This is a genomic window from Allohoeflea poritis, from assembly GCF_027889715.1.
GTDB lineage: Bacteria > Pseudomonadota > Alphaproteobacteria > Rhizobiales > Rhizobiaceae > Hoeflea_A > Hoeflea_A poritis.
In genome coordinates, this window is sequence record NZ_JAPJZH010000006.1 from 226,673 (window position 1) to 283,429 (window position 56,757).

Genomic DNA, 56,757 nt, shown 5'->3' on the forward strand with positions numbered 1-56,757 from the left:
CGCTGGACCTCGAAGCGCGGCTTGTTGACGATGCCGTGGCCGGCCAGCGCCCATTCCATCAGCACATCGCCGTCGTCGGAATCGAAGACGCCGCTGACCTCGACCTTGCGCACGCCCTCCGGCGTCTGCAGCGACCAGACGAATTCGCTGGAACCGGGAAAGCGCAGGAGCAGGCAGTTGTGGTCGTCCTTCAACAGATCTTCGATGGTCTGCGGCGTGCCTGCCTTGCCGATGTAATCCGGCGACGCGCACAACACCCGTTCGCAATCCATGATGCCGCGCATGCGCAGGGACGAATCCTCGATCACGCCGAGGCGAAAGGCGAGATCGATACTCTCCTTCAGGATGTCGACATTGTGGTCCGACAGGCGCAGGCGCACTTCGATGTCCGGATATTGCTCGTGAAACTCCGGAATTCCGGAGGCTATGAAGCGACGGCCGAACCCGAGCGGCGCCGTTACGCGGATGACGCCTTTCGGCTGACCGGAAACCGAGGCGATCGATGCCTCAGCGTCCTCGACCGCCTGAATAATGCGGCCGGCGCCGCGATAGAATATCTTGCCGTGTTCAGTGGGCGTCAGTTGCCGGGTGGTGCGGTTGAAGAGCCGCACGCCAAGATATTTTTCCAGCTCCTTGACCCGATTGCTGGCAACCGCGGGTGAAATGCGCAGATCGCGGCCCGCCGCCGACAGATTACCGAGCTCGACAACCCGCAAAAAGACCTTGATATTTTCAAAATAAGACATGGTTTGATCCTAGGATTATTTAGAAAATTTTGAAAGTCATCCGGCGAGTTGCGGCTTTTTTTCAAGGCCCGCCGAGGTCAGAATACGGCAAACGACAGGGGAATACTCGATGTACGATTTCGCCATTGCCTGGGACTGGCTGTCCTTTGCCGCGCGCTGGCTGCACGTGATCACCGCGATCGCGTGGATCGGTTCGTCCTTTTATTTCATTGCGCTGGACCTTGGACTGCGGCAACGGGCCGGACTGCCCGAGGGGGCCTATGGCGAGGAATGGCAGGTTCACGGCGGCGGCTTCTACCACATCCAGAAGTACCTTGTGGCGCCGGCGGAAATGCCGGAGCACCTGACCTGGTTCAAGTGGGAATCCTACATGACGTGGATTTCCGGCTTCGCATTAATGGCTATCGTCTATTACGCGGGCGCCGATCTTTATCTTGTCGATCCGGCGGTGCTCGATATTTCGGCCCCCGTCGCCATCCTGATTTCCATCGCCTCGCTGGCCTTCGGATGGCTGGTCTATGACTTCGCGTGCAAGATGTTCCTCGGCAAGAGCGATACGGGCCTGATGATCTTCCTCTATGTCGTGCTCGTCGCCATGGCCTGGGGCTACACGCACCTCTTTACCGGACGAGCGGCGTTCCTGCATCTCGGCGCCTTCACGGCGACGGTCATGTCGGCCAATGTCTTCATGATCATCATTCCGAACCAGAAGATCGTGGTCGCCGACCTGATCGCCGGCCGCAAGCCAGACCCCAAATACGGCCAGATCGCCAAGCAGCGCTCGACGCACAACAACTATCTCACACTGCCGGTGATCTTCCTGATGCTGTCGAACCACTATCCGCTGGCCTTCGCGACGGAGTTCAACTGGGTGATCGCATCGCTGGTCTTCCTGATGGGCGTCACCATCCGCCACTGGTTCAACACGCGCCACGCACGCAAGGGCAACCCGACCTGGACATGGCTGGCGACCGTGATCCTGTTTATTGCCATCATCTGGCTGTCGACGGTCCCGAAGGTTCTCACCGGCGACGGTGAGGAAGAAAATGCGGCGGTCGCGCCGGCCTTCGAGCGTTTTGCGGCCAATGTGCATTTCGACGATGCACGGGAGATTGTCCTGTCGCGCTGTTCCATGTGCCACGCTCAGGAACCGGTGTGGGAGGGGATCATCGCTCCGCCGAAGGGCGTCCTGTTGGAGAGCGACGCCGAAATCGCAGCGAATGCACGCGACATCTATCTGCAGGCCGGCCGCAGCCACGCCATGCCGCCTGCAAATATAACCCAGATCGATCCCGCAGAGCGCGCCATGCTTGTTGCATGGTTCGAAAGCGCGATCGCCGCCAGACCGGAGCAGAATTAAGTGACCGCAAGACTGATCAGGGGGCGGCTGCTCTCCTTCAAGGACGCGCCGAAGAGCATCGACGATACGGGCTCCTACACCTATGAGGAAGACGGCGCCGTCCTGATGGAAAACGGCCACATCGTCGCGGCGGGTGGCTACGATGCCGTCAAGTCGCAGGCGCCTGCCGATGCGATCGAGACCGACCACCGGCCGCACCTCATCATGCCCGGCTTCATCGACGCCCATATCCACTTCCCGCAGATGCAGGTGATCGGCTCCTATGCCGCCGCGCTGCTCGAATGGCTGAACAATTACACATTCGTCGAGGAACAACGGTTCTCCGACGCTGCCCATGCCGCGCGCATCGCCACCGCCTATTTCGACGAACTGGTGCGCCACGGCACCACCACCGCCGTCACCTATTGCTCGGTGCACAAGACATCGGCCGATGCCTTCTTCACCGAAAGTCACAGGCGCAACATGCGCATGGTCGCCGGCAAGGTGATGATGGACCGCAACGCGCCGCCGGGGCTTCTGGACACACCGCAGACCGGCTATGACGACACAAAGGCGGTGATTGCCGACTGGCACGGCAACGGAAGGCAGCTTGTCGCCATCACCCCGCGCTTCGCCATCACCTCGACACCGGAGCAGATGGAGATGGCGGGAACGCTGATGCGTGAGCATCCGGACCTGCACATGCAGACGCATCTTTCGGAGAACAAGGCCGAGATCGAATTCACCAAGGAACTCTATCCCTGGGCCAAGGACTACACCGATGTCTATGAGCGCTACGGGATGCTCGGGCCGACAAGCCTCTTCGGCCACTCGATCCATCTGAGCGAGCGCGAGGCCGACGTCATGTCGGAAACCGGCTCCGTCGCGGTGTTCTGCCCAACCTCGAACCTTTTCCTCGGCAGCGGTCTGTTCGATCTGAAGACGCTGGACGAGCGCTCGAAACCGGTGCGCATCGCGGTGGCCACCGATGTCGGCGGCGGCACCAACTATTCCATGCTGCGCACCATCGACGAGGGCTACAAGGTGCTGCAGCTCCAGGGCCAGCGCATGACGCCGCTGGAAAGCTTCTACCGCATCACGCTCGGCAATGCCCGGGCGCTCTGCCTTGAGGACAAGATCGGCGCGCTGGAGCCGGGCCGCGAAGCCGATATCGTCGTGCTGAATGCCGCCGCGACGCCGGCCATGGCTCTGAAAATGGAAGCCGTCACCAAGCTGACGGAAGAGCTGTTCCTGCTGCAGACACTGGGCGACGACCGCGCCATCGTCGAGACCTATATAGCGGGTGAGCCGGCTAAGAGCACGCTTTAGGCGTTCGATTTCATACAGAAGAAAAACTCGCCAAGACCTTGAAGTCGTGGCGGGTTTTCGTTTTTCGCTTTGCCGGTCAACTGCCGCGATAGGTCGAATAACCGTAGGGCGAGATCAGCAGCGGCACATGGTAATGCGCTCCGGCATCGGCAATGCCGAAGCGGATCGGAATGACATCCAGGAACGCGGGATCCGGCAGCGCGACGCCGCTTTGCCTCAGATAGTCGCCGGCGTGAAAGACGAGTTCATATTGTCCGGCTGAAAATGCATCGCCTGACAACAATGGCGCGTCGCAGCGACCGTCATCATTGGTCGTGACCGACTTTATGAGCGTGCGCGTCTCTCCGTTCAGCGCATAAAGGTCGATGGAAAGGCCGGCCGCCGGATTGCCGGAGCCGGTATCGAGAACATGGGTGGTCAAGCGTCCACTGTCGGCCATGGTTTTTCCTTCACACTTTCATCCAGTCGCGGCCGCGATCACATAGGGGGCCGGATAGGACCATTCTTCAAGATTGACGCCCTCGCCGTCCCGATCGACCACGAGAAACGAACTGGTCTGCCCAAGCGCCATCAGCGGGTGATGCCAGACATTGGCGCGGTAGTTCACGCCCTGGCGGCCATCGGCGAGAAAGGCCTGCGGCCTGCCCGGCCTGCCCTCTTCATCCTCGGCCGCGATCACCAGCCAGGGCCGGTTGTCGAGCGGAAAAAAGGCCTGGCTGCCCAGCGGGTGGCGCTCCATCATCGTCACCGAATAGGGGAACGCGCGCGGCTGGCCGCGGAAAATGCTGATGATCGCCGCACCGTCGGCAATGAGTTCGGCCCGGGCGAGCGCATGAAACCGTTCCGTCGTGCCTTCATTGATCATGCGCAGTTCGGCGCCATCGGTTTCGAGAACGTTCCCGAATGGCGCAAAGGCCTCGCGACTGAGCGGCTGGACGGTCAGCGCTTCGCCCATGTCAGGCCTTGTTGCCGTAAATGCGCAGCCGGCTGACACCGCCATCCGGTCGGATGTTGAAGCGCACATGGGTGAACGGTCCGTTGTTCTCGATCGCGTCCGCGCCGTATTCGTGGATGTGGTCCATCTGCAGTTTCTCGCCCGACAGGATCGGCGTCCAGTTCTCGGATGCCGCGATCTCGGCCTCGTCGAAACCGCCGGAATGATCCGGCAGATAGGCGCCGAGCAGATCGCACGTGTCGGGGAAGTTGCCCTTGAAATGCGCCGTGTCGACGACGACCCGGCTGACGCTGCCGGCATGGCCAAGCTTGAGGACCGACCAGTCATAGCCCGGACCCCGGCGGCGTGCGGTCTCCCAGCCATCGCCCATATTGACGCCGCGGCCGGGGCCCAAAAGCCGTTCAGGCGCGCCGAAATGGGCGTCGGACCAGGCCAGCGCCCGCCCGCCGTGGAACACATAGGCAAGATCGACGTCCTGATCCGCCTCGACCTTGTCCCAGTCGAAATGGGCGGCCCCGTAGACGCGCAGCCGCGCAACGCCGCCATCCGGATAGATGTGCAGGCGCAAATGGGTCCATACGCGGCCCCGCATCGCTTCATCGTCGATTGTGCGGAACTGATGCTGTCCGGGACCCAGATCGGTCTTGCCGAGGATTTCAACCCAGTCGGACTGATCGTCCGGATCGCCATCCTCCATGAAGATGGCTTCAATGCTCGCCTGCGGCGCGTAGTTGCCGGTGAAGTGGCTGGTGTCGATATCGAAGCCGAAAATGCGCCCTGGCATCGCCAGCTTGATGACGCCCCAATCGTGTCCGGCAACGCGCTTGCGACGCGATTCCCAGCCATCCATCCACTTGCCGTTGTCGTCATATTTGTCGGGGATGAACACAGCCGGTTCGTCCGACAGCATCCGTTCCAGCGGCGCGAAGAACTCGTCCGTGGAATAGAGGGCCCTGGCTCCCAGGCGCGCAGACGCAAGATTGATTGCGCCATTGGTGAATTCGGGCATGTCGGTGCCCAGATCGGACGATTTGACGATTTCGTTCATATCCTACTCCGGCAATATCGATTCGAGCCTCAGCCGGGCGATCTTCTCGACCTGCGCACAGGCGGTCTGAAACTCTTCTTCTTCGCTGTTGGAAATGCGTTCACGGAAGTCGGCAAGGATGTCGTCCTTGCCCAAACCCTTGACGGCAATGATGAAGGGAAAGCCGAAACGGCTCATGTAATCGGTGTTGAGGCGGGTGAATTCCGCGTGCTCCTCGGCGCTGAGCCTGTCGAGGCCGGCACCCGCCTGCTCGTTCTTCGAATCCTCGGTGAGCTCACCGGCGACCGCCAGCTTGCCGGCGAGGTCCGGGTGGGCAAGCAGCACGTCACGGCGCTCGTCACGGCTTGCCTGCCGGAAGATCGCGCAGAGCGCAGCGTGCACGGCCCCGGCCCGCAACGGGTCATATACGGCGCCGGAATCGAAAGCCCGTTCGGCAATCCACGGGGAATGCTCGAAGACACCGCCGCACCGGGCAATGAAAGCGCTGCGTGCCGTCATCGATCGCCTCCGGCGGGTTTGTGATGTTCGTGCCAGTGGCGCGCGATGTCGATGCGGCGCGGCACCCAGACATTTTCACGGGACGCCACATAATCGAGGAAGCGGGCCAGCGCAGCCGCCCTGCCGGGCCGTCCGACCAGACGGCAGTGAAGCCCGACAGACATCATTTTCGGCGCGCCGGCCTCCCCCTCGGCATAGAGGACATCGAAGCTGTCCTTGAGATAGGCAAAGAACTGGTCGCCGCTGTTGAAACCCTGCGGCGTTGCAAAGCGCATGTCATTGGCATCGAGCGTATAGGGAATGATCAGGTGCGGACCGTTCGGGCCTTCCACCCAATAGGGCAGATCGTCCGCATAGGCATCGGAGGTATAGAGGAAACCGCCCTCCTCGATCGACAGATCGATCGTGTTGACCGAGCTGCGCCCGGTATACCAGCCAAGCGGACGTTCGCCCGTCACCTCGGTGTGAATGCGGATGGCCTCGCGCATGTGCTCGGCCTCCTCTTCACGGCTGAAGTCGCGGTATTCAATCCATTTGAGGCCGTGCGAGGCGATCTCCCAGCCGGCTTCCTTCATGCCGGCGACGGCCTCGGGGTTACGCTCCAACGCTGTGGCAACGCCGTAAACGGTGACCGGCATCTGCCGGCTCGTGAACATGCGCCAAAGGCGCCAGAAACCGGCGCGGGAGCCATATTCGTAGATGGACTCCATATTCATGTGGCGCTGGCCGGGCCAGGAGGCCGCGCCGACAATTTCCGACAGGAAGGCTTCCGACCCGGCATCGCCGTGAAGGATGTTGTTTTCGCCGCCCTCTTCGTAATTGATCACGAACTGCACGGCCACATTGGCGCCGCCGGGCCATTTCGGATCCGGTGTATTGCGGCCGTAGCCGATCATGTCGCGCGGATAATTCGTCACCGCAACAGCTCCTCATATCTGATGCAACGGTAGCACCACCGCCGCGAAAACTCGACGCTCTACACCCCCAGCAATTATTGAAACTGTTTCACAGGCGAAGGTCTGCGGGACGGCGCGGATGGTGCCGCCGCCATCGGTTCGCTTTATTCAGCTCCGGCAGCCGTTTCCCGCGTCGCCGGAAGTCGTGCCAGGAGAACGCCGCCGGCGAGCACAAGCATGGCGCCCGTAACCTGAACCGCGCCGAGGCCCTGGTGAAAGGCGACAATGCCGAGGATCGCCGAAAACGGTATGGCGGCGTAGCCGACGGGAACGACAATGACAGCATCGGCATTCTGGAAAGCCCGGATCCAGCAATACTGACCGAAAAGCGCCAGCGGGCCGATCGACAGAAGCCAGACCAGATCGGCGCCATGCATGGGCCTCCATAAAAGGAGCGCCGGCACGGCGAGCATGATCACCGCCAGGACATTGACGTAGAGCATGATCACCATCGGGCGCTCGCGCCCGGTCAGCAGCTTGATGAAGAAAAGCTCCGCTCCCGACAGAACCGCACCCGACACGGCAATCCCGATCCCCAGCATATTGGATCCGGCGGCGGCGCTCTCGGCCTGCGAGCGCACGATCAGTATCGCGCCGAGAAGACAGGTCATCGCCGCGAACCAGTGCATCGGACCGGCGCGCTCCTTCAACAGAACGATGGCGAGCAGCATGGCGATGACACCGTTGGTCAGCGAAATGGACGTCGCATCCTCATAGGCCATGAACAAGGGCGCGGATATGATGCAGATTTCGCCGGAAACGCCGCTGACGGCCCGGGCCAGGTGGAGACCCGGAACATCGCTTCGCACCGGCGCGAAGCCGCGATGGATCCACAGCACCGCCGCGCCGATCACGACGGCTGCACCGAGGTAGCGCATGAAGACGATCTGTACCGCATCGACTTCGGCGCCAACGAATTTTCCCGAGGCGAAAATCAGCGTGAAGACAAGGGCCGCGAGAAGCGTCCAAAGCACGGCCCGTAGTGTCGAGAATTTGTCTTCCAATCCTGTCATCCGCTCTCCGGAATGCCATCGACCATGCAATGTTGCTCACCGTCCAGCCGATTCGACCGGACAATTGCAATAACACAAATCGACCAAAAATCTTGGTTGTCAGGTTTCCGACGATTTTGCGGATGCTTCGAGTATCGCCGCGACAAGCGCCCTGCCCGCCGTTTCGACGTCGCCGCTGTTGTCGACGACAATGGCGCCCGGCCAATCGACCTTGAGATTGGCGCTGCGCGCGAGACGTCTGAGGATCTCGTCCTCGCTCTCGCGGCCCCGCAGGGCCAGCCTGCCGGCCAGCACATCGGGCGATGCGGTGATGTTGATGACGGTGAAATTCGCGTAGCGCTCGCCGAGACCCTGCAGGGCGGCGCGCGAGCCGTTGCACACGGCGCAATGGCCGGCGCGGATGCGCGTATCGATCTCGACCGGAAGACCGTATTTCAGCCCATGCGCCGGCCAGTGGAAGGCGAATTTGCCCTGCTTCAATTGCGCTTCGAACGCTTCGGCGGTCGCCGGAATGTGGTCTTCCGTCGCCCCGTCCGCCGGCCGGGTTATGACCCGGCGGACGAAAAACACGTCCTCGCGGCCAGCCAAGGCATCGCGGGCGAAGTTCATGAGCGTGTCCTTGCCGGCACCGCTCGGGCCGACAACCGCGACAAAGGCGCCGCCTTCGACCGGCAGGTCAGCGGGCCTGCCTTCGAGCGATTCGGCCATGGACATCCCTAAGCGACCCGCCGGCCTTCGCGCCAGACCGTGCGGACAATCGGCACGTGATGGTCAACGCTGACGCGCACCAGGTCCCCGCGCTTGCCGATGGCGATCTCGCCCCGATCATCAAGTCCGCAGGACGCCGCCGGGTTTCTCGAGACCATGCAAATGGCCTGCGGCAGGCTGATACTGTCGACGCGCTCACCAAGACCGAATGCCGACTGGATCAGGCTGAACGGGATATAGTCGGAGGACAGGATGTCCAGAAGACCGTTCTCGGCAAGTTCCTGAGCGGCGATGTTTCCGGAATGGGAGCCGCCGCGCACAACATTGGGCGCGCCCATCAGCACGGCAAGGCCGGCCTCCTTGGAGGCCTTGGCGGCCTCGAATGTGGTCGGAAACTCGGCCACCTCGATGCCTTGCTCGATCGCCTCGTCGACATGTTCGAGCGTCGCGTCGTCATGGCTCGCGAGCACGATGCCGCGCTCCTTGCAGGCCTCGGAGATGGCCTTGCGGTTGCGGTCGGAATTGGCTTCCGAATCGGCAATCCGCTTGGCGCAGAAGGCCTTGAAATCCGCATCGGACATCTTCAGCTTGCCCTGATAATAGGTGCTGTAGGCCTCGATATTGCGGAACTGGCGCTGACCCGGCGAATGATCCATCAGCGATGCGAGCCGCACACGGTCGTCGCCATCGAATACCCGGAAGCCGTCAAGGCAGTCCGCCGCCGAAACCTCGCAACGCAGATGCAGGAAGTGATCGGCCCGCAGACGGTCGTTGCGGCATCCGTCGTCAATGGCATCGGCCAGTTGACGCATGTCGCCGGCCGAAAGGTCCGCATCCTCGTCCATGCCGATGCGCAACGCATCGAAAACCGTCGTGATGCCGGACGAGCAGATTTGCGCGTCGTGGGCCAGCACGGCGGCGAACGGGTTCCAGCGGACTTTCGGGCGCGGCGCATAATGGCCTTCGAGGTGGTCGGTATGCAGTTCGACGAGACCCGGAATGACATAGTCGCCTTCCATGTCATCGGCGGACGGCACCGCGGTGGCGCCGCCAATATCGACAATCCGACCGTCGCGCACGACAACCGTGCCCTCGACGATTTCGTCCGTCAAAACAATCCTGGCGTTCTTCAGTATTAACTCAGACATCTTTTCCTGCGATCTCTGTCAATTCTAAGCCGACCGGCGCTGCTCGCCGGCGGTCAACGGAAACAGGGAATGGACCTGGAACGGCGCACCGCTTTCGGCCTCGGTGAACAATGCGATATTGCGGACCTCGACGGGCTCGCTCAGCACCGGATCGAAAAAGGCGTGCAACGCCTGTTCCACCCGTGGCGCGTCGCTCGCTCCCACCGGGCCGGTCAGGGTCATGTGGAAACGGAACTCGTCGAAAACGTAAGGATAGCCCCAGCGCTGCAGATTCGCCAGTTGTGCGGGCGTTAAATTCTGCGGCGCGCGCCGCTCGATCTCGGCCTCGCTCAAAGGCGCGCGGAAGCGATCGAATTCGCGCACGCAACGCCCGGCCAGATCGTTCAGATCAGCTGCCGGCTCCGTCGGTACCAGCGCAAAGAAAGCGCCGAGGCGCGCGATGGACAATTGCGGTATCTCGAAGGAACGCACGGTCGTGGAGAAGGCCGTCAATGCGGCAACCAGTTCGGTTTCGCTGACATCCGCCGCAAGCTGGAACGGCGCCTTCATCGTTCCATGGAAGCCATAGCGCCGTGGCGCAGCCGTATGGAAGGCGATCTCGGCATCGTTCAAGCCGGTGATCGCCGGCGCCTCGACGGTCTCGTCGGTAAAGGCATTGCGCCCCAGCCAGTTCGTCGCCACCCGGGTCAGCGGATCGTTCAATGGCGGAGCAAAATATATCGCGTACCGCATTCCATTATCTCCCAATCGCCGGAATCGCCCATCGCGCTTGCCCGACCTAATAGCACAACTGTGCGACAACAATATCAGAGGTCCTGCCTCAGTCTTCCGTTCGATCGCGCCCGATGAGCCTGCTGCGGATCGCATTGGAGATATTGTCAAAGATAAACACCGTCGCCAGGATCAACACCACCATATAGGCGACATTCTCCCAGTCGGCATTGGTACGCATGGCTTCCCAGAGTTTCAAGCCGATGCCGCCGGCGCCGACCGCGCCGATAATCGTGGCGGAACGCGTGTTCGATTCCCAGAAATAGAGCGACTGGCTGGCAAAGACGGGAAGCACCTGGGGCACGACGCCGTAGCGCTGCACCAGCACCGGCGCGGCGCCGACGGAACGGATACCCTCGCGCTGGCGGTCGTCAATGTTCTCCAGCGCCTCGGAATAGAGCTTTCCGAGCGTGCCGGTGTCGGTAAAGAAGATCGCCGAGATCCCGGCCAGCGGTCCAGGGCCAAAGGCGCGCGTGAAAAACAGCGCCCAAATGAGCATGTCGACGCAGCGCAGGAAGTCGAAGGCCCGCTTGATGAACTGGTTGGCCAGCCAGCTCGGCGTGATGTTGCGGGCCGCGATGAAGGCCAGCGGAAAGGCAAGCAAGGTCGCGAACAGCGTGCCGACAAAGGCCATGACAATGGTCTGCAGGAGCTTGATCCAGACATCGGCATGCTGCCATTCGGCATTGTAGAGGATGTTGTTCCAGGCAAGGGCCGCGTTGGACATGTCCGGATCGATGCGCTCGCCGGAAAAGACCAGCCCGGCGACTTGCGAGAAACTCTTGCCCCAGAAGGGGGAATTGGTGTCGAACCAGAAATTCTCCCAGCCCAGGAAGCGGTGGCGGACCTTGACCTCGTCGCTCTCGACCTCGACCGTGCCGGCAAAGCCGAAATTCATCAGGATATCGCCGCCGGCATCGCGCTGGCTCGCCCATGCGGGCAATTCGCCGCGCGCCGATACGGACTCGTCGGGCACGATGTCGATCAACAGCGTCTCGCCGCCATAGTCGACGCTGACCTGCCGCGGCACGATCTCGATCCTGGCCGAGCCGATCTCGACATCGACACGGGTTACGACGGTTTCCGAAACCGTCTTCGTTTCCGGTGCGGGCTGTTCCGCTTCCGCAGGCTTTTCGGTGCCGGGCGACATGAAGCTGTTCGCGGTCGAACCGGAGTCAGCACCGCCCTCCTGCGTGCCCGGCGCACCGGGAACCATGAAGCTGTTCACCTTCGATTGTGTGCTCGTTTCGGTGCCGATGCCCGCGCCCGCATTGACGACGACCTCGCGCTGAACGGTCTCGGTGGTCTTGCTGATCCAGGCAGGATCGGGATCCTTGCCGAGCGGCGAGAACCGCGGGAATTCGACGTCGAGGTAATCCCCGTCATATTCGATGTCCGGGCGCGCCTCGTAGCTCACCCAGTCCGCAAGATAGTTGCCGGCAATGTTCCAGTTGCCGTTCCTGAAGGCTTCTCCGATGCCAAACAGCGACCAGGCAAAAAACAGATAGGCGATGACGACGACGCCGATCAGCGGCGCGCGCCAGCGTTCGATGAACGGCCGGTTGAAGACCGCGTGGTGGCGCGCGGCAATTTCATCGACGGCGGAAGCGGATAAATTGTTCATTGCCTAGCCTCCGCGACCGAATTCAAATGCCTGATTGCCGACGAGCCGCTTGCGCAGATGCGCGGAAATCTGATCGATGACGACGATCGTCGTAAACAGAAGAATGATGATTGCCAGCGTCTTGGCCTCGTGACCCCGGCTGATCGACAGGCGCAGGGATTCGCCGATGCCGCCACCGCCGACCGCGCCGATGATGGTGGAGGCGCGCACATTGATCTCGAAGCGCAGCAGCGCATAGGACAGGAAATTCGGCATGACCTGCGGGACAATGCCGAACCAGACCCGCTCCACCCAGTTGCCGCCGGAGGCGCGCAGGCCCTCCTCGGGGCGCATGTCGGCATTCTCGACCACTTCGAAGAACATCTTGCCGAGCGCGCCGATGGTATGGATCGCGACGGCGATGACTGCAGGGATGGGCCCAAGGGACAGAATGGCGAGGAAGAAGCCGGCGATGACGATTTCCGGGAAAGCGCGCAGCAGCTCCATGAAACGGCGCACGAAGAACCGCAGCCAGCGGCGGGTCGTCAGGTTCTTGGCAGCCAGAAAGCAGAGCAGGAAACCGAAGGTGAAGCCGATCAGCGTCGCGACCAAGGCGATGTTGATGGTCTCGATCATCTTGTACACATATTCGGGCACATAGATGTTCTCGGTCAGATAGAAGCGGCCGTCCGGATAATTGTATTTCAGGCTTCCATCGGCGAAAGGCGACGGAAGGTCGAACATGGCGCGCCAGATCTCGGCCCCGGAGCGCGGGATCAGATCGCCGATAAAGTCAAAGAAATGCGGCAGCCGGTCAAAGAACTTGCCGGCATTGGTCTCGTTGGCGAACCAAAGCGAGGCCGCAAGGATCACCGCCAGTCCGAATATCCCGCCCCAGGTGTAGAGGCGGCGCTTGAACAGCATTTCCTGCCAGTGTCGCTCGACAAGCCGGCCCTCGGCGGAAAGCTGAACGTTTGGAACAGCGGTGCTCATGTCTTGAAAATCCAGAAAGGTTCGAATACGCGCCGTGGCCGCAGGCGGGCCACGACGCTTTGTGATTCAGCCGGTTAGCTGCCGATCTTCGCCTTACGCGCGGCGATGATGGTTTTGTAGAATTCCTCGTCGACTTCGGTGAAACCCTTGTAATCGCCGCCCTGGATGGCGCTGAAGCACTCGGGATCCTTTTCCGGAAGCGCCATCATGAATTCCTTGAACTTGGTCTTCATGTCCGTATCCATGGAGGAACGCACGACGATCGGACCGTTCGGGATCTGCGGTGACTGCCAGACCTGGACGAGATCGCCCATGTCGAGGATACCCTTGTCGACCATCTTGCGCAGATTGCCGGATGTGTAGCCGTCCTCGAACTTGCCGACGCCGGAAGACCAGGTGGTGCCGGCATCGAAGTTGCCCTTGACCACTTCGAGGACGAGGTTCTCGTGGCCGCCGCCAAAGCCGGTCTCACCGAAATATTCGTCGATGCTGGTGCCGACATCGTTCGGAAGCGAAACGCTCGGGACCAGGAAGCCGGACGTCGAATCCGGGTCGGCAAAGCCGAGCTTCTTGCCCTTCATGTCTTCAAGCGTCTTGATGCCGGAATCCTTGCGGGCGACCATAACGGCATAGTAACCGGTCGAGCCGTCGGTCTGGATGGTGGTCAGGATCGGCTCAACGGCCTTCGGGTCGGCAAGGTAAACCTTGGCATAGCCGGATGCGCCGAGTTCTGCATAGTCGAGCGTTCCGCCCAGCAGGCCCTGAACGACGCCGTCATAGTCGGCGGCCGGGAAGAGCGATACCTTTTCGACGCCGATGGCGGCCGGAAGCTGCTCGACCATGCACTGGAAGTTGCGCAGCCGATCAGCTTCGTTTTCGCCGCCGAGGATCCCGATGCGGAATACTTTCAGATCTTCGGCCTGTGCAGTGCCTGCAAGCATGGCTGCCACTGCGACTGCACCAAGAAGCGTTTTCTTGAACATGGGGTTTCTCCTGTCTTAATCCCAGTCAAACTCAAAAACAGTCTTTGCGGTTGGCCCTTCACGCGGGCAAAACGATCATGGTCCCTGCCCGGTTCTCAAGCCGCCGGTTCAAGGGGACCCAGCGATTCCTCGCGGCCGCCGTCCGGCTGGCCGAGGCTGGTCGATGTGATTTCTTCTGACAGTTCGTCGCCGTCCGCGCCGTAGATCATGCGCACCGCGTCCCTGGTCAGTTCGTTCGCCGGTCCGTCGAACACGACCCTGCCCGCGGCCATGCCGATGACACGCTCGCAATAGGTGCGCGCAGTATCGAGCGTATGCAGATTGGTGACGACGGTGATGCCTTCCTCCCGGTTGATGCTTTTCAGCGAGTCCATCACGATCTGGGCATTCAGCGGGTCGAGAGAGGCGATCGGCTCGTCGGCAAGCAGCATTTTCGGCTGCTGCATGAGCGCCCGTGCGATGGCGACGCGCTGCTGCTGGCCACCCGAGAGCGTACCGGCGCGTTGCAGCGCGGTCTGGGCAATGCCAAGGCGCTCCAGCGCCATGATGCCCATGGCCCGCTCTTCGCGTGACCAGGAGCCGACGAGATTGAGCATGGTGGAGCGGTGGTTGAGCCGCCCGAGCAGCACATTGGTGAGAACGTTAAGGCGCGGAACGAGATTGAACTGCTGGAAGATCATGGCACAGTCGCGCTGCCAGCGGCGCAGTTCGGCGCCCTGAAGGGACGAGACCTGGACCTCGTTGAAGCGGATGACACCGCCACTGGGATCGATCAGCCGGTTGAGCATGCGCAGCAGCGTCGACTTGCCGGCGCCCGAGCGGCCGATAACTCCGACCATCTGACCCTGCGGGATCGTGACCGTGACGTTGTCGACGGCCGCAAAGTCTCCGAACCTTCTCGTGACATTCTCAAGCTTCAACATCGCCAGCCCCAGGTCGCTTTCCCGATTATTCTCTGGGGTTACCGGTAGAGCCTGTCCGTGACCGTAAAATTACACTTTTGTGTCGCGAATATTACAAAGTTCGAAACTTGAGTATCTGTGCATATTTAATTCCTATGTATATGAAATAGCACAAAAATACCGCTGAAATCATCAGCAGGAATATGAAGATACCGTGACGCGCTTGTTGTCTATTGCGCGTATTCGTCCAAAAACTGCTCGGCGGTCATGGAACGGAAATCGGCCAGCGCGGAATGCAGCCGCCCGTGTTCCCAATCCCACCATGCAAGCGCGTCCATACGGGCCGCCGTTTCCTCCGAAAAACGCCTTCGAACAGGCTTTGCAGGCACGCCCGCAACGATGGTGTAGGGCGCCACATCCTTCGACACGACCGCGCCGGCGCCGACCACCGCGCCATTGCCGACGCTGACGCCCGGCAGCAGGATCGCACCGTGACCGATCCACACGTCGTGGCCTATTGTTACACGGTTGTCGCGGCGCCATTCGAAGAACTCCTCCTCGTGGGACTCGCCCTCGAAATAGTCGCCCGCACGATAGGTGAAGTGGTGCTGCGTTGCGCGCCATGTCGGATGGTTCGTCGCATTGATCCGCACGTGGCTGGCAATGTTGACGAACTTGCCGATGCTCGCGGCCCAGGCCTCAGTCTCGCGTATGGCGTAGGAATAGTCGCCCATTTCGCACTCGACCAGGTGACAGCGTTCATCGATCTCGGTGTAGCGACCGAGCGTGCAGTTGTGCACCACCGCCGTCTCGTGAACGAACGGCCGCTCCGAGAGGTTCTTCTGCATTACGCCGCTTCCTTGGGCGCACTGAACAGGGACACGTCGATGATCCTGTCGGCGACGGCCTCGCGCACGTCCTGATCATGGAAGATGCCGAGCAGCGCCGTGCCGGCCTCCTTTTTGGCGCGGATGAGATCGACGACAACCGCCCGGTTCGCCGCATCCAGCGATGCGGTCGGCTCGTCCAGAAGCAGAAGCGGATGATCCGTGATGAAGCCGCGCGCGATATTGACCCGCTGCTGCTCGCCGCCGGAAAAGGTTGCCGGCGGCAGCGACCAAAGACGCTCCGGCAGGTTGAGACGCGCGAGCAGGTCGCCGGCGCAATCGCGGGCTTCCTCATGCGCGACGCCCTTTGCGAGAAGCGGCTCGGCCACCACATCCACAGCGGCAACGCGCGGAACCGTCCGCAGGAATTGGCTGACATAGCCGACAACATCGCGGCGGATCGTGAGGACGGAACGCGGATCGGCGCTGGCGATATCGACCGTCACATCATTATGAGTGATCAGCACCTGTCCGGTATCCACGGAATAGTTTCCATAGAGCATTTTCAGAATGGAGCTTTTCCCGATGCCCGACGGCCCGCCAAGGACCGCGCATTCTCCGGCGGCCACCGAAAAACTGACATTCTCGACAACCGGAAGGCGGATGCCGTCGCGCAGATGCATGGTGAAGCTCTTGGCGACCTCGGAAACAACAAGCGGTGTAGCCATTTTGGAGATCTCCTAAACCTGCAAAATCGAAGAGACGAGCAACTGCGTGTAGGGCTCGCGCGGATCGTCGAGCACCCGGTCCGTCAGGCCGTGTTCGATCACGTTGCCGTCCTTCATCACCATCATGCGGTGAGACAGAAGCCGCGCCACGGCCAGGTCGTGGGTGACCACGATGGCGGCAAGCCCGAGATCATTGACAAGGCCGCGCACCAGGTCGAGCAGGCGGGCCTGGACCGAGACGTCAAGGCCGCCGGTCGGCTCGTCCATGAAGACGAGGCGCGGGCCGGTCACCAGGTTGCGGGCAATCTGAAGACGCTGGCGCATGCCGCCGGAAAAATCCCGCGGCTGATCGTCGATGCGGTCCGTGTCGATCTCGACACGGCCGAGCCATTGCGAGGCGGTGTCGCGGATATTGCCGTAGTGGCGGTCGCCGATGGCCATGAGCCGCTCGCCGACATTGGCGCCGGCGGAGACGGTCATGCGCAGACCGTCGGCCGGATTCTGATGCACGAAGCCCCAATCGGTGCGCATCAGAAACCGGCGTTCAGCCTCGCCCATGCGGTAAAGATCCCGGAACTGGCCGTCACGCATGCGGTATTCCACGGTACCGGATGTCGGCAAAAGGCGTGTTGAAATCGCGTTCAGCAGCGTGGTCTTGCCGGATCCGGACTCGCCGACCACGGCCAGCACTTCGCCCGGCCACAGTTCGAAGGAGACGTCACGGCAACCGACACGGGCGCCGTAGAACTTGGTAACGGCATTCACGCGCAGGAGGGGATGATCACTCATTGTGCGGTCTCCGGGGCTTCGCCCGCGAGGTGACCGACATGGCCCTCCGCGCGGCGTTTCTCGCAGTGGTCGGTGTCGGAACAGACGAACATGCGTCCGCCCTTGTCATTCAGGATCACCTCGTCCAGATAAACATTGCGCGCGCCGCAAAGAGCGCATGGTTCGTCAAATTTCTGAATCTCGAACGGGTGGTCCTCGAAATCGAGACTAACGACATCGGTATAGGGCGGGACCGCGTAGATGCGCTTTTCGCGGCCGGCGCCGAAAAGCTGCAGCGCCTCGGAGCGGTGCATCTTCGGATTGTCGAATTTCGGTGTCGGCGACGGGTCCATGACGTAGCGCCCCTCGACCTTGACCGGATAGGCGTAGGTGGTGGCGATGTGGCCGTTCTTGGCGATGTCCTCATAGAGCTTGACGTGCATGAGGCCGTATTCTTCCAGCGCATGCATCTTGCGGGTTTCCGTCTCGCGCGGCTCGAGGAAACGCAGGGGCTCCGGGATCGGCACCTGATAGACGAGGATCTGCCCCTCCTTCAGCGTTTCCTCCGGGATACGGTGACGCGTCTGGATAATCGTTGCCTCCGCCGTGCTGGTGGTCACGGCGACATTCGCCACCTTCTGGAAGAAGGCACGGATGGAGACCGCGTTGGTGGTGTCGTCGGCGCCCTGGTCGATCACCTTCAGCGTGTCGTCCGGCCCGAGCACGGAAGCCGTGACCTGGACACCGCCGGTGCCCCAGCCATAGGGCATCGGCATTTCGCGGCTGGCGAAGGGCACCTGGTAGCCGGGAATGGCGATCGCCTTCAGGATCGCACGGCGGATCATGCGTTTCGTCTGCTCGTCGAGATAGGCGAAATTGTAGGTCGCCAATTGCGCGTGGGTGTTCATTCGGCTGCCTCCAGATTGTCGCCCTGTTCTTCCGCACCGTCCTGGCGTGCGTCGAACTCGCTGCGCATGCGGCGCACCAGATCCAGCTCTGCCTGGAAATCCACATAGTGGGGCAGCTTCAAATGTTCGACGAAGCCGGTCGCCTGAACATTGTCCGAATGGGAAATGACGAATTCCTCGTCCTGCGCCGGCGCCGTCAGGTCCTCGCCCAGTTCCGTGGCGCGCAACGTCCGGTCGACCATCGACATGGACATCGCCTTGCGCTCGCTCTGGCCGAAGACGAGGCCGTAGCCGCGCGTGAATTGCGGCGGCGGCTTGGCCGATCCCTTGAACTGGTTGACCATCTGGCACTCGGTCACGCGGATGCGTCCGATGGAGACGGCAAAACCAAGTTCGGGAACATCGATCTCCACTTCGACCTCGCCGATGCGGATTTCGCCCGCAAAGGGGTGGCTTCGGGCGTAGCCGCGCTGCGTGGAATAGGCGAGCGCCAGCAGGAAACCCTCATCGCCGCGCGACAGTGCCTGGAGGCGTGTGTCGCGCGTCATAGGAAACTCCATGGGCTCGCGCGTCAGATCGCCTGTCCGGTGATCGTCCGGCAATTCGCCGTCGCCCTCGATGAGCCCTTCCTGGTCGAGGATTTCCGACACCCTCGGCGTATGGCCGGTCTCGGCATCGCGGCTCTGCGGCTCGTCAACCACCTCGTCGCCCTTCAACTGCGGATCAAGCAGGCGGTGAGTGTAATCGAAGGTCGGGCCCAGCAGCTGACCGCCGGGCAGATCCTTGTAGGTGGCTGAAATGCGGCGCTCGATCAGCATGTCACCGGTATCGATCGGGTTGGAATAACCGAAGCGCGGCAGCGTGGTCCGATAGGCGCGCAGCAGGAAGATCGCCTCGATCATGTCGCCCCGCGCCTGTTTGAAGGCCAGGGCAGCGAGTTCCTTGTCATAGAGCGATCCCTCGCTCATGATCCGGTCGACGGCGAGACCGAGCTGCTCGACGATCTGTTCGATCGTCATGGCCGGCACCGAACGATCTCCGCGGCGGCGGTCGGCGAGCAGTTGATGCGCATTGCTGATGGCGGCTTCCCCGCCCTTTACGGCTACATACATGTCGCTAGCTCCCGATCTCTATCTTGACCGTGCGCGGCAGGCCGATAATCCCCTCACCTGCGGCGAGGATGATGTCGACACCTCGGGGAAAGCGCGACCGGTTGCCGGCCCACTGCTCCAGGAAGTGTTCGGGCAGACCCTGTGGCGCGATCGTTTGAAAATCCTTGATACCGGGACCGGTGAGCCGCAAATCGCGCCCGCCCTCCAATGCCTCGATCTGGATGATCAGCGTTGTCGACCGGTCCGGATATTCCTGCGTCCCTTGTGCGAAGCTCTCGAGCGACGGCATTGCCGTTCCGTCCGCCAACACCGCGAAGTCGGCATCCAGGGTCTGTCGCGTCATGGGCGCGGATGTGTGGAATGTCAACCAGCCGGCAACCGCTTCATTGCGCGACAGAACCGGGTCCAGCCAGATCTTCGTGTCGTGATCGAACAGGGTCGCGGCAATGCTGCCGACCGTCGCGATCAACGGTGACGGCGGCTCCGTCAATCCATCGAATGCGGTTTTCATTCCGGGGCGCGCCAGCGCGTTCATGACCTGCCGGAAAACAGACTGGCCGTCAAAAACGGGATTGGCGAAGCCGCCCTGGAATGCGGAGGAATGCGTGGCCTGAGCGGTCATCAGTCTTCTCCCCGCACCATGGTGAAGAAATCCACACGCGTGGCTGCTGTCTCGTCGCGGCGCCTTGTGTCTTCCGAATCCAGACGCTTGCAGATCGGCGCGACCAGTTGGTCCTCAACGGCCGAACGCGTCGCATCATCCTGCCACAGCGCATCAAAAATCGCCGCATGCCGAACCTTGTCCTTGTCCGCGCCCAGCGCATAGGCGTGCCCGACATGGCCGGTGGAGAGCTTGACCGTCGCCCGTGTCACCGTGGCCTCGCCGAAATTGAACGGCGCGCCACCACCGCCGATGCGCCCGCGCACCATCACCAATCCGGTTTCGGGTCCGCGCACCGGGCTGACGTCGGGACGATCCGGCCAGGCGTCCCATGCCTTGGCCAGTTCACTGCCGGAAGCCCGCGCCAGGACCGCCATCGCCCGTTGCCGCGCCGCCTGTTCGGGATTGGCCGGCGCTTGCTCATGCAACTGTTGCGTTGCCTCTGCCATGATTCATTTACCTTTAATTTGTCTATTTATCTAGACAACTAGACATCTTGGTTTTATGGTTATAGCGCAAAGATGACCGCCGTGTGACAGAAAACGGAAACAGACATGGAATTTGTGGAACGCCGCAGTGGAATTTCGCTGTGGCGACAGATCGCCGATCAGATCCGCATTGCGATCAGCAATGGGGAATTCAGCGACACGGACATGCTGCCCGGCGAGTTGGCGCTCGCCAAAAGGTTCGAGGTCAACCGCCACACCGTGCGCAGCGCCATCGCCTCCCTGGCACGCGAAGGCGTCGTGCGCGTCGAGCAGGGCCGCGGGACCTTCATTGCCGGGCATCAGCGGCTTCACTATCCGATCGGGCGGCGCACGCGATTTTCGGCGGGTCTTGCCGGACAGACGCGCACTTTGTCGGGTTCGCTCAAGGAAAGCCGCATGGAAACCGCCTCCGCCCAGGTCGCACAGGCATTGGCGCTCGATCCCGGCGCTCCGGTCGTCCGTCTGGTGCGCGTCTCGACGGCCGATGACGTGCCGCTCTCGCGCGCCATCAGCTGGTTCGACGGAACACGTTTTCCGGACTTTGCGGAGCGACTGGCGAAGCAACGTTCCATTACCGCGGTCCTGAAGTCATTCGGGATCGACGATTATGTGCGCATCTCGACCCGCATATCGGCGCACCATGCGGACCCGCAGACACTTGAGGATCTCAGGCTTTCTCCCGGCGCGATCGCGCTGCGCACCGAGGCGATCAATGCGGAGGTCGGCGGACGGCGGGTCGAATATTCCAACACATATTTCGCCGCCGACAGGATCGAGCTCGATATCGATCACGAAACGCCGTCAACCGGGCTCTGAAGCGGCCTTTCGCAAATGCGTCTCGATGCGGAAGCTCTCGGGCAACGCGTCGCAACCGCCACGCGACACCACTTCGAGCGCGCAAGCCGCCATCTTGTGCGCGATGCCGAAAGTGATCTTGAACCCGCCGGTCGCGACGGAAAGGTCCGCCCCGCCCGGCAACGCTCCGATCATCGGGTCGCGCCCGATTGCCTTTGGCCGCAGGCCGGCCCAACGCTCCACAACGGGGGCGTTCTTGAGAGACGGGCACAGTTCGCCGGCGCGCTCAACCAGCGCCTCAAGCTGCCCATCCGTATGCTGGGCATCTTCGAATTGCATCTCGCTGGTGCTGCCCACCGCGACCGTCCCCTCCTCATGCGGCACGACATAGAGACCGTCAACGAAGACCAGCGGCAGATCACCGTCCACATCGGCCTTGAGCAATGCCGCCTGTCCCTTGACGGCGGTGCCCAGCTTGGGAGCCGGAAGGGACAGCATGGCGGCAAGTATATCGAAGCTTTCGAAACCGGCCGCGATGACCGTGTGGCCGGCGGTGATGGTCCTGCCGGTGCTCGTCTGCACCGTACCGGTCTGGGCATCCAGGCTTTCAAAGCCCTCCCCCTCGATGAGCGCCTGTCCGACCGCCGCGCGCAACGCCGCCAGATAGCGGCGCGGGCTGATGCGCGCCGCCAGGGTCTCGTGCACCAGACCGTGCGGCATAGCGGCGACATCGGGCCAGCCGCTCCCGTATGGCGTATCGAGGATCTGCCACGAAAATCCGGTTTCGCTCGTTCGCCAGACCGTTTCGGTTTTCAGTGACCGCTCGGCGGCCAGTCCCGCATGATGCGGTTTCACAAGCGGCAGCAGGCGTCCGCATCGGCGGTAGCCACAGGTCAGGCCGGTTTCGTCTTCGAGTTCGCGAACCGCGTCGCCCAGGCATGCGAGCGCCTCGAACTGGAACTGTTTCTTGGGATTCCAGCGCTCAGGCATGTGCGGCATCAATGCGCCCAGCAGTCCGCCACTGGCACCGGCGCCCACCTGCTGCTTCTCCAGAACCAGGACCTTGAGACCCGCCTGTTTCGCCAGCCGAGCGATCCATAGTCCGACAACACCCGCCCCTACCACGAGAAGATCGCAGGACAATTGCGGCGATGCGACGGTATAGGAATTGTCGCTTCGATGTGTCATGAGAACGGACCATGAGCCGGCAGGACGACAGGAGCGGCCCGAGGGGGCGCGGTATAGAATGGCATGCGGGTGATATGCCCTATTCGCCGGAATTTGGCGATCATTTTTATTCGCGCAGCGACGGCCGCGCGGAATGCGGTCATGTGTTTATCGCAGGCAACGGCTTGCCCGAACGATGGCGCGACAACAGGAACTTCACGGTCGCCGAGCTCGGATTCGGAACCGGCCTGAATTTCTGCGAGACCTGGCGGCTGTGGCGGCGGGAACGCGGCAGTGAAGGCCATTTGCTCTTCGTCAGCTTCGAAAAGTACCCGTTGCGCGCCGACGAGATCGCAAGAGCGCTTTCCGTCTGGCCGGAGCTTGCGGAATTCAGCAAACGTCTTGTGGAACATTGGCCGGACAATCCACCGGCGGCGGCGCGCATCGATTTCGATGACAATGTCGCGCTCGAACTGCATGTGGGCGATGCGCTGGAGCGGCTGACATCATGGCCGGACCGGGCGGATGCATGGTTCCTTGACGGATTTGCGCCAGACCGCAATCCGGACATGTGGTCGGCCGACCTCATGAAACAGGTCCATGACCACACGGTCCCCGGCGGCAGCTTCGCCACCTATTCCGCGGCGGGATGGGTGCGCCGCAACCTTAAAGCGGCTGGTTTTGCCGTCGAAAAACGGAAGGGCTTTGGCGGCAAGCGCGAAATGTGCATCGGCCTTCGGGCTGAAGACTGATCTCTAGGCGGGCCTCTCCGCGGCGAGACGAGGAAGCCATTTCTGTAGTTTTTCGCCAAGCTTTGCCACGCTGATGGGCTTGGCCATGCAATCGTCCATGCCGGCCTCGAGGCAGCGCTGCTGATCGCTTGCGACGGCAAAGGCGGTCACGCCTATGATCGGCACATGTGTTCCCAGTGCGATTTCCGCAGCCCGGATGGCGGATGTTGCTTCAAGACCGTTCTTCCGCGGCATGGCGACATCCATCAAAATGACATCCGGCTGCCTTTTGCGCCATGCGGCCAGTACCTGTTCCCCATCGGCGACGATGTGATAGGCGTATCCCAGTTGCTGCAGCGTCTCGGCAAAGACGATCTGGTTGACCTCATTGTCCTCGGCAACGAGGATTTCGATCGTGGGTGAAGCCCGGTTCACAACGGCTGCTTCTTTCGCAACCGACGCGACAGCAGTGATGGGTGACGTGCCTGTACCTTCGTTGTTTTCCTTCAGCACGGAGATGATCGCCTGACGCAGCGCAGCGGCATCCGTTATCGATTCGATCTGTGCGGAAATTCCGAGCCTTTCTCTTCCAACCGGATCGAGATCCGGCTGTCCCGAGCCCGACAGTATGATCGGCGGCACAGCTCCGATATCCGATGAATGCAATTGCTCCGCCACGGCGACGGCGGCATTTTTGTCCTGCCCGCCGCAAACCAGAATCATGTCGATCGGCAGTTCCAGATGACCGGCCGCACGCAGGACCTTCAGTCCTTCCTCGGCATCTTCCGCCACGCAGCAGTCAAGCGGCAGGTCGGACAAGGGCTTTGACGCCCGATCGCAACTGACATCGCCGGCACAGACAAACAGCATGCGCGTATCGGCGTATTCATCCAAACCGTCCCGTTGATCACCGCCCGGATCAGCCACGGGCAAAGTGAGTTCGAACCAGAACTCGGATCCAGTACCCGGGCTGCTGTCGATCCCTATGTGACCGCCCATGAGCCTGACAAGGCGGGCACACAGTGTCAGGCCAAGCCCGGCGCTTTCTCCGCTCCGCGAAACAATGTCCGCGGTGCCCGAGAACACATCAAACAGCGACTGACATTTGTCTTCCGAAAGGCCGGGGCCACAATCCGTTACGGCAATCCGGATGACGGATTCCCCGCTGTCACCGCCTGTGCGCCGGGCGCTGACGCCGATCTGACCGACATCGCTGCGGGCGATTGCATTGCCAATCAGGTTGTTGATCACCTGCCGGATCCGAAATGCGTCGCCGACCAGCGGCCGGGACAGTTCGGGATCCAACTCTATGTGCAGGGACAGGTCTTTTTCCGCGAAGCGGGCGGAGTAGATGGAGGCGACATCCTCGATGACTTCCGCCAGGCTGAACGACTGTTCCCTCAACGTGAGGATGCCGACCTCGCTGCGCGAATAGTCGATGACGTCATTGAAAATGTCGAGCAAAGCCTGCGCCGATTTGGTGATCACGTCGGCAAACATCTGCTGCTTCTGATCCAGACCCGACGTTCGCAACAGTTCCGCCATGCCGAGAATACCGTTCATGGGCGTACGGATGTCATGGGCCACATTGGCGAAGAACGCAGGCTTGACGGCCTCATCGGCTGCCGCCGGTTTATCCGCCTCAGCGATCCGGCTGATGTCGGTGCCGATGATGATCCGGTCGCCCTCGGCCGTCGAATGGCCACGCCACAGTGTCGCCCTGCCGTTTTCGGTGCGGATGGCTTCGTCCTCGCCCATCTCCCGTATTCTGCGCGCCAGGTGGGAGTCGATCCATGTTTGCCGGTCCTCGATGGCATTCTGGATCTGCCCGCTGTCGGCGACCTCGGCCACCATCTGCTCGAGGCTGCGCCCCTTCGACCAGTCGCGGACGAGAGGATAACGGTCCCGGAACGCCTGGTTGCTGGCGACAAGACAGTGATTGCGGTCCCAGACGGCGATCGCGCTGTCCAGCGCGTCGAGCGCCCGCAACATCCGGCTGGAAGGATCAGGCACGGGCCGGGCAGCGGCACCCGGAAGTCGCACGATGCTGGCGCCGCCTGCATCCTGACTGCCCCGCTTGTCGGCTGCGCCCCTGGCATTGGGCTGCACCGTCCGGTCCTGCCAACCCTCGAAGCGGACAGGCTGTTTCGCTTCGAGCAGCCCGGCAACGTAGCGAAAACCATTGCTGTCGCTCAGCGGGCGCATGCTGGCACGATACTGCCGCTGATCGTTCCTGTGCCGGATGATTGTTGTCTGAGGCTTGCCGAACACAAGTGCACGGCGCTCCTTCTCGTCGCGATCATATCCGACCAGCGGCGCGGCGGCGTGTCGCGTGTCGTTTCCGATCATCTGCCCGGCACTGGCCTGCACGAGGGCACAATAGGCCTCGTTCACCGCGACGTAGCGCAGATCGCCATCCTTGATATATGCCGGCTGTGCAAGGGACGCGATTTCACGGCACACCGCCTCGAAATCACGTCCCTGCAGACCAGTTGAACCGCCCCTCACCAGTCATCCTTTGAGTAGAAAACCCAACGGGTATGTTACGGGTGATTGTGACAAAGTTTCCGCAAATTGCATCTATGAGGATTTGCGGTCTCGGCTTAACCGAACTTTAACCTGCGCGTACACGGCGTATACATATGAAGGCGCGTGTGAAAATTTCACGTAAAACCGGCACCTTATGCGGCCGGAAACAAAAAAGCCGCGGGCGTTTCCACCCGCGGCCCCAAAGGTCAAAACGGACGATCAGCGATAGTCGTAGGTTCCGTCTTTCCACTCATACCAGACATAGCCCGGCAGCGTGACGTCGCCTTTTTCGTTGAAGCTCAGATCGCCGAGCACGGTCGTGAATGTGCCGGAGTCCAGCGCCGGGATGACCTTGTCCGGCTCAGCGGATCCGGCAGCTTTCGCTGCCTCGGCCCATGCCTGGATCGCGGCATAGGTATAGAGGACGTAGCCTTCCGGCTCGATGCCCTTGTCGCGGAACTTCTTGACGACATCGACGGCCGCGTCGTTCTTGCGCGGATCCGGCGAGAAGGTCATGAGGGTGCCCTGACCGGCATCACCGGTGATCGACCAGTATTCGTCGGTTACCAGCGCATCGCCCGAGACAAGCTGCGTGTTCATGCCCTGGTCGCGCATCTGGCGCACGATCAGGCCGGCTTCGGTGTGATAGCCGCCGACATAGGCGACATCGATGGCTTCCTGCTTCATCTTGGAAACAAGCGCCGTGTAGTCCTTTTCACCGGCGGTGTAGGCTTCATACATCTTCGCCGCGCCGCCGAGGTCTTCCAGAACCGTCTTCGTGGCATCGGCGAGGCCTTTGCCGTAAGCGGTCTTGTCATGAAGGATGGCGATGTTCTTGTCGTTGTACTCTTCGAAGAGAAGACCGCCGGCGACAAGACCCTGCTGGTCGTCTCGGCCGCAGACGCGGTAAACGTTCGGCCCGCCTTCATCGGTCAGCTTCGGGTTGGTGGAAGCCGGCGAGATCTGCACGATTCCTTCTTCCTCATAGACCTTGGAAGCCGGAATGGACGAACCGGAGCAGAAATGCCCGGCCATGAAGACGACGCCCTTGGAAACCATCTGGTTGGCAACGGCCACGGCCTGCTTCGGGTCGCAAGCATCGTCGCCGACATTGAGCACGAGCATTTCGCCATTGACGCCGCCGGCAGCGTTGATGTCTTCAACCGCCTGCTCGGCACCGGCCTTCATCTGCGCGCCGAAGCTTGCATACTGGCCCGTCATGGGTCCGGCCGTTGCGATCTGGATGTCTGCCCAGGCCGTGCCGGCACTCAGACCGATGCTGAATGCAAGTGCGGTGGTTGCGAGTAGATATTTCCTCATGTTTTCAACTCCCATTGAGGTTAATTATCAGGCTAAGATCCGCTTCCTGCGTAACTGTTCCGCATTCTGAATAAAATTGCAAATACAATCACGTAGGCAGCCTTCTTGTCACCCCTCAGCTTTCTTTTCGCGCCAGCTGAACGGTCCCGATCGCTCGTACAGCCAGCTATATTGGGTCACCATCTGACGCACGCGCGTTATCCGGTAACCGAGAAGCGCGGCGGAAATGAGAACCGCCGCGTCAACCACGTAGTAATGCAGGGACAGAAGCGCGCCGCCGAAAAGCGCGTAGTGAAAAAACCGCACCACCGCCGCCAGGAGCAACGTGTAAAGCACGGGCTGGATGATCGGCCGCCAGTGGGACGCCAAGGCGCGCCCCGTCATATAGGCCGCCGCACCGCCGATCACCACGGTCAGCATCAGAAAGGTCGGAAAACTCGTGTCCCACAAAATACCCATCAGTGCGCCCCTCCCTCGAGATAGGCGGCCCGCACTTCCTCGCGGGCAAGGAGCTCGGCTCCGGTTCCGCTCATGGTGATCTTGCCGTTGACGATCACATGGCCCTGATGCGCCAGCTTCAAGGCATGATAGGCGTTCTGCTCGACGAGGAACACGGTCAGCCCCTGCTTCTCGTTGAGTTCCTTGATCACCTCGAAGATCTGCTTGACGACCAGCGGCGCAAGGCCGAGCGACGGTTCGTCCAGCAGCAGCAGCTTCGGACGGGCCATCAGCGCCCGCGCGATGGCCAGCATCTGCTGTTCGCCGCCGGAGAGCGTGCCGCCGCGCTGATCCTTGCGGTCCTTGAGACGCGGAAACAGCTCGAAAGCGCGCGCGGCATCTTCCTCGAAATGTTCCGGATCGGCGACGGCCGCACCCATCAGCAGGTTCTCGTTGACGGTCATGCGCGGGAAGATGCGCCGGCCTTCCGGCGACTGCGATATGCGCAGGCGCATGATTTCGTGCGTCGGCAGGCGGGTAATGTCCCGCCCGTCATAGACGATCTGGCCCGAGCGGGCACGCGGGTCTCCGCAGATGGTCATCATCAGCGTTGACTTGCCGGCGCCATTGGCGCCGATCAGCGTGACGATCTCGCCCTCATGGACATCCAGCGTTATGCCGCGCAAAGCCTGAATCTTGCCGTAAAACGTCTCGACGTCGCGGATCTGAAGAAGGGGCGGGCTGCTCATGGGCGCGCCTCCGCCGCTGTTTCCTCGATCTCATGCTCGACGGCATCGACCTCCTCATCCTCGACGCCGAGATAGGCGGCGATCACCTTGGGGTCGCTGCGAACTTCATCGGCAGTGCCGTCGGCGATCTTGACGCCGTAATCCAGCACGACGATGTGGTCCGAGATCTCCATGACGACGTTCATGTCGTGCTCGATGAGCAGGATCCCCGTGTCGCATTCCTTGCGCACGAACAGCAGCAGCTTGTTGAGCTCGTCCGATTCCGCCGGATTGAGACCTGCGGCCGGCTCGTCGAGACATAGAAGTTCGGGACCGGTGCACATGGCGCGTGCGATCTCCAGCTTGCGCTGGTCGCCATAGGGAAGATCGGCCGCGGCATCGTCGGCGCGCTGGGTCAGGTTGATATGTTCGAGCCAGTACTCGGCCTTCTCGACCGCTTCCTTTTCCGCGCGCTTGAAACTGGCAATGCCGAAGATACCGCCAATCGTCTGTTTTGAGGCCCGCATCAGCGGGTTGTGCTGTGCGATCATCAGATTTTCCAGCACGGTCATGCCGCCGAACAGGCGGATGTTCTGGAAGGTCCGCGCAACGCGCGCATTCCTGGTGATGCGGAAATCGTCCATCCGTTCCAGAAGGAATTCCTGCCCGTCATTGCGGTGCATGGTGATCCTGCCCTCGGTCGGCTTGTAGAAGCCGGTCAGGCAGTTGAAGACCGTCGTCTTGCCGGCGCCGTTCGGCCCGATCAGCGCCGTGATGTCGCCCCGGTAGGCGGTCATGGACAAATCATTGACGGCCAGAAGGCCGCCGAAGCGCATACTCAGATGCTCGACCGTCAGCAGCGGGGTCTTCGCGTGGTCAGCCATCTCAGTGCCCCTCGCCCTGCGCCACCATGTCGGCCGACACGGACTTCTTCTCCTTCAGGAAGATCGAAGGCTCGCGCGTCGAGATCAGGCCGCGCGGACGCCAGATCATGATCATGACCATGGCAAGCCCGAAGATCAGCATGCGGTATTGTTCGGCTTCGCGGAAAATCTCGAAGCCGCCGATCATCGCAACCGATGCAATCACCACACCGATCTGGGAGCCCATGCCGCCGAGAACGACGATGGCCAGGATGAGCGCAGACTCGATGAAGGTGAAGCTTTCCGGCGAAATGAAACCCTGCCGCGTCGCAAAGAACGATCCGGCGAACCCTGCAAACATCGCGCCCGTCGCAAAGGCCGTCAGCTTTATCGAGACCGTGTTGAGACCGAGCGAGCGACAGGCGATCTCGTCTTCCCGAAGCGCTTCCCAGGCGCGGCCGATCGGCAGCCGCCGCAGCCTGATGGTCACGAAATTGGTGATCAGCGCCAGCACCAGAATGAGGAAATACAGGAAGATGATGCGGTGGATCGATGAATAATCGAGACCGAAGAAATCCGCGAATCCGCCTTCGCCGCGCTTGAACGGTATGCCGAAGAAACTGGGCCTGGGGATGCCGGACAGGCCGTCCGGCCCGCCCGTGAACTCGTACCAGTTCAAGAGCACAATGCGGATGATCTCACCGAATGCCAGCGTCACGATGGCGAGATAGTCGCCGCGCAGCCGCAGCACGGGAAAGCCGAGAATGATACCCCAGAACGCCGCCAGGATCCCGGCGAGCGGCAGGCAGATCCAGAAGGACAGGCCGAAATACTGCGCAAGCAGCGCATAGGAATAGGCGCCGACCGCGTAGAAGGCCACATAGCCGAGATCGAGCAGGCCCGCCAGACCGACGACAATATTCAGGCCCCATCCGAGCATGACATAGGTCAGGATGAGAATGCCGAGGTCGAGCAGGTAGCGGTCGGTGAAAGGCAGGAACGGAAACACGACGGCAAACAGCAGCACGATGGGAACAAAGGCCTTGCCGGTCTTTGCCAGGAACTCCGTGTAGCGCGTCTGCAGAGCCTGCGGCACGAATGTCCTGTCGGTTCCGCCCGGCCGGCGCCAGACGGTCAGGAGCAGGATCAGCCGCCCGATGACAACAGCGGCAATGACGAAGAACGCTTCTTCGAACCGCAGGACCAGCGACAGTCCGCCGGTCGCGGTCTCGGTCTTGAAAGCAATGGTGGAGCCGAAGATGGCGGCACCGAGCAACGCCGTGATCGCCAGGTCCTTGCCGATTTCGGCAAGTTCCAGGCCGCCGCCGGCTCCCGTGCCGGTTTGTGTCGCCTCAGCCATCAGACCTTCTCAACCTCGGGCTTGCCGAGCAGACCCTGCGGCAGGAAGATCAGCACGATGGCCAGCATGGAAAATGCCGCGACATCCTTGTATTCCACCGAGAAATAGGCCGACCAGAGCGTTTCGATCAGGCCGATGACCAGGCCGCCGAGCATGGCGCCCGGAAGCGATCCAATGCCGCCGAGCACCGCGGCGGTAAATGCCTTAACGCCGGCGACAAAGCCGATATAGAAATCGATCACGCCGTAATAGAGCAGATACATCAGCCCGGCGACGGCGGCGAGCGCCGCACCCATGACGAAGGTCGTGGAAATGGTCCGGTCGACATTGATGCCGAGAAGCGATGCCATTTTGCGATCCTGTTCGCAGGCCCTTTGGGCGCGCCCCAGCGACGTCCTGGCGATGATCAGCGAAAATACCGTCATCAGAACGATGGTGACCGTTATGATCAGAATCTGCATGTTGGATATCTGAACGACGAATTCGCCATTTTCATCGACACGCCGCATGATCGTGTGGCCACCGGAAATGATCGGCTGCAGCGGCTTGACGCGCGCGCCCTGCGAAATCTGGATGTAGTTCTGCAGCACGATCGAAACACCGATGGCCGTGATCAGCGGGGCCAATCGGAAGGAGCCACGCAGCGGCCGGTAGGCGAGCCGTTCTAGGGTCCACCCGAAGACGGATGAAATGATCATCGCGCACACCAGAACCAGGATCAGCGCCAATATGATGATGAAGATGCTGGAGGAGGCGGCGAGACCCAGAGCGGTGATCACGATCAGCGATATGAAGGCGCCGACCATGAATATGTCGCCATGGGCGAAGTTGATCATGCCGATGATGCCGTAGACCATGGTGTAGCCGATGGCGATCAGGCCGTAGATCGATCCCAGGGTCACCCCGTTAATCAATTGCTGTACGAAATATTCCACTCGCTTCCCCAATACTCCCGCATGCCGATACCCGTTCGACGGCGCGGCCTTCAGGGCCGTCGCCCTGCGTGCGCTAGCCGTTTCGATCCCGAATTCCGAAATACCAGCATCCCGGCTTTTCACCGGTGTGTGGCAACATCGAATTGTTTTTGAAGAACAGGCCCTTGGGGTCAGCACACCGCGCCGACCGGATTGTTCCCGAGAACCGGCCGACGATTACCCAATTCGCTTGCCAAACACCTGCCGGCAGCATGCTTCCCCGATCTGCGCCTTGACGACGCTTTTTGTTCAAGTCGCTAGAATGGCCAAATTTGTTTGGAGATCAACCCCTATTTATGCCCGCCCGGATCACGACATTCGACCGCGCGCAGACAAAAACCAAACGCATCCCGCCGTGCCGTATCCACGCCCCATTGTGCCGCAAAACGCGGTTTTTCTTTGCAAGCCGACATGCGGATGTTAAGGGACTCCCCAAAAGCCCGGTTGTTTGCGGGCGACCGCTGCAATCTTCCCGAACAGGACGATTGCGGACAGCAAGCAATCGACAACAACAAAATCGGGGAAGCATGAGCGCAATCATCGATGTGCGGAGTGTCACGAAGCGTTTCGGCGGTTTCTTCGCCGTGGACGACTGCACACTTTCCATTCAGAAGGGCTCCGTCACCGGTCTCATCGGTCCGAACGGGGCCGGAAAAACCACTCTTTTCAACATGGTAGCGGGTACATTCCCGCCGACTTCGGGCCAGATATTTCTGGATGGCGAGGAGGTCACCGGACTTGCCGCCCACGAACTGTTCGACCGCGGCCTGTTGCGCACCTTCCAGATCGCTCACGAGTTCTCGCACATGACGGTGACGGAAAACCTCATGATGGTGCCGGCCAGGCAGAGCGGCGAGAACCTTGCTTCCGCCTGGCTCCGGCCGGCGCGCGTTGCCCGTGAGGAGGCCGAGATACGGCGCAAGGCGGAGGAGGTCCTGGACTTCCTCAAGATCACCCATGTGAAGAACGAGCTGGCCGGCAACCTGTCCGGAGGACAGAAGAAACTGCTGGAACTCGGCCGCACCATGATGGTCGACGCCAAGGTTGTGCTACTCGACGAGATCGCCGCCGGGGTCAACCGGACGCTGCTCAACGACCTGGTTTCCAATATCGAACGCCTCAACCAGGAACTCGGCTATACCTTCTTTGTCATCGAGCATGACATGGACATGATCGCCCGGCTCTGCGATCCGGTCATTGTCATGGCCGCCGGAACGGTGATGACGGAAGGCCATATCGAAGACATCCAGAAGAATGAGGCGGTCATCGAAGCCTATTTCGGGGGCTCACCCACCGGCCAGGCGACGATCGACACCAATCCGGAGGCCACGCCATGAGCCTTCTGGAGATCAGCGATCTGCACGCCGGCTATGGCCAGATGAACATCCTGAAGGGTGTCAATCTCAGCCTTGAAGCAGGCGAGATCGGCGTTATCGTCGGCCCCAACGGTGCCGGAAAATCGACCACGCTCAAGGCGATCTTCGGCATGCTGAACATCACCGGGGGATCGATCCGCTTCGACGGTGCGGACATTACCGGCATCCGCTCCGAGCAACTGGCCGACCACCGCATCGCCTTCGTGCCGCAGGAGCACAATGTGTTTCCGACGCTGACGGTGCACGAAAATCTGGAGATGGGCGCCTATGTACGCCGCGACGATTTTTCGGCCGTCATGGACCATGTCTACGATATCTTTCCGCCGCTGAAGGACAAGCGCAACCAGCCGGCGGGCGAACTGTCCGGCGGCCAGCGCCAGATGGTCGCCTTCGGCCGCGCGCTGATGATCGAGCCGAAACTCATATTGCTCGACGAGCCGACGGCCGGCCTGTCGCCGATGTTCATGTCGCAGATCTTCGACCGGGTGATCGCCATCAACCGGACCGGCGTGACTGTCGCCATGGTCGAGCAGAATGCGAAACAGGCGCTGGCCATCGCCCACAAGGGCTTTGTGCTGGCCGGCGGTCTCAATTCCTACACCGACACCGGTCAGAACCTTCTGAACAACCCCGAAGTCGCCGCAAGTTTCCTGGGCGGGTAGCGGGAGAGGCACGTTGAACGAGATTGTATTCTTCATAAACAAGGGACTGGTCTCGGGCCTTATTATCGGCTCGATCTACGCCCTCGGCGCCATCGGCGTGACGCTCATCTTCGGTATCCTGCGCTTCGCGCATTTCGCCCATGGCGACATGATGACGCTTGGCGCATTCGTCACGCTGATCCTGTCGGCGGCGCTTGCCGCGCTGGGCGTTACGCTGCCGGTCCCCCTTGCCTTCGTCGCCATGTTCCCGGCCATGGTGATCACCGCATTCATTGCCATCGGTCTCGACCGGACCTTCTACAAGCCGCTGCGCCAGGCCGGCGCACGGCCCGTTGTGCTGGTCATGGCCTCGGTCGGCGTCACCTTGATGCTGCAAGGATTGATCCGGCTGTTTGCCGGCGTGCGCTCGCGCGACATGTTCATCGACGCGCCGAAGGAGATTTTCCGTCTGCCTTTCCCGGGTGCCAGCCGCCCGGTCATCATTACCGAACCGCAGGTTCTTCTCATCGGCTTTGTCATCGTCGCGGTGATCGTCTTGCACTGGTTCCTGACGCGCTCGCGGCTCGGCAAGGCAATGCGGGCCGTCTCCGACAATCCGGAACTGGCGCGCATCACCGGCATCAACACCAACCATGTGGTCTGGGCAACGTGGATCATCGGCGGCGCGCTTGCCTGCGCGGCGGGCACCATGCTTTCGATGGACGTGACGCTGAAGCCCGATCTTTCCTTCAACATCCTCCTGCCGATCTTCGCGGCCACCATCGTCGGCGGAATCGGCCAGCCCTACGGCGCCATTGCCGGCGGCTTCCTCGTCGGCTTCTGCGAGACGCTTGCCGTCTTCAACTGGTCCATCCTGCTGCGGCCGATCAAGGATCAGCTCTGGTTCGAGGTGCCGACCAGCATGGCGCTGGTTCCGACCGAGTACAAGCTGATGGTGCCGTTCCTGATCCTCATCATCGTGCTGATTTTCCGGCCCACCGGCATCTTCAAAGGGAGGGTGCTGGCATGAGCGGCGAGAACCAGTACTCGATCATGCGCGACGTGGTGCTGTTCGCGGCGCTGGGCGTTCTGGTGCTGCTGATCTTCGTCAGCCAGGGGCCGGTCTACTCGCTGCGGATGCTGGTCGAAGCGGGCTGTTACGCGATCATCGCGCTGGGTCTGACCATCCAGTGGGGCTATGCCGGGCTGTTCAATGTGGGGATCATGGGCTTCATCGCAGCCGGTGCTGCATCGTCGATGATCATTTCCTTCCCGCAGAACGAGGATTTCTGGGCCTCGGGCGGGCCGGAACTGGTCGGTCTGTTTGTTGTCAAACTGGCGGTGAGCGCCGCCGTGCTCTGGGCCATCTACCGTTCGGCCCGCTGGGGCGTCGGCCCCAAGCTGCGGGGACTGCTGACCGCTATCGCCATTGCCGTTGCCTATCTTGTGCTGTCGGAACATATGGCCGTCATGTCGGAGGAGATCGAGCAGGCCAGCGGCTGGATGGGCGGCCTCGGGCTTCCGGTGCTGGTGGGCTGGATCGTCGCCGGCATCGTTGCGGGCGCCATCGCCTGGTTCGTCGGCAAGATCTGCCTTGGCCTGCGCGCCGATTATCTCGCCATTGCAACACTTGGCATTGCGCAGATCATCAAGACATTCCTGAAGAATGCCGACTGGCTGACGCGCGGCACGCTGACCGTCTCGCCGCTGCCCTGGCCTGTGCAGACGCCGGCGGATGGCGAGTTCATCATGGCGCGCGCCTCGTATCTCACGGTCGTGGCGATCACCATCGTCATCATCTATTTCCTGCTGCAGCGCGCCTATCATGCGCCATGGGGCCGCATGATGCGGGCGATCCGCGACAATGAGAACGCCGCGGCCTCCATGGGCAAGGACGTCAATCGACGGCGGCTGGAGATCTTCGTCCTGGGCTGCGTGCTCATGGGCTTCGGCGGCGCCGTGCTGATCCATTTCGCGTCGATCTACGATCCTTCCGGCTTCCTCGATCTCAACCACACATTCCTGATCTGGGTGATGGTGATCCTCGGCGGGTCCGGCAATAATCGCGGCGCAATCTTTGGCGCGGTCTTCGTCTATATCGTCTGGGTCATGTCGGAACCCGTGGCGTTCTGGCTGTTCAACATGATCGGCACCTACGGCCAAGCCTGGCTCGGCTGGGAGCCGCCATCGGACCTTGCGAGCCGGGCGCTGCAGATGCGGGTCTTCGTCATCGGCCTGACCATCACGCTGGTGCTGCGCTTCGCGCCGCAGGGCGTGCTGCCCGAGAAACAGGCGCGGCACTGAACCAGACTGGCGTTGCCGTCACCCCCGACCGTTGCAAACGCAAACCGGTTCAATTATTGAACCGGTGCGGGCGATCTGATCAACGAAAGGACCGAAAGCGGTGGGCACAATCAGCAACGCACTTGGCCTCCTTGATCATTTTTCGGAATCGCAGCCCGAGATCGGCCTTGCGGATTTGCGTAAACTCTCCGGACACGACAAGGCGACCACCTATCGCTATCTCACCGAACTCGTCGCGTTCGGGATGCTGGAGCAGGATCCCGGTTCAAAGCGATACCGGCTGGGACCGGCAGTGCTGAGGCTTGCAAATATCCGCGAAAGTGTGTTTCCGCTTCGCAGTGCGATTCAGGCCATTACCGACCGGTTGAGCGAGGCGACCAGCGAAACGGCGCACATATCGCTGCTGCAGGGGCTGGTCCTTTCACCGCTGGCCAAGAAGGAAAGCCCAAGACACGCCGCCCGGGTTTCGCTGAGCCTTTCGGAGATGCTGCCCCTTCACGCAACGGCTTCTGGTTTGGCGATCATTGCATTCTCCAGGGAAGATCTGCTCGAACGCGCGATCAAATCGCCGCTTAAAAAATATACCGCTTTCACAACGACGGATGCGGAGCGATTGCGTGCGGACATCGCAAAAACCGTCGCGCGCGGCTTCGGAATGTCAGACCAGGGCTATGAGGAGGAGGTCTTCGGTATAGCGGTCCCGTTCTTCGATCAGGCGGGACATGCAACCGGCACCGCCGCCGTTGCCAGTCCGACATCGCGCATGTCGGACGAGTTGGCTGCCATAATCAAGCGCGCGCTGATCGTTGCCGCGCGGGCCATCACCGAAACACGCGGTGGCACGATACCTGAACATCTTGAAGAGGCCTGGCGCCGCAGCGGCTTCTGAGAAAAAAGGCCCGGATCGCTCCGGGCCTTTGCGTGTTCGATGCGGGGCGCGCCTATTCGGCCGCGCCTGTGCTCATGATTTTGCCGTCCTCGATGGCCAGTGTCTCGAAGACACCGGGCACGTCGCCGTTTTCGTCAAAATCCTGACTGCCGGCGGCGCCATAGTAGTTGATGTCCGTGCCGGCGGCGATCAGTTCCTTGGCTTTCTTCCACTCTCCCGGAAGAATGGTTTCACCGGTTCCGGAAGACACTTCGCGGACTGCCTTGGCAATTGCGGCGCGATCCGTACTTCCGGCCTTCTCGGCGGCAAGGGCCAGAACGAAGGCAGCATCGTAGCTGTTGCCTGCATATGTGGCGTTCGGATCCAGTCCGGCAGCGGTCGCACCAACGGCAAATGCCTCGGAAGCCGGCGTCGCCGGATTGGCCTGACGCGTCATGATGATCCTGCCGTTGGCGGCCGGAACATTGTCGGCCAGCGTCTGGGAAACCATGCCGTCACCGCCATAGAAGACATCGAAATCGCCACCTTCCAGCGCCTGGCGCAGGACGGTCTGACCCGATCCGTCGGCATAGGCGAGGATCACAAGCGCTTCTGCTCCGGTCGCGGAAAGCGAACCGATTTCGGCGCGGTAGTCGGCCTTGCCGTCTTCATGTGCCTCGGAGGCGGCGACCGTTCCGCCGGCTGCCATAAAGGCGGCCGAGAATGCATCGGCAAAGCCCTTGCCGTAGTCATTGTTGACATAGGTTACGGCGACATTGTTCTTGCCGGCCGCGAGCACGACACGGGCCAGCACGCCGCCCTGATAGGCGTCGGACGTTGCCGTGCGGAACACGAGGCCCTTGTCGTCGAGCGTCGTCAGTGCCGGCGAGGTCGAAGCCGGAGAGATCATGGCGACGCCGCCCGGAATACCGGCATTGTTGGCCGCCGAGATCGTGGCGCCGGAGCACAGCGCACCGACGATTGCAGAGACATTGTCGACATTGACGAGGCGGTCGGCCGCGTCGGCTGCCTTGGTCGCATCGGCGCAGGTCGTGTCACCGACGACCAGCTCTATCGTTTTGCCGTCCATCAGGCCGCCCTGTTCGTTGACATGGGTCAGCGCAAGGTTGGCGCCATCGATGATCGGCGGCGCGAGGCTTTCGATCGGTCCGGTCACACCGCCGAGGAAGCCGAATTTGACATCGGCTGCCGTTGCGGCACCTGAAAGTCCGGCCAGTGCAATGCTCGCGGCAAGTGCCATTTTGAGTTTTGGCAACATGAATGATTACTCCCATAGATACGGGCCGTTTACTCCGGCCCTTCGTCCGATTTATCGGTTCCTTTCCGCTATGTTACGGAAAGTTGTGCGCAATCATAGCGAAACAATCGTCGCTGCAAAGCCGAAAATGCGATTTTGGTATACGCCGCATGCGGCAATGCGGGCGGCGGGTTTGCCCGCCGTTTTTCGGGCAAATCAGCGCGCGGATATCTGCGGACGATTTGTCAGGTAAACACCGATCACGACAATCACCGTGCCGGCAATCATCGGCGCTGAAAGCCTTTCGCCGAAAAGCAGGAAAGCCTCGATCGCCACGGCGGGCGGAACCAGGTAGATCAGCGATGCGGCCCTTGAGACCTGACCGCGCCGGATCAGGTACAAAAGCAGCACGATCGCGCCGATGGAAAGGCCGAAAACCGACCAAAGCAGCGCGATTGTCAGATGGATGTTCCAGCTCATGGCGAAGTCTTCGAACAACCATGCAAGCGGCAAAGTGAAGGCGAAAGCGCCGATATATTGCAGCATGGCCGTCGAGCGCAGGTCGCCTGTCTGCAGGAAACGCTTCTGGTAGATGGTCCCGGCCGTGACACCGATCATCCCGACAACGTTGATCCCGAGCGGGACGAGCGCGGTCGCAATCTCCGACCAGTGCAGTGCCGCAAGCCTTGGGACGATGGCGATCAGCAGACCGGCAAGACCGAAGACAATGCCGATCCACTGGCCGCGGGTCAGCCGCTCGCCGACAGCAAAGGGCGCCCACATCGCGGTCAGCAGCGGCTGCAACGCCGCGATCAGTCCGGAAAGCGCCGTCGGCACGCCGACATCGATGGCCCACCACACGCCGCCGAGATAGACACCATGCAACAGCACGCCCGAAAAGACGGCGTGCCACCACCCCGCGCGCCCTTTCGGCCAGGTTGCCCTCACCGCCAGGCACAGGAGAAGCAGAACCGCGGCAGCGCATGCGTACCGCACGGACAAAAACGCCAGCGGCTCGGTGTGCGGCGCGGCGTAGCGCGCAACAATCCAGCCCGTCGACCACAAAAGGACGAACAGCGCTGGGGCCAGGCGGTCGAGTGTCATGAAAGCGGAATCCGGTTGAGGCAGGAACCGGACAATTAGGCGTTGCGCCCACCGTAGTAAAGCGAAACCGCATGCTCGGCCTCGGCAAAGAACAGCCAGCGCTCGACAAACAGGCCCGCCATAAGCGCGACAAAGGCCGGGATGAGCCAAAGCGCCGAGGCGGCAAGGAACCAGACGGCCAGCGCGATCAGCAACGGAACAAGCGCTCCGACACACAGCGCGATCAGACGAAGCTTGACCGCATGTTTGCGGCCGATGACATGCACCATTTCGCGTGTCAGATAGTTCTCACCCGTGTGCGGGCGCTCGAGAAGACGCACTGCGCCGATGGCGCCGAGCCCGGTGGCCGTTTCCATGGTCGAGCCGGCGGCGTCCAGGCTGGACCTTGCGGCCCGGGCCCACCAGGCAAGCTTGAAGGCCCAGGCAATCAGAATGGCGGCAAATGCGATGCCGGCAGCGCCTGGACCTGCGCTTCGGAACCCGTCGAGACCCGCCGCCAGCACCAGTCCACAGGTCAGCGAGAAAACGAGGTAACAGGCAGGCGTCAGCCCGGTGTGCCATTGCGGCACCGTCTTGAGCTGCGCGTAGATCATCGCGGTCGTGTAGACGGTCACGACCGCACAGAGGGCGACGGGCAGTCCGAGCCAAAGGATGCGCTCACCGCCCAGCATCCACACCAGCGTGTAGAGCCCGAAGAGGACAAGGGTGACGATGGCCATCACACCTTCGCGCGACAGCCAGGACGAGCGCCATTGCGACAGGGCGCGCCAGGCGCGTTCGGGATGACCGAGATGGAATGTCGAAGAGACCAGACCGGCAATGGCGAGCCCTCCCGCAAGCGCCGGAATGAAGAACGCCGCCGCGAGGCCGCCGGGCAGCGGCATGCCAAGGCCGATCAGTGCAATCAGACCGAAGCCCGCGCCGGACATGACGGTGAAGAAAATGACGGAGACGGCTGGATGCATCGACTAACCCAACCTTTCCAGGGCCCGGTCGAGCCAGCCGAGGAAGCCATCGGGCGCGGGCTCGCCTTGCGATGCAGCCGGCGCCGCTGCATTTGGCCGAGTCTTCGGCCGCGGCGGCAGGTATTTGTTGACCGGCGCCGTTCCCATTTCCGGCATGAGATCCATCCCGCCACGTTCGGCGACAAGACGCGAGACATCGGATTCGGGATCGGAAAAGTCGCCGAAATGGCGGGCACCGGCGGGACAGGTGCGCACGCATGCCGGCTCGCGGTCGATTTCGGGAATGTTCTCATTGTAGATGCGGTCGACGCAGAGCGTGCATTTTTTCATGACGTTCTCGACCGGATCCATCTCGCGGGCGCCATAGGGACAGGCCCACGCACACAGGCCGCAACCGATGCACATGTCCTCGTCGACCAGCACGATGCCGTCCTCGGAGCGCTTGTAGCTTGCCCCTGTGGGGCAGACGGTGACACAGGGCGCGTCGGCGCAGTGGAGGCAGGATTTCGGGAAATGAACGATCGAGGCCGGCGCGTCGTCGGGACTGACCTCGAATGTGTGGATGCGGTTGAGAAACGCGCCCACGGGTTCAGCTCCATAGGGGTCGAGATCGCCAAGCGGCGCGCCATAGCCACCCGTGTTCCACTCCTTGCAACTGACGACGCAGGCATGGCAGCCGACGCAGGTATCGAGATCGATGACGAGGCCAAGCGCCTTGTCGGTTGACGATGGCAGGCTGGTCACTTCTTGGCCTCCCATTCCTCGCCGTAAGCGAGCACGGAAGGCGGCGCGGCAAGCGCGTCCTCCTGCGCCGGGAACTGCGGCAGCGAAACAGGGTGCTCCTCCGGCTCCGCCTTCTCGATGCGGACCCGAAGATCGAACCATGCTGCCTGCCCGGTGATCGGGTCGGAATTCGACCAGCGCAGACCGTCTGGTTTCGGCGGCAGCAATTCATGAATCAAATGGTTGAGCAGGAAGCCTTTTTTCGCTTCCGGTGCATTCTCATCGAGGTTCCAGGCACCGGAGCGCTTGCCGATGGCGTTCCACGTCCACAGGGTCTTTCCATTGACCGCCTCCATGCGCCGCACCGGCACCTTGATGCGGCCGTGATGGGAGACAACCCAGGCCCAGTCGCCGTCCTTCAGCCCCGCCTCGTCGCAGATGGGGCCCGGCACATAGAGCGGATTGGAGCCATGGATCTGCCGCAACCAGGCGTTTTGCGAGCCCCAGGAATGGTACATGGCCGCCGGGCGCTGAGTGATGGCGTGGTAGGGGAATTCGTCCTTCGATATCCCCTCCCCCTCGAACGGCGCATACCAGACGGGCAGCGGATCGAAGGTCGCCTTGATGCGTTCGCGGTGGCTGTCCGGCGGCTGGCGCTCGCCGTGACCTTCAGCCGCAAGCTGGAACTTGCGCAGCGGCTCCAGGTAGAGCTGGAAGACATTCTCCACCGCACCGTCCTGCAGGCCCATTTCGATGGCCCAGTCGGACCATGCCCGGTTGGCGTGTTTGAAATACTGCGCCTCTTCCGGGACATGCGCCTCGAAGAAGCCGCCGTTCTCGATATAGCGGTTGATCTGGCCCGGATTGGGATCGCCGCGGCCATGGCTGCCGCCGTTCTTGCCGCGCCAGCCGGCAAGCGGACCGACGCCCGGACGCCGCTGATGGTTGACCATATAGTCGGCATAATCGGCGTAGAGCGGCGTGCCGTCTTCCTTGACCATGCCGGGAAGCCCCAGCCGCGCGCCGAGATCGAGGAGCACCGACTGGAAGCCGCGCACATCGCGGCCCTCGCCTTGCGTCGCCGGATCGACCACCGGCCAACGGATGGAATCCGCCAGCGCCTCCGGTTCCGAAATCGGCCGGTCGAGAAGCGAAATACAGTCGTGCCGCTCCAGATAGGTGGTATCCGGCAGGACCAGATCGGCATAGGCCACCATTTCGGAATTATAGGCGTCGCAATAGATGATCTTCGGGATACGGTAATTGCCGTCGGCATCCTTGTCGGAGAGCATTTTCATGACCCCGCCGGAATTCATCGACGAATTCCACGACATGTTGGCCATGTACATGAAGAGCACGTCGACCGGGTAAGGATCGCCGGCATGGGCATTGGATATGACCATGTGCATGAGGCCGTGCGAGGACATCGGCGCGTCCCAGCTGAAAGCGTGATCGATGCGCTGCGGCGTGATGCCGTCATCCTCCAGAAGCAGTTCATCCGGACCGCGCAGGAAGCCGAGATGCGGACCCGGCAGCGGCTCGCCCGGCTTGCAGCCGCCATGCGGCTTCGGCTGCCCGTCGATCGGCCTCGGATAGGGAGGCTTGAAACGGAACCCGCCCGGACAATCGATGGAGCCGATCAGGATCTGCAGAAGGTGCAGTGCGCGGCAGGTCTGGAAACCGTTTGAGTGGGCGGAGATGCCGCGCATGGCGTGAAAGGAAACGGGACGTCCGATCATCTTTTCGTGGCGCTCGCCCTTCATGTCCGTCCAGGGCTGCTCGACGATCACTTCCCGGTCGAATGCCGCGTCGGCAATTTCGCCCGCCAGCCGGCGGATCTGCTCAGCTGAAACGCCGGTTTCGCTGGCAACCACCTCGGGCGCGTATTCTTCGCTCAGATATTTCCGCGCCAGCAGCTCGAAGACCGGGCGCGCACTGCGTCCGTCGGGCAAGGTGACCGCGCCCTTCAGCGCCGGTTTCAAGCCTGTCAGCCGGGACGAACGGCATTCCTTCTTCTGCCGGTCGAAAACCAGCGGCTCGCCGGCCTCGTTGCGCGCGATCAGACCGTGATCGGCAGCGCCCTCATCCTCGATAACCAGCCAGGGCGCGTTGGTGTAACGGATGAGATAGTCGAGATCGACCTTGCCCGCCTTGAGGAGTTCGTGCACCAGCGCCAGGACGAAAAGGCCGTCCGTTCCGGGCGTGATGCCGACCCATTCATCTGCGACCGCGTTGTAGCCGGTACGAACCGGGTTGACGCCGATCACCTTGACACCGCGTTCCTTGAGACGGCCGAGGCCCATCTTGATCGGATTGGAATCGTGGTCCTCGGCAACGCCGAAGATCATGAAGAGCTCGGTCTTTTCCCAGTCGGGCGAGCCGAATTCCCAGAATGCGCCGCCGAAGGTGTAAATGCCGCCCGCGGCCATGTTGACAGAACAGAAACCGCCATGAGCAGCAAAGTTCGGTGTCCCGAATTGCTGCGCCCACCAGCCGGTCAGCGACTGGCTCTGATCGCGGCCGGTGAAGAAGGCCAGTTTCTTCGGGTCGCGCTCGCGTACCTCGCCCAGCCACTCCGTGGCGAGCGCCAGTGCTTCCGTCCACTCGATTTCCCTGAATTCGCCGCTGCCGCGTTCACCGGTGCGCAACAGCGGCTTGTTGAGCCGCGCCGGCGAATAATGCTGCATGATGCCGGCCGAACCCTTGGCGCACAGCACGCCGCGATTGATCGGATGGTCGCGGTTGCCCTCGATATAGCTGACTTTGGGCTGGCCGTCGGGGCCTTTTCTCAGATGCACATTGATGCCGCAACGGCAGGCGCACATGTAGCAGGTGGTCTTGCGGATTTCATCGGACACATGGGGCGACCGCTCCACATCGTGCCTGTCTCCGCCCATTTATGAACCCCCGATTGCCTGAAAAACAACGCCTTCGGCGAGTCTTCTATATTATATCTTTTTACGATTCCAGAGTATGTCGCGCGCCGATCGAATTTTCATATACATAACGCAAACGGGTCGGGGGAGGACCAGCGCATCCAAAGACAGGGAGCCAGACGGCCAAAGAGAATAAACCGAGCGGCAAGCTCGGGAAATCGGTTCGAATGCGTGTCCGCAAAGATACCGGCCTGGTCGCCCCAAAATTTGGCAACCGGCATGACGAAAGGCCCTTGGGCCGTGGATTGGCCTCAGGGGCCGTCGCCGGAAAACCGCGGGGCTGACCGCGGCATTCCGGCAAGCGGCATCAAATCAGTTCGTCGCCTCGAGCGTGAAACGCGATACGCCGGCGGCGATGTTGAGGCCGGTTTGCAACTGGACATTGACCGGCTGCAGGGAAATCGAGTTCTCGAAACCGCCGACCAGGATATTGGCTCCAGCGCCGACACCGACGGTGGCTTCGGCGGATGCGCCGACATAAGTGCCGTTCAGGGCGCCCTGGGGCACGCTGCGGCTCGGCGCCAGCACCCACCAGACGAGATCCGTCCGGTCCGCCTTGCCGAGATCGATGCCGAATTTTTCCACCGATCCGTCATAGAGCTCAGTCGATCCGTTGATCGAGGTGTATTCACATCCAAGGGTCTTGTAGGAAACGAGGATGTGATTGCCGGCGTCGGCGACGGAACAGCCGAGCTGGCCGATCTTGATCAGTTCGGACGCCGATGTCGGTGTGGCGCCCACCGCTGCGGCGAACAGCAGAGCCAGAGTCAGTTTTTTCATTTTTGATGCTCCTAGTATTCGGTCCGCGCCCGGCTCCGTGCCGGACGCACCGATGATATTTGCGCTTAGAGCGCGCAAATATGATGAGGATGTGGCAAATTCAATGGCTTGCGACAATTTCGCAAAGCACATGATTTACGAATGCTATTCGTCATCCGGCTTGCTGCCGGGCGGCAACCAGGCGCGCTTGACCCGATCATGGACCGAGGGATTGTCCGACAGGGCATCCTCTGTCTCCTTCTCGATCTCCCGCGCCAGTTTCATATAGGGCTCATTCTCGAAAACCGGAACATCCGGATCGAAGAGGCGCGCCAGCCTGCGGATGCCATCGCGATCGCGTTCGACGAAGACGGTGATCAGCTTCTCGACTTCATGCGGATGCACACCGAAGGCCTCCAGCGAATAGCGGGCGGCGCGCACCGCGCTGTCGAAGGTCTCGCGCACGATATCATCGGCGCCGGCCTTGTAGAGTTCGTAGACATAGTGCCGGTCGCGGGCACGGGCGACGATGTGCAGGTCCGGACGCTCGCGCCGCGCATGCTTGACGATTTCCACGGCCCGGTCCATGTCGTCGATCGCCACGACGAGCAGGCCCGCTTCCTCGAGCCCTGCCGAATGGAGCAGATCCGGGCGGGAGGCATCGCCATAGAAGGTGCGGATGCCGAAGCGGTTGAACCCGTCGACCATGTCGGCGCTCAGATCAAGCACCACCGTCTTGTAACCATTGCCCTTGAGCACACGGTTGATCACCTGGCCGAACCGGCCGATGCCGCAGATAATGGCCGCGCCCTTCTCGTCTATGTCGTCGGCCGCCCTGCCCTGTTCCTTGTCGAGGCGCGGCAGGACCACCTTGTCGAAGAAGATGAACAGCGCCGGCGTCAGAAGCATCGACAGCGCCACGACAAGCAGCAGCAGATCGGACAGGTCCGCCGGTATCACCGAATTCTGCACCGAAAACGAAAGCAGCACGAAACCGAACTCGCCGGCCTGGGCAAGCGACAATACCAACAGCCACTGATCGGCGCCGCGCAGACGGAACATGAAGGACAGCGCCAGCAGGACGGCCGCCTTCAACGCCATCAGGCCGATGGTGAGGCCGATGACGAGGAGCGCGTTCTCTGACAGCAGGGCGAAATTGATGCCGGCGCCGACGGTGATGAAGAACAGGCCGAGCAACAGGCCCTTGAAGGGCTCGATATCGCTCTCAAGCTCGTGCCGGAATTCGCTGTTGGCAAGCACGACGCCGGCAAGGAAGGTGCCGAGCGCCGGCGACAGTCCGACCAGCGTCATCAGGAACGCAATGGCGACAACGAGCAGCAGGGCGGCGGCGGTGAAGATCTCGCGCAGTTTCGCGGAGGCAATGAAACGGAACAGGGGCCGCGACAGATAGTGCCCGCCGGCGATCACGGCGGCGATCGCCGCGACATTGACGATCGCGACCTGCCAGCCGGAAAGGCCCTCGATCAGGCTGAGCTCGGCGCCGTGGCCGCCATGACCATGGGTTTCAGCACCATGATGGGCCAGTTCCGGCAAGGCCAGCAGCGGGATCAAGGCCAGCATCGGAATGACGGCGATGTCCTGGAACAGCAGCACCGAGAAACTCGACTGGCCGCCATCGCTCTTCATCAGGCCCTTCTCGTTAAGCGTCTGCAGCACGATCGCCGTGGACGACAGGGAAAAGACCAAACCGATCGCCAGCGCGACCGTCCAGGAAAGACCGAAGGCCATTCCGCCCGCCATGACCAGGACAGTGGTGAGGCCCACCTGCAGACCGCCAAGGCCGAGCAGCCGGTTGCGCATGGTCCAAAGGGTGCGCGGCTCAAGCTCGAGCCCGACGAGGAACAGCATCATCACGACACCGAATTCGGCAATGTGCTGAATGCTCTCCGTATCGCCGACAAGGCCGAGCGCCGGGCCGATGACGATGCCGGCGATCAGATAGCCGAGCACCGATCCGAGACCCAGGCGTTTGGCGATGGGAACGGCAATCACGGCGGCGCACAGATAGACAAAGGCCTGGAACAGCAGTCCGGTCACGATTGCGCCTCCTCGATGATCGGCAGCGTATCGGCGGTCAGCACCGGGAGACCATCGGCCGCATCGAGATCGAGCCGGTCGTCACGCAGCGCCTGCAGAAAGCGGCCATAGCCCTCGACATGCGTGGCAAGCCGTTCGCTACCCGCCGCCCTGAGCGCCGCGTAGAGCGTATAGGGCGGCACGAAGCGCAAACCGCACAGATTGGCCGTCTGTTCGATCGGCGCCAGCAGGTCGCGCAGCGGAAAATTGTTGCGTGCGCCCACCCGATAGAAATCCTCGGGACCGCCGGTGGTCACCACCGGCACGAACAGTTTGCCGGCAATCATCACACCGCCCTCGCCATAGGCGAAACCGTATTCGAGCACGAGGTCCTGCCATTCCTTGAGCAGTGCCGGCGTCGAATACCAGAACAGCGGGAACTGGAACACGATCACATCATGGTCAAGCAGGCGCTGCTGCTCCAGTTCGACATTGATCTTGAAGCGCGGATACTCGGCATAAAGATCGACAAAGGTCACGCCCGGGGTTCGCCGCGCGACCTGCGCCAATTCCGCATTCGCCCGCGAATAGCGCTGACCCGGATGGGCAAACAGTACGAGTATCTTCCGGCCCTGCTGCGTCACGCGCCCTCCCCCATCTGCTGTGTCGGCCGACTTTTCCGGTCCGCACAGAGCTTGTCAATATCGAGCGGGACGCCGACAATTCAAGTGCGGTGCACAAAGTGGGCTGAACCGGCCAAACAGCGCTTGCCCGACTCATGATGAGCGCGCATGATGGGACAGGAACCGGAGAACTTCACCCCATGACGATCCCGATCAGCCAGAGCCGCCACAGCCGCAAGGCGGTCAGGGCCGCGATCTGTGCTGCCCTGCTGTTCGCAGCCTCCTGCAATGCAGTTGCCCATGATCCGGAAGTTTCGTCCATCGGCGCGCGGACGACGCTCTTCGTATTCGGCCCGGAACTGCCGTTCATGTTCGACATTACCGGCGAGCGGCTGGACTTCCGCTGGTCCGACCTGAAGACCTACGGCAACACTGCCATCGGCACGCTGGAAAACGGCGCCGGCGAAGTGATCGGCATCGACCGCGAATACTGGGTCGCCGATCCGACCGATCCGACGCCGCGCGAACTTACAGAGGAAATCACACCGTCAGGCGTTGTCGCGACGTTCGTGCCGGACCAGAAGTACGAAGTCTCGACGACAGTCAACCTGGAGGCGCTGCAAACCATCCTGGATGGCCAGTTCGGCGATACGGAGGCTTTCGTCTATCTCTTCCGTATCTCGGCGACGCTGAATTTCGTCGAATACCAGCTCACCGGCCCTGTCCCCAATGGCGAGATCCTTGCCCAGATCGATGCCGGCGACAGCCAGAAGGCGGCAACAATCGGAACGCAGAAATACACCGCCAACAATGTACCGGCCACGCTGGTCGGACTGCGTGCGCCCGGCTATCTCAACACCGTGCTGGAAGTGCCCTATCACATCCATTTCCTTGCAGACGACCGGAGCATGCTCGGCCATGTCACGGAGCTGCAGGCGGATGACCTGACGGTGCAATGGACACGGGTCAACGCCGTCAACATCCATATGTGGGACGTTAAATAGGAGCGTAATTTCCACAACCGTTTCAAAGGGGTAGCGCCAAGAGCCTTTTGTAGCGGAGAAACGTGATGATATCGAGACTGCCCCTTCTTGCACTGACCGCGCTGGTTTGCCTTGTCCTGCTGCCAGGCACGCAAGGGCCGGCGCGCGCCGCGCCGAACATCCTTCTGATTATCGCGGACGACATGGGTCTCGATGCCAGTCCCTGCTACGATGTGGGTGCGTGGAAGCCGGCAATGCCCAATCTCGAGCAGTTGTGCCGCGAAGGCGTTGTCTTCGACAATTTCTACGCGGCGCCGATGTGCTCGCCGACGCGGGCCACGATCATGACGGGGCGCTACGGTTTCCGCACCGGTGTCGGCACGGCGGTGGGCCGACGCTCAGACAATGCCCTCAAGCCGTCAGAGACCACGCTGTTTCAGTATCTCGATGCCTATGCGCAGGACCCTTACGCACATGGCGTCATCGGCAAATGGCATCTTTCCAATGAGAACAATGGCGGAGCCGACCACCCGCGGCGCGCCGGCGTCGGCTACTATGCCGGTGTGATCGAGGGCACGCTTGAAGACTATTTCAACTGGCCCCGAACGGTGAATGGAGACACCGAAGAGGTCAACCGCTACGTGACGACGGCGATGACGGATGACGCCATCGCCTGGATCGCCGCCCAGGGCAGCCGCCCCTGGTTCCTCTGGCTTGCCTATGTGGCACCGCATCTGCCGCTTCACGTTCCGCCGCAGGAACTGCATTCCGTGGCCGGGCTCACGGGCGAGAGACAGGACATACGGGCCCGTGCCCTCGACTATTATTTCGCGGCGCTGGAAGCCATGGACACCGAAATGGGCCGGCTGCTGGACAGCATGCCGAAGGCCGAACGCGAAAACACGGTTGTCATCTTCATCGGCGACAACGGCACGCCGAACCAGACGGTGCAGGCGCCATTCGAGCGCCGGCGCGCCAAGGCCAGTCTCTATGAGGGCGGCACGCATGTGCCGCTGATCGTCGCCGGCAAGGGCGTGACACGGCGCGGCGCGCGCGAGGAGGCGCTGGTCAATTCAACCGATCTCTTCGCAACCATCGCGCAGCTCGCCGGCATCGATCTGGGTTCCGCGCCCGAACGCCCCGAAGACAGCATCAGCTTCGCACCGCTGCTTGAGGAGAGCGGCTCCGCTGCGCGGGACTATGTTTATACCGAACTGTTCGGCGACGCGCCGGGTTCAAGACGGGGCAACCGGCCGAACCCGAACGGCTGGGCGATCCGCGACGGCCGCTGGAAATATCTCCATCTCGACGAACAGGGCGATGCTTTATACGACCTGGCAGCCGATCCGTTCGAGCAGGACAATCTCATGAATGGCGGATTGGACCGCGAGGAAGAGGCAGCCTTCCAGCGCCTGCAATCGGCGGGCCACGACCTGCGCGCGGGGTATTAGAACGGTCCGCCAGGCTACCGGTCGGTCACACAAAAAAAGGGGTGCCTTACCAACCAGGCCTTTTTCAGCTCATCGGCCCTTACGTCCGGTGAAGTCTGAGTGACATCGACAATAATCGTGCAAAACCGACGGTCGCAATTCACAGCCAGGATCGGTCCCGGCAGGCCGTATTTTTGCGTCTGTGTGCAAATCTGCACGGGCATTCCGACACCCAGCGAAAGGCTGCTGACGAGATCGGCACGCATCGATACGGACGCAAACAGCTTGTGGGCGATGTCCGGCAAGAGCGGACGGTCCGAGACATCGGCGGCGACAACCGGTTTTCCGGCGGCGATGGCGTATTTTGTGTATTTGCCGACCAGATTTTCCATCGAACCTGTCTGGAGATCGCCGGCAACAATAGGATGGTTGGGGTGCAGATCGCGCGCCGCCACGGGCGGTGGTTCCGCCGTGCGTTGCTGCACAAAGTAACCGGCGGCGAGCACCGCCAGCACAAAGCAGACATACGGCACTCCGCGAAACAACGCGACCAAAAGCAGAAGAACCGTCCGGTGAAATCGCCGGAGCCAGGTCATGGATGCTCCAGTGTCGCGTTTTCGTGGTGCTCATCGAACAGAAGAAGCCGCGCCGTCTGATGCCAGGTTTCTATTTCTTCCTCGGTGGATTTCGGCAGCGGACGCCGCAACGCCTTGAGAAGGTCGAAACGGCAGATATCGATCGCGCTGCGGACCAGGTTGGAATAGTCCGAATAACTTTCCCGGACCATCCAAAGCCAAAAGAGCACCGCTGGCGGTCCCAGCGCGGCGAGCACGAACAGCAGATGCAGTTCTTCCCCGGCAAATGCCAGAATCAGCAGCCAATTGAGGATAAAGAGCAGCGTCAGCGCCAGACAAAGCACCGAATAGTCGACCTGTGTCTTGGCCGCGTCCAGGCTGGATTTGATCGTATCGTCGGCGATCACCAGACGCAGACGCGGCCAGAAGAAATCAAAATCGAATCCATATCGCGTATCGCAATAGCTACGCAGCGCCGCGACGTGATTTCCAAAGCGCGTGGGCGCCAGCTCCGCCTTTGCAAACTCGCTTTCATGTTTCTTGAACATGCGCAGTTCACGCGATTGGGCAATGTCCTGCACATAGGGCGCAAGCTTATCCATCATATCTGAATACAGTCCGCTCAACCTCTCCGATTGGGCGATATCGGCCATCTCGACCCTGGGATTGCGTGAATCAGAGTTTCCGCGCAGGCGACCGGGATGGGCGCAATTGCGGCTCAGAGCCCGTTCCAGACTGATGACGGCGCTTCGAAACTCCTTGACCGGCACACGCATATTCATAAGCCGGAGCATCTTGATGGACTTTATCTGCTTTTCCGCCTCGTCTATCGCGCGCGCATCGGTGATCTTCTCGAGTGCTTCTCCAAGCAGGCTTGCCTCCCACAGCCTTTTCTTTATTTCGCCGGTCGCCGGAAGGCGGGCACGCGCGTTCAGCAATTCCTGCCTCTCGGAGATGAAGCTGTCGTATCGAAGCCTCTGATTGAGGAGCATGGACGCACGAATAGGCCACCAGAGATTTTCACCCTCTATAAGCTTTGTTATCGCCCGGATGGCAGGAGAAACAGTGAAGGCGACAACGGCGATCGCGCCGATGGCAAGCACCGTGTCGACGACCTTGCTGGCCGAGCCTGCCGATTCGTAGTAATCGAGCAGATATTTTCTTACGGGTTCGAATTCGAATGATGCGAATATGAGATTCGCCGCAAAAAACAAAAGCCAAGGGAAAAAACGGACGAGAAGAAACGAACGCCCCAGCCATGAATCCACTTTATCCAGAATTTGGCCGAACATTTGTACTGCCTAAATACCATCACACATTACGCGATACATCGTCCACACTTCGTTCCATAGTAGACTCTTCCACACCTCTTGCATTCGTATGTTGTCGGAAGCACGGAATACAGCCGTTTGAAATCAGGGCTGGTGACCGCAAGTATCTCATGCGGGCCGATCCCTGATCCGTAATTCAGAATACTGCCAATCTCATCACCGGGCCGAAGGCCGAGGACGCTGGCTGCGCGTGACCTTCTGCCCAAGGGCCTTACCATTCTGCCGTGTATGCTGCGCAACGGCAGATACACGTCAACGTCACTTCGCGTCAGGTTTTCGAGACTGTAGGCGGAGTATCTGTAGGGCGATATTTGCCCGGGCAACTGGAGAACCAGATTGCTGTTATCCGTATCTCGCAGGTGGGAAACCGCCGCGTGGACCGTCATATCACCTGTTACAAGAGGCGTGGCAACAATTCTGAATTCTCGGTCCGCCATCAATCTTCATCCAGGAATTCGGTGTGCGCTTCGATATGCGCGATGAGCACAACCAGATCCATTGACCCTGCCTGCGCAGGATCCAGGTCCGTCCAGTTGAAATTCAGGGGAGGCGCATCGGATCGCAGACGATTGGCTACGGCATGCAGAAAAAGCTGAACGGCCGATTTATCTTTGTATACGTCGGTATTGTCGCTGAGTTTTTGAGTATTCTTGAGTTCTATTCCGTCAGCGGCGATCTGCAAGTGCACAGCTGAGTATATTGCGGCAGTTCTACTCATGACATTCCCCCACAATAGAACTATTCTCGGTTGAAACACTACCAAATAGACACAACTGATACAATCCGGCCAAGTACCGACGTCTGATCACTGCAAAGCGAAGACGTGGCCGGTCGATCCGGCGGCGCCTGTTTGCGTTTTAAATGGTGGCCGGATGAACACACTGGCGGATAACCCTTCTACGAAGCGATCGGAACATTGAACCCGAGCGGCCGTTTCGCCTATGGTTGGCTCGCGGGCGTTTTGCGTCCGCCAGGGAGGGTGTCGCAGTGCTATCGCGGTTTCTGAGACGGCGCGATCCGACGGCGCGGCTTTCAGTTGAACTGAAAGCCTACGCGCTGGCGATGACGCGCGACCCGGACATTGCTGAAGATCTCGTGCAGGAGACCCTTGCGCGCATGCTGGAACGGCCGGGTTTGCTGGAAGACAGCACGATGTCAAAGCGCTACGCATTCAGAACCCTGCACAATCTCTACATCGACAATTTGCGTAAAAACAAAGTCAGGCAGGAATATTCCGCGGTTCAGGAACGTCTATCCAGCGAAGCGGACGGCGCCGGGTTCGACGCAGTCGACCGGTTGATCGTTCGCAATGCGTTCGAATTGCTGACGCCGGAGCATCGCGAAATCCTGTTTCTGATCGATGTCATGGGTTTCAAATACGCGGAAGCCGCGGAGACGCTTGGCGTTGCAAAGGGAACGGTGATGAGCAGGGTCAGCAGGGCGCGGGCGGAGATGGTCAGGAAACTCCAGGAATCTCCGGTGCGCCCGCTCAAACGACGTGGAAAGAACGGGAATTGAGCAGGCTTTCTGAAAAGGATTTCGAATATCTGAACGCGCTCGCGGACGGCGAACTCGACGATGACACGGCGCGCGAATGGCGGGCTCGCATAGACAGTCATCCCGGGATGCGCACCGCCTATGACGAAATCGTCTCGATCAAGCGCAAGCTGGCTGGCCTCGGCGCTGATGCTCCGGAATTGCCGGCCCTCGGCAATCAGGACAGTTCGGGCACCGGGCGCTGGGCGATCGCTGCATCGATTGCCGCGGTTCTGCTCGCCGGCGCCGTGGTTTTCTGGCCCGGCGGCGAAACAACGGGCCAGCCACAATCGATCGCCGCCTGGCATGACCGTTTCTCCGGACAGGAATATGTTGTCGATCAGGGCGACCAGCCGCTTTTCGTCTCATTCGGCACGATCGCCGATATTCCGATACCCGATCTGCAAGCCTGGCGTCTTTATCTGGTCGACCACCATGTGCTGGATCAGGGAACGCCATCCGCGCAGGCGGTGCTTCACTATCGCGGCCTGCGCGGCTGCCGGCTGACCATCCGTTACGGTGCGTCCGTGCAGCCGGTGAGTGCAGAGGCAGCGCCGGCCGCGGACGGCAATTTCCGCCACTGGCTGGCCGGCAGTTCCGACATCAGCATCATTGCCAGCGGAATGGATGCGGGCCGTTTCGGATCGATTGCCGACTATGTGGAACTGCTGACGAAGGCTTCAGCCGATCCATCCGGAAAGATGCAGATCGCCGAGGCCAGCGGCATCCTGAACGCACCGCCCTGTACGCAGGTTTGACGCGCTTCAATTTGATGGAAAATTCGGCCGGTCGACGCCGTAGTTCTTGGCAAGATAATCGATGATGAGCGTGTAGTCCGGCTCCTCGATTTCCTCCATCTCCTGGTCAAGCACCATCCATTCCAGCAGTTCGATCCAGCCTTCGCGGGTCAGACCCTGCTGGGCGATGATGCGCTCGGAATGGCAGGCTGCGCAGTAGATAAAGGTCTCCTCGACGCCGGTATCGTTGAACAGGACACCGAATTCGTAATCGTCATCCGCCGATCCTGCCTGGGCAGCCCCGGCAAAGCCGACAAGGAAAAGGACGCAGAGCAAGTGTCTGAAGACACGGTTCATGGTGTTCTCCAAGGAAAGCGCGGCTGCGTGGCAGATAAATCCGCCACGCATGCGCGGTCAATGTTGATGAGGACCGGTTAGCTGACGGTCAGCGCGACGCGGTGCATGGTGTTGTTGAGGTATCCCTTGGGATTCCACGCCAGCGCGAAGGGCTGCTGCTCGCCGGAATCATCCGTTGCGCGCGCCCAGACCTCGTAATAGCCGGCCTGCGGGAAAGTGACGGTCGTGCGCCAGTTCTGCCAGGCGCCGTCATTGACCGGATCGTCGAGATCGGCCTGCTGCCAGGTGGCGCCGAAATCGATCGAGACATCGAGCCGCGTGACCTTGCGGTCGCCCGACCATGCGTGGCCGCGCACTTCGGCCTTCATGCCGGAGGCCGTGCCGGTCTGCGGCGCAGTGATCAGCGATTTCACCGGCATGCGCTCGATGATCTCGAAATCCTCTTTCTCGACCTTCTCGCCCGGCGCGACGGGCCGGTTGGGAACCCTGTAAGAGGTGCCGGTCATCTTCGGTCCGTCATGGATGATGTCGCGCAGGTAGATGCGCTTCAGCCATTTGTGGGAGACGGAGCCCGGCCAGCCCGGCACCACCAAGCGCAGCGGCGCGCCGTTGTTCGGATGGATGGGCGCGCCATTCTGCGCCCAGGCGATGAGCACATTGTCGGTCATCGCCTTTTCGATCGGCATGCCGCGCGAGATCGGCAGCTTGTCGGGATTGCCGGACAGATGGCTGTCGGCGCCGACATGGGCGGTATAGACGACATTGTCCTTGACGCCGGCGGCATCGAGCACGTCCTTCAGCCGCACGCCCGTCCAGTCGGAGCAGCCGACGGCGCCGAGCGTCCACTGGTTGCCCTTGGCGGGCGGGTCGAAGGCGGCGCGGCCATTGCCGCCGCATTCGATGGTCAGCGCCATGGTGTGGTTCTCGAATTTCTCGCGAAGCTCGGCGATCGTCATGGTCATCGGATTGTCGACAAGTCCGTCAACGGTCAGCGTCCAGCTATCCGCACCGACATCCTCAGGCGGATGGCCGTTGTTGCGGATGAAGTGACGCGCTGTCGGCGTGATCGGATCGTCAAGCAGATGCGGCGGCGTCTCGGCGTTGATCGGCCGGTCATTGAGCAGCGTCAGCCCGTCCTTGCCCACAAGCACATCATCGCTGGCAAAAGCCGCCGGAACCAAGCCGGCCGGCATGTTGCGGTGGAACGGGATCGCCGCTCCCACCATCGCGCCCATGGTCGCAAGGCCCGCGCCCCTCAGAAATCCGCGCCTGTCCGAATTTGTCTTCCTGCCGAAAAATGCTGCATCAGCCCCTTCAGGGTCCCGCTCGAAATATTCATGGAGCCCCCTCGGCCCGCCAGTATCGTCACTCATGCGTATCTCCTCCTCCTCTGCGATCGATTGTCGCATTGGGAAAAGGACGTGCGTGCCGCCGGAATTATTCCGATGGGCGGGTGAAAAAATTGGCCGAAGGATTGCTTGAACGGTTTTGGTCAGGTCGTCCCTCGGCGGCCGGAATCGCCGTAAGGCGTTTGATTCATTCAGCGATTGCCCGCGCCAGCACCTCGGCGCCGCGGACCAGATCGTGTTTGTGCGTATCCTCGGAAAAATTGTGGCTGACGCCGCCGATCGAAGGCACGAAGAGCATCGCCGCCGGCATCAGCCGCGCGACATTGGCGGCATCATGCAGGGCACCGGAGGGCATGATCCGCCAGGCACCCGGCGCGGTCGTTTCAGCGGCTCGCTCGAGACGCGCACGCAAGGTCGCGTCCATTTCTGTCGGCGGCACTGCGACGGGGTTCGAGATGTCCAGTTGAAGACCCCGGTCATCGCAAAGGCGCATGGCGGTTTCGCGAATAATGGCCTCCATATGGTCGAGCCGGTCGGCGCTGCCGTCGCGCCACTGCACGGTAAAATCCGCCTGCCCCGGAACGATGGACGAAGCGTTGGGCTGCAGCGCGACGTGACCGATGGTCCAGACGGTCGCGGGCGTCACCACATCGGCAAAATCCCGGTTGATCGCCCCGGTGAATGCGGCAAGGCCCTGAAAGGCGTCGCGACGCACCGCCATCGGCGTGGTGCCGGCATGGTTTTGATGGCCGGTGAACCGCATCTGCAGGCTGCGGATGCCGACAATGGCGTTCACCACGCCGATCGATTCTGCCGCATCGTCAAGAACCGGGCCCTGCTCGATATGCGCCTCGATGAAGCCGGAAAACCGCCCGGGTTGAATGAAGCCCGCAACGCACAGGCCGGCCATGGCCGCCCGCGCCTCGGCAAAGCTGCGGCCCTCCAGATCCGTGATCCCGTCGGCCTCATCGAGCGGCAGGGCGCCGGTCCAGATGCGGCTGCCGGTCAGCGCGCCGAACCGGCCTTCCTCGTCCTGGAAGGAGACGACGGCGACAGGCGGTCCGCCCGTTTCTGCGGATGCGCGCGCCACTTCCAGCGCGGCGATCACGCCGTAAGCGCCGTCGAGCCAACCGCCCTCAGGCTGTGAATCGCTGTGCGAGCCCGACAGGATGCAGGGCCTATCCGTTTGCGGCACACCGAAGAGATTACCGGCGGGATCGAAGACGGGCTCAAGCCCCGCCTCCCTCATGCGACCCGCGAGCCATTCGCGCGCCGCAATATCGGCCTCGGAAAAGGCGGGGCGCACAACGCCGCTCTGCCTGGCGCCGAAGGACCGAAGTTTCTGAAGATCGCCCAGAAGGCGGTCGGGATTGATGTTTATGGGCGGCATGTTGCTCCTGGACTCAGTCAAACGGCACCGCACAATCTGGTGCAGTCGGCCAATCTTGTCGAACAATAGTCTGGAGCCGTTCGGGA

General features: G+C 61.5%; 55 protein-coding genes and 1 pseudogene (1 of these 56 running past the window's edge). 13 read left to right on the forward strand and 43 right to left on the reverse strand.

The window, feature by feature from the left end:
* Window positions 1-746: the 5' portion of a LysR family transcriptional regulator gene (locus OOZ53_RS12010; protein ID WP_271089801.1), read on the reverse strand. 169 nt of this gene lie to the left of the window's left edge; 746 of the gene's 915 nt are visible here — the first part of the coding sequence; it begins with the start codon at window positions 744-746; its stop codon lies beyond the left edge, outside the window.
* Window positions 747-855: 109 nt separating this feature from the next.
* Here OOZ53_RS12010 and OOZ53_RS12015 point away from each other — a divergent pair, with 109 nt between their 5' ends.
* Together OOZ53_RS12015 and guaD are read left to right on the forward strand one after the other, a co-directional pair.
* A complete protein-coding gene (locus tag OOZ53_RS12015; RefSeq protein WP_271089802.1) occupies window positions 856-2,106 on the forward strand; it encodes a urate hydroxylase PuuD in 1,251 nt (416 codons plus the stop codon).
* Window positions 2,107-3,414, forward strand: coding sequence for a guanine deaminase (guaD, locus tag OOZ53_RS12020; RefSeq protein WP_271089803.1), 1,308 nt, complete (start codon window positions 2,107-2,109; stop codon window positions 3,412-3,414).
* Between the two features lie 76 nt (window positions 3,415-3,490).
* Here guaD and uraH read toward each other — a convergent pair whose 3' ends face one another.
* The 20 genes from uraH to phnG all read right to left on the reverse strand — a co-directional run bounded on the left by uraH (window position 3,491) and on the right by phnG (window position 20,445).
* Entirely contained in the window at window positions 3,491-3,853 is a 363-nt protein-coding gene (gene uraH / locus OOZ53_RS12025) for a hydroxyisourate hydrolase (protein WP_271089804.1), read from the reverse strand.
* An 18-nt stretch (window positions 3,854-3,871) separates the two neighbouring features.
* A complete protein-coding gene (locus tag OOZ53_RS12030; RefSeq protein ID WP_271089805.1) occupies window positions 3,872-4,369 on the reverse strand; it encodes an ureidoglycolate lyase in 498 nt (165 codons plus the stop codon).
* A gap of 1 nt (window position 4,370) precedes the next feature.
* The gene (alc, locus tag OOZ53_RS12035; protein ID WP_271089807.1) at window positions 4,371-5,417 is read right to left on the reverse strand and encodes an allantoicase; all 1,047 of its coding nucleotides are present in this window, start codon (window positions 5,415-5,417) and stop codon (window positions 4,371-4,373) included.
* A 3-nt stretch (window positions 5,418-5,420) separates the two neighbouring features.
* Window positions 5,421-5,915, reverse strand: coding sequence for a 2-oxo-4-hydroxy-4-carboxy-5-ureidoimidazoline decarboxylase (gene uraD, locus OOZ53_RS12040; protein WP_271089808.1), 495 nt, complete (start codon window positions 5,913-5,915; stop codon window positions 5,421-5,423).
* On the reverse strand, window positions 5,912-6,832 hold the full coding sequence (puuE, locus tag OOZ53_RS12045; RefSeq protein ID WP_271089809.1) for an allantoinase PuuE: 921 nt from the start codon (window positions 6,830-6,832) through the stop codon (window positions 5,912-5,914). Before puuE ends, uraD begins: the two co-directional genes overlap by 4 nt.
* 143 nt (window positions 6,833-6,975) lie before the next feature.
* Window positions 6,976-7,884, reverse strand: coding sequence for a DMT family transporter (locus OOZ53_RS12050; RefSeq protein ID WP_271089810.1), 909 nt, complete (start codon window positions 7,882-7,884; stop codon window positions 6,976-6,978).
* A gap of 99 nt (window positions 7,885-7,983) precedes the next feature.
* The gene (phnN, locus tag OOZ53_RS12055) at window positions 7,984-8,592 is read right to left on the reverse strand and encodes a phosphonate metabolism protein/1,5-bisphosphokinase (PRPP-forming) PhnN (RefSeq protein WP_271089811.1); all 609 of its coding nucleotides are present in this window, start codon (window positions 8,590-8,592) and stop codon (window positions 7,984-7,986) included.
* Window positions 8,593-8,600: 8 nt separating this feature from the next.
* Window positions 8,601-9,740: an alpha-D-ribose 1-methylphosphonate 5-triphosphate diphosphatase gene (locus tag OOZ53_RS12060; protein ID WP_271089812.1), complete on the reverse strand. Its 1,140-nt coding sequence runs from the start codon at window positions 9,738-9,740 to the stop codon at window positions 8,601-8,603.
* Between the two features lie 24 nt (window positions 9,741-9,764).
* Window positions 9,765-10,472 carry a DUF1045 domain-containing protein gene (locus OOZ53_RS12065; protein WP_271089813.1) on the reverse strand — a complete coding sequence of 236 codons (708 nt, stop codon included), beginning with the start codon at window positions 10,470-10,472 and terminating at the stop codon, window positions 9,765-9,767.
* 88 nt (window positions 10,473-10,560) lie between these two features.
* Entirely contained in the window at window positions 10,561-12,135 is a 1,575-nt protein-coding gene (phnE, locus tag OOZ53_RS12070; protein WP_271089814.1) for a phosphonate ABC transporter, permease protein PhnE, read from the reverse strand.
* Between the two features lie 3 nt (window positions 12,136-12,138).
* Window positions 12,139-13,107, reverse strand: a complete 969-nt coding sequence (gene phnE / locus OOZ53_RS12075; RefSeq protein WP_271089815.1) for a phosphonate ABC transporter, permease protein PhnE — start codon at window positions 13,105-13,107, stop codon at window positions 12,139-12,141.
* A gap of 74 nt (window positions 13,108-13,181) precedes the next feature.
* Window positions 13,182-14,090: a phosphonate ABC transporter substrate-binding protein gene (phnD, locus tag OOZ53_RS12080; RefSeq protein WP_271089816.1), complete on the reverse strand. Its 909-nt coding sequence runs from the start codon at window positions 14,088-14,090 to the stop codon at window positions 13,182-13,184.
* Window positions 14,091-14,185: 95 nt separating this feature from the next.
* Entirely contained in the window at window positions 14,186-15,013 is an 828-nt protein-coding gene (phnC, locus tag OOZ53_RS12085; protein ID WP_271089817.1) for a phosphonate ABC transporter ATP-binding protein, read from the reverse strand.
* Window positions 15,014-15,222: 209 nt separating this feature from the next.
* Complete coding sequence (locus OOZ53_RS12090; RefSeq protein WP_271089818.1) at window positions 15,223-15,840, reverse strand: DapH/DapD/GlmU-related protein; 618 nt, start codon at window positions 15,838-15,840, stop codon at window positions 15,223-15,225.
* Window positions 15,840-16,547, reverse strand: coding sequence for a phosphonate C-P lyase system protein PhnL (gene phnL, locus OOZ53_RS12095; protein WP_271089819.1), 708 nt, complete (start codon window positions 16,545-16,547; stop codon window positions 15,840-15,842). Before phnL ends, OOZ53_RS12090 begins: the two co-directional genes overlap by 1 nt.
* Before the next feature lie 12 nt (window positions 16,548-16,559).
* Window positions 16,560-17,336 (reverse strand): phosphonate C-P lyase system protein PhnK, encoded by a 777-nt coding sequence (gene phnK, locus OOZ53_RS12100; protein WP_271089820.1) that lies wholly within the window; start codon window positions 17,334-17,336, stop codon window positions 16,560-16,562.
* Window positions 17,333-18,223: an alpha-D-ribose 1-methylphosphonate 5-phosphate C-P-lyase PhnJ gene (locus OOZ53_RS12105; RefSeq protein WP_271089821.1), complete on the reverse strand. Its 891-nt coding sequence runs from the start codon at window positions 18,221-18,223 to the stop codon at window positions 17,333-17,335. Before OOZ53_RS12105 ends, phnK begins: the two co-directional genes overlap by 4 nt.
* Entirely contained in the window at window positions 18,220-19,335 is a 1,116-nt protein-coding gene (locus OOZ53_RS12110; RefSeq protein WP_271089822.1) for a carbon-phosphorus lyase complex subunit, read from the reverse strand. Before OOZ53_RS12110 ends, OOZ53_RS12105 begins: the two co-directional genes overlap by 4 nt.
* Window positions 19,336-19,339: 4 nt before the next feature.
* On the reverse strand, window positions 19,340-19,957 hold the full coding sequence (phnH, locus tag OOZ53_RS12115) for a phosphonate C-P lyase system protein PhnH (RefSeq protein WP_271089823.1): 618 nt from the start codon (window positions 19,955-19,957) through the stop codon (window positions 19,340-19,342).
* Window positions 19,957-20,445: a phosphonate C-P lyase system protein PhnG gene (gene phnG, locus OOZ53_RS12120; protein ID WP_271089824.1), complete on the reverse strand. Its 489-nt coding sequence runs from the start codon at window positions 20,443-20,445 to the stop codon at window positions 19,957-19,959. Before phnG ends, phnH begins: the two co-directional genes overlap by 1 nt.
* Window positions 20,446-20,550: 105 nt before the next feature.
* Here phnG and phnF point away from each other — a divergent pair, with 105 nt between their 5' ends.
* On the forward strand, window positions 20,551-21,300 hold the full coding sequence (gene phnF / locus OOZ53_RS12125; protein ID WP_271089825.1) for a phosphonate metabolism transcriptional regulator PhnF: 750 nt from the start codon (window positions 20,551-20,553) through the stop codon (window positions 21,298-21,300).
* Here the strand turns inward: phnF and OOZ53_RS12130 are convergent.
* Complete coding sequence (locus tag OOZ53_RS12130; RefSeq protein WP_271089826.1) at window positions 21,286-22,467, reverse strand: NAD(P)/FAD-dependent oxidoreductase; 1,182 nt, start codon at window positions 22,465-22,467, stop codon at window positions 21,286-21,288. The two genes, phnF and OOZ53_RS12130, sit on opposite strands and share 15 nt — an antisense overlap.
* 11 nt (window positions 22,468-22,478) lie before the next feature.
* Here OOZ53_RS12130 and mnmC2 point away from each other — a divergent pair, with 11 nt between their 5' ends.
* Window positions 22,479-23,198 carry a tRNA (5-methylaminomethyl-2-thiouridine)(34)-methyltransferase MnmC2 gene (gene mnmC2, locus OOZ53_RS12135; RefSeq protein ID WP_271089827.1) on the forward strand — a complete coding sequence of 240 codons (720 nt, stop codon included), beginning with the start codon at window positions 22,479-22,481 and terminating at the stop codon, window positions 23,196-23,198.
* A 3-nt stretch (window positions 23,199-23,201) separates the two neighbouring features.
* Here the strand turns inward: mnmC2 and OOZ53_RS12140 are convergent, their stop codons facing one another.
* From OOZ53_RS12140 to OOZ53_RS12170, 7 genes and pseudogenes are all read right to left on the reverse strand, one after another.
* Window positions 23,202-25,685, reverse strand: a complete 2,484-nt coding sequence (locus OOZ53_RS12140; protein WP_271089828.1) for a hybrid sensor histidine kinase/response regulator — start codon at window positions 25,683-25,685, stop codon at window positions 23,202-23,204.
* 240 nt (window positions 25,686-25,925) lie between these two features.
* Window positions 25,926-27,026, reverse strand: coding sequence for a branched-chain amino acid ABC transporter substrate-binding protein (locus tag OOZ53_RS12145; RefSeq protein ID WP_271089829.1), 1,101 nt, complete (start codon window positions 27,024-27,026; stop codon window positions 25,926-25,928).
* 108 nt (window positions 27,027-27,134) lie between these two features.
* Window positions 27,135-27,488 (reverse strand): DUF6867 family protein, encoded by a 354-nt coding sequence (locus OOZ53_RS12150; protein ID WP_271089877.1) that lies wholly within the window; start codon window positions 27,486-27,488, stop codon window positions 27,135-27,137.
* Window positions 27,485-28,213 (reverse strand): ABC transporter ATP-binding protein, encoded by a 729-nt coding sequence (locus OOZ53_RS12155; RefSeq protein WP_271089830.1) that lies wholly within the window; start codon window positions 28,211-28,213, stop codon window positions 27,485-27,487. Before OOZ53_RS12155 ends, OOZ53_RS12150 begins: the two co-directional genes overlap by 4 nt.
* 35 nt (window positions 28,214-28,248) lie before the next feature.
* A pseudogene (locus tag OOZ53_RS12160) lies at window positions 28,249-29,076 on the reverse strand (ABC transporter ATP-binding protein); the annotation flags it as partial.
* A gap of 1 nt (window position 29,077) precedes the next feature.
* A complete protein-coding gene (gene livM, locus OOZ53_RS12165) occupies window positions 29,078-30,415 on the reverse strand; it encodes a high-affinity branched-chain amino acid ABC transporter permease LivM (protein WP_271089832.1) in 1,338 nt (445 codons plus the stop codon).
* Window positions 30,415-31,350 (reverse strand): ABC transporter permease subunit, encoded by a 936-nt coding sequence (locus OOZ53_RS12170; protein ID WP_271089833.1) that lies wholly within the window; start codon window positions 31,348-31,350, stop codon window positions 30,415-30,417. Before OOZ53_RS12170 ends, livM begins: the two co-directional genes overlap by 1 nt.
* A gap of 566 nt (window positions 31,351-31,916) precedes the next feature.
* Between OOZ53_RS12170 and OOZ53_RS12175 the strand changes: the two genes are divergently transcribed.
* From OOZ53_RS12175 to OOZ53_RS12195, 5 genes are all read left to right on the forward strand, one after another.
* Window positions 31,917-32,726, forward strand: coding sequence for an ABC transporter ATP-binding protein (locus OOZ53_RS12175; RefSeq protein WP_425499138.1), 810 nt, complete (start codon window positions 31,917-31,919; stop codon window positions 32,724-32,726).
* Window positions 32,723-33,427 carry an ABC transporter ATP-binding protein gene (locus OOZ53_RS12180; RefSeq protein ID WP_271089834.1) on the forward strand — a complete coding sequence of 235 codons (705 nt, stop codon included), beginning with the start codon at window positions 32,723-32,725 and terminating at the stop codon, window positions 33,425-33,427. Before OOZ53_RS12175 ends, OOZ53_RS12180 begins: the two co-directional genes overlap by 4 nt.
* A 13-nt stretch (window positions 33,428-33,440) precedes the next feature.
* Window positions 33,441-34,436 (forward strand): branched-chain amino acid ABC transporter permease, encoded by a 996-nt coding sequence (locus OOZ53_RS12185; RefSeq protein ID WP_271089835.1) that lies wholly within the window; start codon window positions 33,441-33,443, stop codon window positions 34,434-34,436.
* Window positions 34,433-35,710, forward strand: coding sequence for a branched-chain amino acid ABC transporter permease (locus OOZ53_RS12190; RefSeq protein WP_271089837.1), 1,278 nt, complete (start codon window positions 34,433-34,435; stop codon window positions 35,708-35,710). The genes OOZ53_RS12185 and OOZ53_RS12190 overlap by 4 nt, the downstream gene beginning before the upstream one ends.
* Window positions 35,711-35,810: 100 nt before the next feature.
* Window positions 35,811-36,599: an IclR family transcriptional regulator gene (locus OOZ53_RS12195; RefSeq protein WP_271089838.1), complete on the forward strand. Its 789-nt coding sequence runs from the start codon at window positions 35,811-35,813 to the stop codon at window positions 36,597-36,599.
* 52 nt (window positions 36,600-36,651) lie between these two features.
* Here OOZ53_RS12195 and OOZ53_RS12200 read toward each other — a convergent pair whose 3' ends face one another.
* The 8 genes from OOZ53_RS12200 to OOZ53_RS12235 all read right to left on the reverse strand — a co-directional run bounded on the left by OOZ53_RS12200 (window position 36,652) and on the right by OOZ53_RS12235 (window position 47,004).
* Window positions 36,652-37,857 (reverse strand): ABC transporter substrate-binding protein, encoded by a 1,206-nt coding sequence (locus tag OOZ53_RS12200; RefSeq protein WP_271089839.1) that lies wholly within the window; start codon window positions 37,855-37,857, stop codon window positions 36,652-36,654.
* A gap of 195 nt (window positions 37,858-38,052) precedes the next feature.
* On the reverse strand, window positions 38,053-38,940 hold the full coding sequence (locus OOZ53_RS12205; protein WP_271089840.1) for a DMT family transporter: 888 nt from the start codon (window positions 38,938-38,940) through the stop codon (window positions 38,053-38,055).
* 35 nt (window positions 38,941-38,975) lie between these two features.
* A complete protein-coding gene (locus tag OOZ53_RS12210; protein ID WP_271089841.1) occupies window positions 38,976-39,905 on the reverse strand; it encodes a dimethyl sulfoxide reductase anchor subunit family protein in 930 nt (309 codons plus the stop codon).
* A 3-nt stretch (window positions 39,906-39,908) separates the two neighbouring features.
* A complete protein-coding gene (locus OOZ53_RS12215) occupies window positions 39,909-40,649 on the reverse strand; it encodes a 4Fe-4S dicluster domain-containing protein (RefSeq protein WP_271089842.1) in 741 nt (246 codons plus the stop codon).
* Complete coding sequence (locus OOZ53_RS12220) at window positions 40,646-43,525, reverse strand: molybdopterin oxidoreductase family protein (protein WP_271089843.1); 2,880 nt, start codon at window positions 43,523-43,525, stop codon at window positions 40,646-40,648. Before OOZ53_RS12220 ends, OOZ53_RS12215 begins: the two co-directional genes overlap by 4 nt.
* Before the next feature lie 351 nt (window positions 43,526-43,876).
* Window positions 43,877-44,344: a DUF992 domain-containing protein gene (locus tag OOZ53_RS12225; protein WP_271089844.1), complete on the reverse strand. Its 468-nt coding sequence runs from the start codon at window positions 44,342-44,344 to the stop codon at window positions 43,877-43,879.
* Between the two features lie 144 nt (window positions 44,345-44,488).
* Entirely contained in the window at window positions 44,489-46,381 is a 1,893-nt protein-coding gene (locus OOZ53_RS12230) for a monovalent cation:proton antiporter-2 (CPA2) family protein (RefSeq protein WP_271089845.1), read from the reverse strand.
* Window positions 46,378-47,004 carry an NAD(P)H-dependent oxidoreductase gene (locus tag OOZ53_RS12235; RefSeq protein WP_271089846.1) on the reverse strand — a complete coding sequence of 209 codons (627 nt, stop codon included), beginning with the start codon at window positions 47,002-47,004 and terminating at the stop codon, window positions 46,378-46,380. The genes OOZ53_RS12230 and OOZ53_RS12235 overlap by 4 nt, the downstream gene beginning before the upstream one ends.
* 179 nt (window positions 47,005-47,183) lie before the next feature.
* Here OOZ53_RS12235 and OOZ53_RS12240 point away from each other — a divergent pair, with 179 nt between their 5' ends.
* Together OOZ53_RS12240 and OOZ53_RS12245 are read left to right on the forward strand one after the other, a co-directional pair.
* Window positions 47,184-47,987 (forward strand): acetolactate decarboxylase, encoded by an 804-nt coding sequence (locus tag OOZ53_RS12240; protein ID WP_271089847.1) that lies wholly within the window; start codon window positions 47,184-47,186, stop codon window positions 47,985-47,987.
* Window positions 47,988-48,052: 65 nt separating this feature from the next.
* The gene (locus OOZ53_RS12245) at window positions 48,053-49,417 is read left to right on the forward strand and encodes a sulfatase-like hydrolase/transferase (RefSeq protein WP_271089848.1); all 1,365 of its coding nucleotides are present in this window, start codon (window positions 48,053-48,055) and stop codon (window positions 49,415-49,417) included.
* A gap of 14 nt (window positions 49,418-49,431) precedes the next feature.
* Here OOZ53_RS12245 and OOZ53_RS12250 read toward each other — a convergent pair whose 3' ends face one another.
* The 3 genes from OOZ53_RS12250 to OOZ53_RS12260 all read right to left on the reverse strand — a co-directional run bounded on the left by OOZ53_RS12250 (window position 49,432) and on the right by OOZ53_RS12260 (window position 52,020).
* Window positions 49,432-49,992, reverse strand: coding sequence for an SAF domain-containing protein (locus tag OOZ53_RS12250; protein WP_271089849.1), 561 nt, complete (start codon window positions 49,990-49,992; stop codon window positions 49,432-49,434).
* The gene (locus tag OOZ53_RS12255) at window positions 49,989-51,263 is read right to left on the reverse strand and encodes a hypothetical protein (RefSeq protein WP_271089850.1); all 1,275 of its coding nucleotides are present in this window, start codon (window positions 51,261-51,263) and stop codon (window positions 49,989-49,991) included. The genes OOZ53_RS12250 and OOZ53_RS12255 overlap by 4 nt, the downstream gene beginning before the upstream one ends.
* A 475-nt stretch (window positions 51,264-51,738) precedes the next feature.
* Complete coding sequence (locus OOZ53_RS12260; protein ID WP_271089851.1) at window positions 51,739-52,020, reverse strand: hypothetical protein; 282 nt, start codon at window positions 52,018-52,020, stop codon at window positions 51,739-51,741.
* A 269-nt stretch (window positions 52,021-52,289) separates the two neighbouring features.
* On the opposite strand from OOZ53_RS12260, the gene OOZ53_RS12265 reads away from it, so the two are divergent.
* A complete protein-coding gene (locus OOZ53_RS12265; RefSeq protein ID WP_271089853.1) occupies window positions 52,290-52,820 on the forward strand; it encodes a sigma-70 family RNA polymerase sigma factor in 531 nt (176 codons plus the stop codon).
* Window positions 52,817-53,596: an anti-sigma factor family protein gene (locus OOZ53_RS12270; RefSeq protein WP_271089854.1), complete on the forward strand. Its 780-nt coding sequence runs from the start codon at window positions 52,817-52,819 to the stop codon at window positions 53,594-53,596. The genes OOZ53_RS12265 and OOZ53_RS12270 overlap by 4 nt, the downstream gene beginning before the upstream one ends.
* Window positions 53,597-53,602: 6 nt before the next feature.
* Here the strand turns inward: OOZ53_RS12270 and OOZ53_RS12275 are convergent, their stop codons facing one another.
* The 3 genes from OOZ53_RS12275 to OOZ53_RS12285 all read right to left on the reverse strand — a co-directional run bounded on the left by OOZ53_RS12275 (window position 53,603) and on the right by OOZ53_RS12285 (window position 56,671).
* Window positions 53,603-53,932 carry a hypothetical protein gene (locus OOZ53_RS12275; protein WP_271089855.1) on the reverse strand — a complete coding sequence of 110 codons (330 nt, stop codon included), beginning with the start codon at window positions 53,930-53,932 and terminating at the stop codon, window positions 53,603-53,605.
* A 77-nt stretch (window positions 53,933-54,009) separates the two neighbouring features.
* On the reverse strand, window positions 54,010-55,305 hold the full coding sequence (locus tag OOZ53_RS12280) for a sulfite oxidase (protein WP_271089856.1): 1,296 nt from the start codon (window positions 55,303-55,305) through the stop codon (window positions 54,010-54,012).
* Between the two features lie 163 nt (window positions 55,306-55,468).
* A complete protein-coding gene (locus tag OOZ53_RS12285; protein WP_271089857.1) occupies window positions 55,469-56,671 on the reverse strand; it encodes a hydantoinase/carbamoylase family amidase in 1,203 nt (400 codons plus the stop codon).
* Window positions 56,672-56,757 lie beyond the last annotated feature (86 nt).

What these genes read in the sequence shown, in the direction of transcription:
- phnE (WP_271089814.1), bottom strand. Translation starts at nt 12,135, where the DNA reads ATGAACAATTTATCCGCTTCCGCCGTCGATGAAATTGCCGCGCGCCAC.
- livM (WP_271089832.1), bottom strand. Translation starts at nt 30,415, where the DNA reads ATGGCTGAGGCGACACAAACCGGCACGGGAGCCGGCGGCGGCCTGGAA.
- OOZ53_RS12245 (WP_271089848.1), top strand. Translation starts at nt 48,053, where the DNA reads ATGATATCGAGACTGCCCCTTCTTGCACTGACCGCGCTGGTTTGCCTT.
- uraH (WP_271089804.1), bottom strand. Translation starts at nt 3,853, where the DNA reads ATGGCCGACAGTGGACGCTTGACCACCCATGTTCTCGATACCGGCTCC.
- OOZ53_RS12280 (WP_271089856.1), bottom strand. Translation starts at nt 55,305, where the DNA reads ATGAGTGACGATACTGGCGGGCCGAGGGGGCTCCATGAATATTTCGAG.
- phnG (WP_271089824.1), bottom strand. Translation starts at nt 20,445, where the DNA reads ATGGCAGAGGCAACGCAACAGTTGCATGAGCAAGCGCCGGCCAATCCC.
- OOZ53_RS12065 (WP_271089813.1), bottom strand. Translation starts at nt 10,472, where the DNA reads ATGCGGTACGCGATATATTTTGCTCCGCCATTGAACGATCCGCTGACC.
- OOZ53_RS12180 (WP_271089834.1), top strand. Translation starts at nt 32,723, where the DNA reads ATGAGCCTTCTGGAGATCAGCGATCTGCACGCCGGCTATGGCCAGATG.
- OOZ53_RS12090 (WP_271089818.1), bottom strand. Translation starts at nt 15,840, where the DNA reads ATGCAGAAGAACCTCTCGGAGCGGCCGTTCGTTCACGAGACGGCGGTG.
- OOZ53_RS12190 (WP_271089837.1), top strand. Translation starts at nt 34,433, where the DNA reads ATGAGCGGCGAGAACCAGTACTCGATCATGCGCGACGTGGTGCTGTTC.
- OOZ53_RS12205 (WP_271089840.1), bottom strand. Translation starts at nt 38,940, where the DNA reads ATGACACTCGACCGCCTGGCCCCAGCGCTGTTCGTCCTTTTGTGGTCG.
- OOZ53_RS12105 (WP_271089821.1), bottom strand. Translation starts at nt 18,223, where the DNA reads ATGAACACCCACGCGCAATTGGCGACCTACAATTTCGCCTATCTCGAC.
- OOZ53_RS12225 (WP_271089844.1), bottom strand. Translation starts at nt 44,344, where the DNA reads ATGAAAAAACTGACTCTGGCTCTGCTGTTCGCCGCAGCGGTGGGCGCC.
- OOZ53_RS12240 (WP_271089847.1), top strand. Translation starts at nt 47,184, where the DNA reads ATGACGATCCCGATCAGCCAGAGCCGCCACAGCCGCAAGGCGGTCAGG.
- phnE (WP_271089815.1), bottom strand. Translation starts at nt 13,107, where the DNA reads ATGAGCACCGCTGTTCCAAACGTTCAGCTTTCCGCCGAGGGCCGGCTT.
- OOZ53_RS12175 (WP_425499138.1), top strand. Translation starts at nt 31,917, where the DNA reads ATGAGCGCAATCATCGATGTGCGGAGTGTCACGAAGCGTTTCGGCGGT.
- OOZ53_RS12275 (WP_271089855.1), bottom strand. Translation starts at nt 53,932, where the DNA reads ATGAACCGTGTCTTCAGACACTTGCTCTGCGTCCTTTTCCTTGTCGGC.
- phnF (WP_271089825.1), top strand. Translation starts at nt 20,551, where the DNA reads ATGGAATTTGTGGAACGCCGCAGTGGAATTTCGCTGTGGCGACAGATC.
- OOZ53_RS12255 (WP_271089850.1), bottom strand. Translation starts at nt 51,263, where the DNA reads ATGTTCGGCCAAATTCTGGATAAAGTGGATTCATGGCTGGGGCGTTCG.
- phnD (WP_271089816.1), bottom strand. Translation starts at nt 14,090, where the DNA reads ATGTTCAAGAAAACGCTTCTTGGTGCAGTCGCAGTGGCAGCCATGCTT.
- OOZ53_RS12015 (WP_271089802.1), top strand. Translation starts at nt 856, where the DNA reads ATGTACGATTTCGCCATTGCCTGGGACTGGCTGTCCTTTGCCGCGCGC.
- OOZ53_RS12145 (WP_271089829.1), bottom strand. Translation starts at nt 27,026, where the DNA reads ATGAGGAAATATCTACTCGCAACCACCGCACTTGCATTCAGCATCGGT.
- OOZ53_RS12155 (WP_271089830.1), bottom strand. Translation starts at nt 28,213, where the DNA reads ATGAGCAGCCCGCCCCTTCTTCAGATCCGCGACGTCGAGACGTTTTAC.
- OOZ53_RS12110 (WP_271089822.1), bottom strand. Translation starts at nt 19,335, where the DNA reads ATGTATGTAGCCGTAAAGGGCGGGGAAGCCGCCATCAGCAATGCGCAT.
- phnH (WP_271089823.1), bottom strand. Translation starts at nt 19,957, where the DNA reads ATGACCGCTCAGGCCACGCATTCCTCCGCATTCCAGGGCGGCTTCGCC.
- alc (WP_271089807.1), bottom strand. Translation starts at nt 5,417, where the DNA reads ATGAACGAAATCGTCAAATCGTCCGATCTGGGCACCGACATGCCCGAA.
- OOZ53_RS12250 (WP_271089849.1), bottom strand. Translation starts at nt 49,992, where the DNA reads ATGACCTGGCTCCGGCGATTTCACCGGACGGTTCTTCTGCTTTTGGTC.
- phnC (WP_271089817.1), bottom strand. Translation starts at nt 15,013, where the DNA reads ATGTTGAAGCTTGAGAATGTCACGAGAAGGTTCGGAGACTTTGCGGCC.
- OOZ53_RS12030 (WP_271089805.1), bottom strand. Translation starts at nt 4,369, where the DNA reads ATGGGCGAAGCGCTGACCGTCCAGCCGCTCAGTCGCGAGGCCTTTGCG.
- OOZ53_RS12210 (WP_271089841.1), bottom strand. Translation starts at nt 39,905, where the DNA reads ATGCATCCAGCCGTCTCCGTCATTTTCTTCACCGTCATGTCCGGCGCG.
- OOZ53_RS12220 (WP_271089843.1), bottom strand. Translation starts at nt 43,525, where the DNA reads ATGGGCGGAGACAGGCACGATGTGGAGCGGTCGCCCCATGTGTCCGAT.
- OOZ53_RS12200 (WP_271089839.1), bottom strand. Translation starts at nt 37,857, where the DNA reads ATGTTGCCAAAACTCAAAATGGCACTTGCCGCGAGCATTGCACTGGCC.
- OOZ53_RS12050 (WP_271089810.1), bottom strand. Translation starts at nt 7,884, where the DNA reads ATGACAGGATTGGAAGACAAATTCTCGACACTACGGGCCGTGCTTTGG.
- OOZ53_RS12285 (WP_271089857.1), bottom strand. Translation starts at nt 56,671, where the DNA reads ATGCCGCCCATAAACATCAATCCCGACCGCCTTCTGGGCGATCTTCAG.
- OOZ53_RS12130 (WP_271089826.1), bottom strand. Translation starts at nt 22,467, where the DNA reads ATGACACATCGAAGCGACAATTCCTATACCGTCGCATCGCCGCAATTG.
- uraD (WP_271089808.1), bottom strand. Translation starts at nt 5,915, where the DNA reads ATGACGGCACGCAGCGCTTTCATTGCCCGGTGCGGCGGTGTCTTCGAG.
- mnmC2 (WP_271089827.1), top strand. Translation starts at nt 22,479, where the DNA reads ATGAGCCGGCAGGACGACAGGAGCGGCCCGAGGGGGCGCGGTATAGAA.
- OOZ53_RS12060 (WP_271089812.1), bottom strand. Translation starts at nt 9,740, where the DNA reads ATGTCTGAGTTAATACTGAAGAACGCCAGGATTGTTTTGACGGACGAA.
- phnK (WP_271089820.1), bottom strand. Translation starts at nt 17,336, where the DNA reads ATGAGTGATCATCCCCTCCTGCGCGTGAATGCCGTTACCAAGTTCTAC.
- OOZ53_RS12260 (WP_271089851.1), bottom strand. Translation starts at nt 52,020, where the DNA reads ATGAGTAGAACTGCCGCAATATACTCAGCTGTGCACTTGCAGATCGCC.
- phnL (WP_271089819.1), bottom strand. Translation starts at nt 16,547, where the DNA reads ATGGCTACACCGCTTGTTGTTTCCGAGGTCGCCAAGAGCTTCACCATG.
- phnN (WP_271089811.1), bottom strand. Translation starts at nt 8,592, where the DNA reads ATGGCCGAATCGCTCGAAGGCAGGCCCGCTGACCTGCCGGTCGAAGGC.